58 protein-coding genes are annotated in these 51319 nt (G+C 51.7%); 27 read left to right on the top strand and 31 right to left on the bottom strand.

The features are described 5' to 3' along the window. The coding region (locus VGK23_09770; GenBank protein HEY3420829.1) for a replication factor C large subunit at positions 1 to 1411 on the top strand (1411 nt) is incomplete at its 5' end. 2 nt (positions 1412 to 1413) lie between these two features. Further along, positions 1414 to 2343: a 4-demethylwyosine synthase TYW1 gene (twy1, locus tag VGK23_09765; GenBank protein HEY3420828.1), complete on the top strand. Its 930-nt coding sequence runs from the start codon at positions 1414 to 1416 to the stop codon at positions 2341 to 2343. 140 nt (positions 2344 to 2483) lie between these two features. Here the strand turns inward: twy1 and VGK23_09760 are convergent, their stop codons facing one another. Continuing rightward, on the bottom strand, positions 2484 to 2906 hold the full coding sequence (locus VGK23_09760; protein ID HEY3420827.1) for a DUF3784 domain-containing protein: 423 nt from the start codon (positions 2904 to 2906) through the stop codon (positions 2484 to 2486). Positions 2907 to 3099: 193 nt separating this feature from the next. Here VGK23_09760 and VGK23_09755 point away from each other — a divergent pair, with 193 nt between their 5' ends. Next, on the top strand, positions 3100 to 3480 hold the full coding sequence (locus VGK23_09755; protein HEY3420826.1) for a hypothetical protein: 381 nt from the start codon (positions 3100 to 3102) through the stop codon (positions 3478 to 3480). 15 nt (positions 3481 to 3495) lie between these two features. Here VGK23_09755 and VGK23_09750 read toward each other — a convergent pair whose 3' ends face one another. The 3 genes from VGK23_09750 to VGK23_09740 all read right to left on the bottom strand — a co-directional run bounded on the left by VGK23_09750 (position 3496) and on the right by VGK23_09740 (position 6796). After that, positions 3496 to 5403, bottom strand: a complete 1908-nt coding sequence (locus VGK23_09750; GenBank protein ID HEY3420825.1) for a beta-CASP ribonuclease aCPSF1 — start codon at positions 5401 to 5403, stop codon at positions 3496 to 3498. Between the two features lie 49 nt (positions 5404 to 5452). Next, on the bottom strand, positions 5453 to 6106 hold the full coding sequence (psmB, locus tag VGK23_09745) for an archaeal proteasome endopeptidase complex subunit beta (protein ID HEY3420824.1): 654 nt from the start codon (positions 6104 to 6106) through the stop codon (positions 5453 to 5455). Positions 6107 to 6241: 135 nt separating this feature from the next. Next, entirely contained in the window at positions 6242 to 6796 is a 555-nt protein-coding gene (locus VGK23_09740; protein ID HEY3420823.1) for a DUF2085 domain-containing protein, read from the bottom strand. A 641-nt stretch (positions 6797 to 7437) separates the two neighbouring features. On the opposite strand from VGK23_09740, the gene VGK23_09735 reads away from it, so the two are divergent. The 3 genes from VGK23_09735 to VGK23_09725 all read left to right on the top strand — a co-directional run bounded on the left by VGK23_09735 (position 7438) and on the right by VGK23_09725 (position 8897). After that, positions 7438 to 7923, top strand: coding sequence for an Lrp/AsnC family transcriptional regulator (locus tag VGK23_09735; GenBank protein ID HEY3420822.1), 486 nt, complete (start codon positions 7438 to 7440; stop codon positions 7921 to 7923). After that, a complete protein-coding gene (locus VGK23_09730) occupies positions 7916 to 8392 on the top strand; it encodes an AsnC family transcriptional regulator (protein HEY3420821.1) in 477 nt (158 codons plus the stop codon). The genes VGK23_09735 and VGK23_09730 overlap by 8 nt, the downstream gene beginning before the upstream one ends. A 67-nt stretch (positions 8393 to 8459) precedes the next feature. After that, complete coding sequence (locus VGK23_09725) at positions 8460 to 8897, top strand: formylmethanofuran dehydrogenase subunit E family protein (GenBank protein HEY3420820.1); 438 nt, start codon at positions 8460 to 8462, stop codon at positions 8895 to 8897. Here the strand turns inward: VGK23_09725 and VGK23_09720 are convergent. The 3 genes from VGK23_09720 to VGK23_09710 are packed head-to-tail and all read right to left on the bottom strand — an operon-like array spanning position 8848 to position 12856. Next, the gene (locus VGK23_09720; GenBank protein ID HEY3420819.1) at positions 8848 to 10548 is read right to left on the bottom strand and encodes a hypothetical protein; all 1701 of its coding nucleotides are present in this window, start codon (positions 10546 to 10548) and stop codon (positions 8848 to 8850) included. The two genes, VGK23_09725 and VGK23_09720, sit on opposite strands and share 50 nt — an antisense overlap. A 53-nt stretch (positions 10549 to 10601) precedes the next feature. Then, the gene (locus VGK23_09715) at positions 10602 to 12323 is read right to left on the bottom strand and encodes a type II/IV secretion system ATPase subunit (GenBank protein ID HEY3420818.1); all 1722 of its coding nucleotides are present in this window, start codon (positions 12321 to 12323) and stop codon (positions 10602 to 10604) included. After that, on the bottom strand, positions 12320 to 12856 hold the full coding sequence (locus tag VGK23_09710) for a hypothetical protein (GenBank protein HEY3420817.1): 537 nt from the start codon (positions 12854 to 12856) through the stop codon (positions 12320 to 12322). The genes VGK23_09715 and VGK23_09710 overlap by 4 nt, the downstream gene beginning before the upstream one ends. Before the next feature lie 133 nt (positions 12857 to 12989). On the opposite strand from VGK23_09710, the gene VGK23_09705 reads away from it, so the two are divergent. The 3 genes from VGK23_09705 to VGK23_09695 all read left to right on the top strand — a co-directional run bounded on the left by VGK23_09705 (position 12990) and on the right by VGK23_09695 (position 15912). Then, positions 12990 to 14918: a U32 family peptidase gene (locus VGK23_09705; protein HEY3420816.1), complete on the top strand. Its 1929-nt coding sequence runs from the start codon at positions 12990 to 12992 to the stop codon at positions 14916 to 14918. 110 nt (positions 14919 to 15028) lie between these two features. Continuing rightward, entirely contained in the window at positions 15029 to 15445 is a 417-nt protein-coding gene (locus VGK23_09700; protein HEY3420815.1) for a hypothetical protein, read from the top strand. Then, positions 15436 to 15912 (top strand): hypothetical protein, encoded by a 477-nt coding sequence (locus VGK23_09695; protein ID HEY3420814.1) that lies wholly within the window; start codon positions 15436 to 15438, stop codon positions 15910 to 15912. Before VGK23_09700 ends, VGK23_09695 begins: the two co-directional genes overlap by 10 nt. Here VGK23_09695 and VGK23_09690 read toward each other — a convergent pair. Together VGK23_09690 and VGK23_09685 are read right to left on the bottom strand one after the other, a co-directional pair. Further along, positions 15909 to 16223: a hypothetical protein gene (locus VGK23_09690; GenBank protein HEY3420813.1), complete on the bottom strand. Its 315-nt coding sequence runs from the start codon at positions 16221 to 16223 to the stop codon at positions 15909 to 15911. The two genes, VGK23_09695 and VGK23_09690, sit on opposite strands and share 4 nt — an antisense overlap. Positions 16224 to 16266: 43 nt before the next feature. Beyond that, positions 16267 to 16653, bottom strand: coding sequence for a DUF6015 family protein (locus VGK23_09685; GenBank protein HEY3420812.1), 387 nt, complete (start codon positions 16651 to 16653; stop codon positions 16267 to 16269). A 199-nt stretch (positions 16654 to 16852) separates the two neighbouring features. Between VGK23_09685 and VGK23_09680 the strand changes: the two genes are divergently transcribed. Next, positions 16853 to 17455, top strand: a complete 603-nt coding sequence (locus VGK23_09680) for a DUF998 domain-containing protein (GenBank protein ID HEY3420811.1) — start codon at positions 16853 to 16855, stop codon at positions 17453 to 17455. A gap of 33 nt (positions 17456 to 17488) precedes the next feature. Here the strand turns inward: VGK23_09680 and VGK23_09675 are convergent, their stop codons facing one another. The 4 genes from VGK23_09675 to VGK23_09660 form a co-directional block, all read right to left on the bottom strand. Beyond that, entirely contained in the window at positions 17489 to 18202 is a 714-nt protein-coding gene (locus VGK23_09675) for a helix-turn-helix domain-containing protein (protein HEY3420810.1), read from the bottom strand. Positions 18203 to 18678: 476 nt separating this feature from the next. Further along, entirely contained in the window at positions 18679 to 19059 is a 381-nt protein-coding gene (locus VGK23_09670; protein HEY3420809.1) for a hypothetical protein, read from the bottom strand. Continuing rightward, positions 19031 to 19402, bottom strand: a complete 372-nt coding sequence (locus VGK23_09665; GenBank protein ID HEY3420808.1) for a hypothetical protein — start codon at positions 19400 to 19402, stop codon at positions 19031 to 19033. Before VGK23_09665 ends, VGK23_09670 begins: the two co-directional genes overlap by 29 nt. 149 nt (positions 19403 to 19551) lie before the next feature. Then, on the bottom strand, positions 19552 to 20529 hold the full coding sequence (locus VGK23_09660; GenBank protein ID HEY3420807.1) for a PQQ-binding-like beta-propeller repeat protein: 978 nt from the start codon (positions 20527 to 20529) through the stop codon (positions 19552 to 19554). Between the two features lie 591 nt (positions 20530 to 21120). On the opposite strand from VGK23_09660, the gene VGK23_09655 reads away from it, so the two are divergent. The 4 genes from VGK23_09655 to VGK23_09640 all read left to right on the top strand — a co-directional run bounded on the left by VGK23_09655 (position 21121) and on the right by VGK23_09640 (position 23369). Further along, positions 21121 to 22056, top strand: coding sequence for a winged helix-turn-helix transcriptional regulator (locus VGK23_09655; protein HEY3420806.1), 936 nt, complete (start codon positions 21121 to 21123; stop codon positions 22054 to 22056). A 185-nt stretch (positions 22057 to 22241) separates the two neighbouring features. Beyond that, a complete protein-coding gene (locus VGK23_09650) occupies positions 22242 to 22427 on the top strand; it encodes a hypothetical protein (GenBank protein HEY3420805.1) in 186 nt (61 codons plus the stop codon). Next, complete coding sequence (locus tag VGK23_09645; protein HEY3420804.1) at positions 22424 to 22696, top strand: 2TM domain-containing protein; 273 nt, start codon at positions 22424 to 22426, stop codon at positions 22694 to 22696. The genes VGK23_09650 and VGK23_09645 overlap by 4 nt, the downstream gene beginning before the upstream one ends. Before the next feature lie 229 nt (positions 22697 to 22925). Beyond that, positions 22926 to 23369 carry a tellurite resistance TerB family protein gene (locus VGK23_09640; protein ID HEY3420803.1) on the top strand — a complete coding sequence of 148 codons (444 nt, stop codon included), beginning with the start codon at positions 22926 to 22928 and terminating at the stop codon, positions 23367 to 23369. Positions 23370 to 23466: 97 nt separating this feature from the next. On the opposite strand, the gene VGK23_09635 is transcribed toward VGK23_09640, so the two are convergent. The 3 genes from VGK23_09635 to VGK23_09625 form a co-directional block, all read right to left on the bottom strand. Continuing rightward, positions 23467 to 23802: a nitrous oxide-stimulated promoter family protein gene (locus VGK23_09635; protein HEY3420802.1), complete on the bottom strand. Its 336-nt coding sequence runs from the start codon at positions 23800 to 23802 to the stop codon at positions 23467 to 23469. A 349-nt stretch (positions 23803 to 24151) separates the two neighbouring features. Then, on the bottom strand, positions 24152 to 25009 hold the full coding sequence (locus VGK23_09630) for an alpha/beta hydrolase (GenBank protein HEY3420801.1): 858 nt from the start codon (positions 25007 to 25009) through the stop codon (positions 24152 to 24154). Positions 25010 to 25139: 130 nt separating this feature from the next. Then, entirely contained in the window at positions 25140 to 25730 is a 591-nt protein-coding gene (locus tag VGK23_09625; GenBank protein HEY3420800.1) for a class I SAM-dependent methyltransferase, read from the bottom strand. Between the two features lie 434 nt (positions 25731 to 26164). On the opposite strand from VGK23_09625, the gene VGK23_09620 reads away from it, so the two are divergent. After that, positions 26165 to 26524, top strand: coding sequence for a circadian clock KaiB family protein (locus tag VGK23_09620; GenBank protein HEY3420799.1), 360 nt, complete (start codon positions 26165 to 26167; stop codon positions 26522 to 26524). 226 nt (positions 26525 to 26750) lie between these two features. Here VGK23_09620 and VGK23_09615 read toward each other — a convergent pair whose 3' ends face one another. Both VGK23_09615 and VGK23_09610 read right to left on the bottom strand, forming a co-directional pair. Beyond that, complete coding sequence (locus tag VGK23_09615) at positions 26751 to 27041, bottom strand: hypothetical protein (protein HEY3420798.1); 291 nt, start codon at positions 27039 to 27041, stop codon at positions 26751 to 26753. A 786-nt stretch (positions 27042 to 27827) separates the two neighbouring features. Next, positions 27828 to 28244: a group 1 truncated hemoglobin gene (locus tag VGK23_09610; GenBank protein HEY3420797.1), complete on the bottom strand. Its 417-nt coding sequence runs from the start codon at positions 28242 to 28244 to the stop codon at positions 27828 to 27830. A gap of 198 nt (positions 28245 to 28442) precedes the next feature. On the opposite strand from VGK23_09610, the gene VGK23_09605 reads away from it, so the two are divergent. Next, a complete protein-coding gene (locus tag VGK23_09605) occupies positions 28443 to 28919 on the top strand; it encodes a hypothetical protein (protein HEY3420796.1) in 477 nt (158 codons plus the stop codon). 132 nt (positions 28920 to 29051) lie between these two features. Here VGK23_09605 and VGK23_09600 read toward each other — a convergent pair whose 3' ends face one another. The 3 genes from VGK23_09600 to VGK23_09590 form a co-directional block, all read right to left on the bottom strand. After that, positions 29052 to 29546 (bottom strand): YkgJ family cysteine cluster protein, encoded by a 495-nt coding sequence (locus VGK23_09600; protein ID HEY3420795.1) that lies wholly within the window; start codon positions 29544 to 29546, stop codon positions 29052 to 29054. 101 nt (positions 29547 to 29647) lie between these two features. Further along, entirely contained in the window at positions 29648 to 30112 is a 465-nt protein-coding gene (locus VGK23_09595) for an Hsp20/alpha crystallin family protein (GenBank protein ID HEY3420794.1), read from the bottom strand. A gap of 202 nt (positions 30113 to 30314) precedes the next feature. Further along, complete coding sequence (locus tag VGK23_09590) at positions 30315 to 30974, bottom strand: HAD family phosphatase (protein ID HEY3420793.1); 660 nt, start codon at positions 30972 to 30974, stop codon at positions 30315 to 30317. A 412-nt stretch (positions 30975 to 31386) separates the two neighbouring features. Between VGK23_09590 and VGK23_09585 the strand changes: the two genes are divergently transcribed. Further along, complete coding sequence (locus tag VGK23_09585; GenBank protein ID HEY3420792.1) at positions 31387 to 31902, top strand: DUF302 domain-containing protein; 516 nt, start codon at positions 31387 to 31389, stop codon at positions 31900 to 31902. Positions 31903 to 32097: 195 nt separating this feature from the next. Here the strand turns inward: VGK23_09585 and VGK23_09580 are convergent, their stop codons facing one another. Continuing rightward, entirely contained in the window at positions 32098 to 32646 is a 549-nt protein-coding gene (locus VGK23_09580; GenBank protein ID HEY3420791.1) for a TATA-box-binding protein, read from the bottom strand. A 351-nt stretch (positions 32647 to 32997) separates the two neighbouring features. On the opposite strand from VGK23_09580, the gene VGK23_09575 reads away from it, so the two are divergent. Both VGK23_09575 and VGK23_09570 read left to right on the top strand, forming a co-directional pair. Further along, entirely contained in the window at positions 32998 to 33381 is a 384-nt protein-coding gene (locus VGK23_09575; protein ID HEY3420790.1) for a transcriptional regulator, read from the top strand. 298 nt (positions 33382 to 33679) lie between these two features. After that, entirely contained in the window at positions 33680 to 34162 is a 483-nt protein-coding gene (locus VGK23_09570; protein HEY3420789.1) for a pyridoxamine 5'-phosphate oxidase family protein, read from the top strand. A 57-nt stretch (positions 34163 to 34219) separates the two neighbouring features. Here the strand turns inward: VGK23_09570 and VGK23_09565 are convergent, their stop codons facing one another. From VGK23_09565 to VGK23_09550, 4 genes are all read right to left on the bottom strand, one after another. Continuing rightward, entirely contained in the window at positions 34220 to 34519 is a 300-nt protein-coding gene (locus tag VGK23_09565) for a hypothetical protein (protein ID HEY3420788.1), read from the bottom strand. Between the two features lie 303 nt (positions 34520 to 34822). Next, positions 34823 to 35485, bottom strand: a complete 663-nt coding sequence (locus tag VGK23_09560; protein ID HEY3420787.1) for a DUF1847 domain-containing protein — start codon at positions 35483 to 35485, stop codon at positions 34823 to 34825. A 194-nt stretch (positions 35486 to 35679) separates the two neighbouring features. Beyond that, complete coding sequence (locus tag VGK23_09555) at positions 35680 to 36312, bottom strand: PAS domain-containing protein (protein ID HEY3420786.1); 633 nt, start codon at positions 36310 to 36312, stop codon at positions 35680 to 35682. After that, the gene (locus tag VGK23_09550; GenBank protein ID HEY3420785.1) at positions 36309 to 38621 is read right to left on the bottom strand and encodes a CheR family methyltransferase; all 2313 of its coding nucleotides are present in this window, start codon (positions 38619 to 38621) and stop codon (positions 36309 to 36311) included. Before VGK23_09550 ends, VGK23_09555 begins: the two co-directional genes overlap by 4 nt. Before the next feature lie 312 nt (positions 38622 to 38933). Here VGK23_09550 and VGK23_09545 point away from each other — a divergent pair, with 312 nt between their 5' ends. After that, a complete protein-coding gene (locus VGK23_09545; protein ID HEY3420784.1) occupies positions 38934 to 40049 on the top strand; it encodes an ATP-binding protein in 1116 nt (371 codons plus the stop codon). 820 nt (positions 40050 to 40869) lie between these two features. Here VGK23_09545 and VGK23_09540 read toward each other — a convergent pair. Continuing rightward, the gene (locus VGK23_09540) at positions 40870 to 41205 is read right to left on the bottom strand and encodes a hypothetical protein (protein HEY3420783.1); all 336 of its coding nucleotides are present in this window, start codon (positions 41203 to 41205) and stop codon (positions 40870 to 40872) included. A gap of 240 nt (positions 41206 to 41445) precedes the next feature. Between VGK23_09540 and VGK23_09535 the strand changes: the two genes are divergently transcribed. Continuing rightward, complete coding sequence (locus tag VGK23_09535; protein ID HEY3420782.1) at positions 41446 to 42603, top strand: hypothetical protein; 1158 nt, start codon at positions 41446 to 41448, stop codon at positions 42601 to 42603. 80 nt (positions 42604 to 42683) lie between these two features. Then, the gene (locus tag VGK23_09530; GenBank protein HEY3420781.1) at positions 42684 to 43700 is read left to right on the top strand and encodes a uroporphyrinogen decarboxylase family protein; all 1017 of its coding nucleotides are present in this window, start codon (positions 42684 to 42686) and stop codon (positions 43698 to 43700) included. Positions 43701 to 44302: 602 nt separating this feature from the next. Here VGK23_09530 and VGK23_09525 read toward each other — a convergent pair. Beyond that, complete coding sequence (locus VGK23_09525; GenBank protein ID HEY3420780.1) at positions 44303 to 45436, bottom strand: citrate/2-methylcitrate synthase; 1134 nt, start codon at positions 45434 to 45436, stop codon at positions 44303 to 44305. A gap of 54 nt (positions 45437 to 45490) precedes the next feature. Next, entirely contained in the window at positions 45491 to 46261 is a 771-nt protein-coding gene (locus VGK23_09520) for a winged helix-turn-helix domain-containing protein (protein HEY3420779.1), read from the bottom strand. Positions 46262 to 46333: 72 nt separating this feature from the next. On the opposite strand from VGK23_09520, the gene VGK23_09515 reads away from it, so the two are divergent. Further along, a complete protein-coding gene (locus VGK23_09515) occupies positions 46334 to 46744 on the top strand; it encodes a hypothetical protein (GenBank protein ID HEY3420778.1) in 411 nt (136 codons plus the stop codon). Positions 46745 to 46987: 243 nt separating this feature from the next. Here the strand turns inward: VGK23_09515 and VGK23_09510 are convergent, their stop codons facing one another. Then, positions 46988 to 47242: a hypothetical protein gene (locus VGK23_09510; GenBank protein ID HEY3420777.1), complete on the bottom strand. Its 255-nt coding sequence runs from the start codon at positions 47240 to 47242 to the stop codon at positions 46988 to 46990. Positions 47243 to 47614: 372 nt separating this feature from the next. Here VGK23_09510 and VGK23_09505 point away from each other — a divergent pair, with 372 nt between their 5' ends. The 3 genes from VGK23_09505 (at position 47615) to VGK23_09495 (ending at position 49707) form a co-directional block, all read left to right on the top strand. Then, positions 47615 to 48037: an EVE domain-containing protein gene (locus VGK23_09505; GenBank protein ID HEY3420776.1), complete on the top strand. Its 423-nt coding sequence runs from the start codon at positions 47615 to 47617 to the stop codon at positions 48035 to 48037. A 163-nt stretch (positions 48038 to 48200) separates the two neighbouring features. Then, positions 48201 to 48761, top strand: a complete 561-nt coding sequence (locus VGK23_09500; protein ID HEY3420775.1) for an NAD(P)H-dependent oxidoreductase — start codon at positions 48201 to 48203, stop codon at positions 48759 to 48761. 514 nt (positions 48762 to 49275) lie between these two features. Then, a complete protein-coding gene (locus VGK23_09495; protein HEY3420774.1) occupies positions 49276 to 49707 on the top strand; it encodes a helix-hairpin-helix domain-containing protein in 432 nt (143 codons plus the stop codon). 159 nt (positions 49708 to 49866) lie between these two features. Here VGK23_09495 and VGK23_09490 read toward each other — a convergent pair whose 3' ends face one another. Next, positions 49867 to 50670, bottom strand: a complete 804-nt coding sequence (locus tag VGK23_09490; GenBank protein ID HEY3420773.1) for a hypothetical protein — start codon at positions 50668 to 50670, stop codon at positions 49867 to 49869. A 261-nt stretch (positions 50671 to 50931) separates the two neighbouring features. On the opposite strand from VGK23_09490, the gene VGK23_09485 reads away from it, so the two are divergent. Continuing rightward, complete coding sequence (locus VGK23_09485; GenBank protein HEY3420772.1) at positions 50932 to 51198, top strand: hypothetical protein; 267 nt, start codon at positions 50932 to 50934, stop codon at positions 51196 to 51198. Positions 51199 to 51319: the final 121 nt, after the last annotated feature.

The following is a 51319-nucleotide window of genomic DNA, read 5'->3' as shown; positions in this document are numbered from 1 at the left end:
GGGACCTCCAGGCATCGGCAAGACCAGTACGGCCCTGGCACTGGCAAGGGATATGGGCTGGGGCGTGGTGGAGATGAATGCTTCCGACCACCGCAATGCCGATTCCATCCACAGAATAGCGATCCGAGGCGCCGTGGGCGAGACCTTCAGCGATACTGGGGAGTTCCTATCGACCAAGGACGGAAGGCACAAGCTCATCATACTGGACGAGGCGGACAACGTGTTCGGCCGGGAGGACCATGGAGGCATACCGGCGATCGCAGAGCTCATCCAGACCACCAAACAACCGGTCATCCTGATCGTTAATGACCTGTACGCACTGAGCAGACGGAGCTCTGCGATAAAGTCAGCCAGAGCGATATCTTTCAATAAGATCAACTCGAACACCATGAAGGCTCTGCTCCGCCGCATCGCCGAAGATCAAGGCGTGGAGATATCGGAAAAGGCCCTGGAGCACATCGCCGAGAACGCGAACGGGGACATGCGGGCGGCGGTGCGGGACCTGCAGGCGGTCTCGCTTGGCGCGCTCAGTGTCGGTGATGACGACGCCAATGTCATGGATTCCAGGCTGTCCACCAAATCGATGTACGACCTGATGGGGGAGATCCTTCATGGGAGCAATGCACAGAAGGCAAAGCGCACAATGATGGACATCGGGGAAACCCCCGATTTTGTGCTGAAATGGCTGGATGAGAACGTGCCAATGGAGTACAAGGACCATGGCGACCTGGAAAGGGCCTTCGACCGCCTCTCCAGGGCTGACATCTTCCTCGGACGAGTGCAACGGCGCCAATACTATGGCTTCTGGTCATACGCCACGGACAACATGGCCTTAGGCGTGACCCTGGCCAAGAACAAGCTCTACCACGCTTGGGTGCAATACCGGTTCCCCTTCACGATCATGCGGATGGCATCCTCCAAGAACGCCCGGGGGGTGGAAGGGGACGTCATCCTTAAGATAGGAAGGGAATGCCATGCGTCAAAGGCCCAGACGCAGACGGACATCCTTCCCTATTTCCAGACCCTGTATCAGGCCAACAAGGAGTTCCGGTTGAGCATGACCTTGAAGCTGAACGTGCAGCAGGAGGAAGCGGCGTACCTATTGGACCAGAAGGTCGATTCTGCCGCCGTCAAGCACCTGATGCAGGAGATCGCCGTCCTCCAGGGAGCAGCGGCCGGCTCGATCAAAGGAGAGGATGAAAGCCGCCCGAAGTCCGTGGAAAAGAAGAAGAGGGGACGTAAGAAGTCCGAGCCGCTGCTGGAGGCGGCAGAGAAGGTCCCCGAGCCGAAGCCGGAACCGCCAAGGGTCGTTCCGAAGGAAGAGCCGAAGAAGGAACCTGAACCGGAGAGGACGGAACCGGCACCGGAAGAGAAGACCAGACAGAAGTCCCTGTTCGATTTTGAGGCATAGGCATGAAGGATGACCTCAGGTCCATACTCGACAAGCAGGGCTACCGTACCTATGGCGGGCATGCAGCGGTCAAGGTCTGCCACTGGATGAAGGAGAGCATGCTCCACGGTCGGCAGTGCTACAAGCAGGACTTCTATGGAATAAGATCGCACCGCTGCCTGCAGATGACCCCGGCCGTCAATGATTGCACCCACAATTGTCTTTTCTGCTGGAGGGTGCGCGGCTTCGAGTCCACAGTTCATGAATGGAAGGAACCGGAGGAGATGTTGGACGCGCTGATCGAACAGCAGCGCAAGCTGGTCTCGGGGTTCAAGGGTGACCCCCGTTGCACCAAGCAGATGTGGGATGAATGCCGGGAACCGAAGCAGGTGGCGATATCGCTGGCCGGCGAGCCCACCATGTACCCTTACCTGTCCGGCTTCATTGCGCTCTGCAAGCGCCGGGGAATGACCACCTTTTTGGTGACAAACGGAACGTTCCCGGAGGTGCTGGAGGGGATGGACTCATTGCCCACCCAGTTGTATGTGACGGTGGCGGCACCGAACGAGGAGCTTTACAAGAGGCTGTGCGTGCCCCGGATCGAGGACGGGTGGCAGAAGCTGATGCGGACGTTGGAGCTGTTCCCATCGCTGAACACCAGAACGGTGATCCGACACACGCTGGTCAAGGACTGGAATCTGGGCTGGGAGAAGGAGTATGCCAAGCTCGACGCCATCGCCGACCCTCTTTTCATTGAACCTAAAGGGTATGTCTTCGTCGGTGATTCCCGGCGCAGGATGAGCATGGACAACATGCCCTCCATCGGAGATGTGGTCCAGTTCGGGGAGAAGGTCGGTCAGGAACTGGGTATGGCGGTCGTTAGAAAGAAGGACGACAGCCGGGTGATCCTTTTGGGCGAGGAAGGTAAGGAAACCAAGATCCCGGGACTCTAAATACCATCAACGATCGAAACCTCCCCGATATTCTCAAGGCATGATGGTAGGAACAGCAGCATCTTCGATCATCTCATTTCTGGACCGAAGATCGTCATTTCTGACCCAAAAAGGCCGGGGCTCATCCTCAAATTCTTGATCTAGACGGAATAGATCTTTCCTTTCCTGCCCATTCTGACCGCTCCCACGAACAGCCCCACCAGGGATAGGATGACCAATATCCATCCGAGCCATGGCAGATCATTGGTGAAGCTCAGCATCGAGAAAACGATACCCACGGTGAATAGGATGATCATTATTCCAGCAGACCGGAGGATTAACTTCTCATCGTAATGGGTCCTCTCTTCCGGTGTCATCGTGTTCCATCCGGCCAACATGAAACCTCCCCGCCCTGAGATCATCGCCGCCCCGATCGAGAACAGGAAGATGAACAACACGCTGAGGAATGCCATTGGCACCCACGATCCAGCCGCTCCTTTGGTCAGCCCTATCGATATGATGAAACAGATCACATAGACGATAATGGAAAGGGCGGCAATCGCGGTCCTCGTACCATCTTTCATTCGTGGATTCGAGGTGTTGTTAGTATGAAAATCTAACCCTTGTGGTTCAATATCTTGAACGGTTCGATCCCATTATTTTGGAATGGATATGGGAGTGGACGTTCACCTGGTGCTTATCAATTCATGACGATGATTTCATTTCTTCTACCAGTTTGGCATGAGATTATGATCATGGTCCAACGTATCTGAGAGCATGGCGGGGGAGAGGAAGCGTTGCGAGAATTGCTGGGTATGGGTGGACATTGGCACGGTTACCTGCCCGAACTGCAGCCATCCATTTCCGCTGGGGGCGCCATCGGAAAACAAGGTTGTAGAAGACAGTAGTGCACCGCCGACCCAAAGGACCATCTCGGGGCTCGGCCGTCCTTTCAAGTTCATCCTGCTCTTCCTTCTGTCGTTCATTGCCGTCATAGCATTCCTTAGTGCAGAAGGCATGGTGTTGAAAGGCAGAACAGACCCCAACTACCTGCTTGGGGATCTGATCACGATATCGCTGTATGCTTTGGTCCCGTCCCTGGTCCTCTTGTTCATTGACTATATCGCAAGTTATGAAACGACCATTGGTAAGAAATGACGGGAAGCGTCCGGATCACTTCATCCGGATGGTCTCCAGGTTCATCGGTGCGCGCGTCTCGATGTTGAACTTCTTGTACAACGCCGACGCCAGGTCCAAGCATTTGTGCTCTTCCCCATGCCCGATGATTATCCTCTCCGGCTTCGGTTCCAGCGTGGCGATGTAATTGATCAGCTGGCGCCGGTCCGAGTGACCGGAGAAACCGTCGATCGTCTCCGAGTCCATCTTGAACTCGACGGTGATCGGCTTGCCCTTCTCCATCATGGACAGATCCTTGACCCCTTTCTGGATCTTCCGTCCGATGGTCCCTTCCGCCTGGTAACCGACGAACACGAGCGTCGAGTTCGGGTCGTCCGCCCAGTTCTTCACATACTCTAGGACCGGTCCGCCGTTCATCATACCACCGGTGGCAAGAACGATGCACGGGTCCGGATCATGCAATATCTTCTCCCTCATGTCCTGGGAGTCGACCCGCTTGAATATGTCCGATAGGAACGGGTTCTGGTTCATCTGGAAGATCTGGGTGCGCAGCTGCGAGTTGAGGAACTCAGGGTAGGCGGTGTGTATCGCGGTAGCCTCCCATATCATCCCATCCAGGTAGACCGGCAGCTTGTCGATCTTTCCGGTGCGGACCAGCTCCTCTATGACCAGCATCACTTCCTGGGAACGTCCGACGGCGAACACCGGCACGACGACCTTTCCCTTCCTTTCCAGCGTTCGGACGATGATGTCGCGGAGCTGGGTGGAAGCCTCCACCCGGCTTGGCTGGATGTCATGATATCCACCATATGTGGACTCGATGATCAGAGTCTCCAGACGGGGGAACTTGTTCACGGTGGCGTTGAACAGCCAGGTCCTCTCGAACTTCATGTCGCCGGTGAAGGCGATGTTGTACAGGCCGTCGCCAATATGGAAATGGCATACAGCGGAACCGAGGATGTGCCCGGCGTTCTGGAAGGTCAAACGGATGTCTGGAGCCACATCGGTGGTCTCTCCATACTTCAAGGGTATGCAATGCTTGACCACATCGCGGACCTGGGCCGACTCGTACGGGCTCTTCTTGCCTTCCGAATTGGCCACCTTGATATAGTCCAGCTGAAGCAGGGACATCAGATCCCTGGTCGGTGCGGTACAATAGACTGGCCCTTCATAGCCGTACTTGTATAATGCTGGAAGGAGGCCGCAGTGGTCCAGGTGGGCGTGGGTAATGACCACGCAGTCGATCTGATCCAGCGGCTGGATCTCCGGGGCGCTGAAGTATGGCGTAGCACCATCGGCGCCGACGTCCAGTCCGCAGTCGATCAGGATCTTGGAGTCCCGGGTCGACAGGAGCGATGCGGATCGTCCGACCTCGCGGAAGCCGCCCAGAGCGGTCAGGCGGATCCATGACTCCCCTTCGTACTTCTGCCGGGCCAGCTTCCTGCCGGTCTTCCGAAGGAAATCCTTGCGCTCGGTCTGGATATGCCTTAGGTAGGAACGTATCTCGGAGACTGTCTTTGACGGTATCGGCGGTGCGCGGACAACTTTGGGAGCCCAGCCGACCTCTTTCTTGATCTCGTTCAGGATAGCGCCCTGCTTTCCGATGACCAGCCCCGGTGCGATCGCCTCGATCGTCACCTCTCCGGTCTCCGGTTCGAAGAAGATGTCGGTGATCTGCGCTTCGTCCGGAATGATCTCCCGGATCCTTTTCTCCACCAGGTCCGGGTCGGCCAGCAATGAGGCGTCCGGTCGTATGGCGACGCGGCGCCGCAGACCTTGGGCCAGCTGACGAACTATATCATTGTTGGAGGCGAATGCATCCATGTCTTTGGTGTAGATGACCACTACCGGGCCCTCGAAGTCTATCGAGGTGATATTGATGTGCGACGGTACTATCTTGCGTACCTGTTCTCGGGCATCTTCCAGAATTCTCTCGGCGCTCATGAAATCAACTTTTGGTTATTAACAACAGGAAAATTTTTAAAAAAGGGGTTTAGTTCGGCTTGGGCACGTTGATGCCCATGCGCGAAGCACGCTTCGAGATCTCCTCGTCGGAGACCTCCACATAACCATCTTTGGTTATGGTGATGATGGCCATGCCATCGCCGCTGGCCGAGTCCCTCTTCATTGCGGCATTCAGCGCCCTGATGGCCAGGTCGATGCTGTCGCTGAGGGGCAGGTCCTTCTTGTAGTGGTCCTCAAGGACACCGTATGCGTAAGGTGAACCGGAACCGACGGAGATGTAGTTGTCCGGTATCGATCCGCCTGCAGCGTCCAGGGAGTATACGTGACCTCCCTCGCTGTCGTGGCCGCCGACGATCAGTCCGACATAGAAGAATCCCTGGGACCCCCCACCTCTCCTGAGGATGTTGGACATCAATGTGGCCGCAGCCTTGACTGACATGGGCGCCTGGCGCCTGAGCTTGTAAAGCTCGACCTCGGCTTTGACATAGCGGGCGAGCACTTGCGCGTCGCCGACCAATCCAGCCGTGGTAAGTCCAAGGTTATCGTCGATCTTGAAGACCTTCTGCGTTTCCTTATGGGCGATGAAGTTGCCCATTGTCGCGCGGTGCTCCGAAGCTAGCACTACTCCGTCACTGTTGACGATTCCTATGGTGGTCGTACCCGTCTTTGTAGCCTCTACCATACATCACACCTTCCAGAATTGGTAAAAGGATGAACAGACAAATTCTGTCACGACTCCAATTGGGACTACTCTATATATAGATTTTGTCAATTCGGCCCGTTCCTAGAACGCTGGAAAAGATTTAGCCCCTCTCTTTCAAACCTTGTCTGGCCCATCATTGTTATTGGACTTCCCGGGACCGACTTCCAGGTATCTCGCGGCAAACTCACACAGCAGTAATGCCACTGCCACTCCTGCCACGATCCCGGTCAGGATACGGAGGGTGTTGTTGGATTGGTAACTGGACACCGTTTGCAGCCCGCCGTCCAGGAGGATGGGCAGAATACCGACGGCGAGCAAGAAAGGGTTGATCCGCCTTACGTAAAGCAGACCCACCACCATGCCCGCCAGCAACCCGATCGATAGCCCCACATCCCTTGAACAGATAGGCAGTTCGTTGCCATTAAGATAGTATGAGCGCTCGGCGATCTGGTGGCACTCGATGTCGCCCATGGTGTACACGGCCTGCGCGAATAGGTTCATCCTCGCCTCTTGTCCCGGATTGTCCAGTCTTCCCACTGCTCCAGAGAGGTCTTTCACGCTCCCGGCCGGAAGGGAAAAAGGGGCCACCAGTATTATCGTCAGCCACGCTACGAATATCGCCAGCATGGTCAACTTCCACTTCTGGAACGGGGTCCTTCGGCCGCTCATTCGGTCCCAAGCAGTCCGCATCGGGTAGATAATCCCTCGCTTTCTTGGTATCGAAAGGCCGTCGAAAGAGGCGATTGCGACTAAGTGATCTAGTCGATACAAACGCGGTTACCATAATATGTAACTATTAGCATTTATTGGAATATTATCTAATAATAACAACTAATTAGAGTTCAATACATGTTTTTTAGAACAAAATCTCATCAATGAATAAATAGTAGGGACTGTCGTAGACACCTAAGGTCATGACCGGGAAATCCTTGCCAGAAAGGAGGTGCTTAGCCAACAGGAATATTGGTTCCAGGAAAATCGAGTAAGACATCCTTACGGGGTCTGGATCGAACAATTCGTCTCTCCGACAATCTGTCACCCAGGCCCCGGTCCATTAAAGATCGGGAACGTATATCCTTAGGACGTTCAGATTATCTCTGGCCGATATTCTGATTCGATCTCCTCAGTCACTCGCATCATAAGCGACGTTCGTTGTGTTTTTGGGCATATTACTTATTCTCATTAGAAAAACAAGAAATATCAGCAGATGAGTTGATTTTATTAGCCAATCAATCGATCGGCAATGTAGTTTCCGCGATCGTTCCTCTCGAAGATTCGAGGCCGGGGATTGAACGTTAACGAGGTATCAAATGAGCAACACCGAGCTCGATGAAACGGATGCAGCCATAATCAAGACGCTTCTCAGGGATGCCAGGACCAACCTCAAGGATATGGCAGAGGCGAACGGGGTATCGACCAATGCGGTCTTCAAACGCATCGAGAAGCTGAGGTCCAACGGGATCATAGTAGGCTCCGCGACGATCTTCAATCCGAAGGCCATCCATGAATTGATGGCGGCGACCGTGGAGATGACGGTCGACTTCACAGACATAGAGAACGTGGTTGAGTCCCTGAGGGGACACCCCAACGTACTGCTCTGCTTTGAGTGTATCGGGCGCTGCAACGTGTTCGCCCTGATAGGCGCCCGGTCGGTCAGTGATCTTGACGCGGTCAAGGAGGAGATAAGGCAGAAACGTGGGGTCAGGAAGATCGCAGTAGCGATGCGCGTGGATGAGCTGGAGTTCCTCTATGACAATCTTGACATCGGACCGATCGGGGGTGTGCAGGATGGATGAGCTCGATCGCAGGATCATGAAGGAGCTGATGCTCGATGCCCAGCTGCCCTACGTCAAGATCGCTGAGCGTATAGGCACATCGGCAGAGACGGTGCGGAAACGCTACGATCGCATGAAGGAGGGCGGGATGATACTGCAGAGCTCCATCTCGATGGACTTCCGGAAATTGGGGTTCGAGGGCCTGGCGGTCCTCATGATACTGAGCCGGGACGTCACCAAGACCCTTGACGGTCTGCGCGTCACCAGCAACGTCATTGCGGTCAATCGGACCATTGGGGAGCACGACATCATGGCCTTCGCCCTGACCAGGGACGTCGACGACCTCTTCGATATCGTCTCCCGGGTCCAGCGCATCGATCAGGTGGAGCACGTCGAGGTCATACTCTGCAGGCTGACAGGTCCCTCGTCAGGAGGAGGGATCTTTCACCGTATGGTCCCCCAGAACGGACCTGATGTGGTCAGGCGGTGAGGCGGACCTCATTGCCGTTCCGTTACTAACCCAACGTTCATCTATCCCGTGATGGGATTGCCCACCCATGAAAGAGCTGCCGGATGAACTGGTCTCCCTGAAGCGTTTCCATGGCCACCTCGGTCCTTATGTCGTTGTCGGTTACCGTATGGGCATGATCGCCCGACCCCGTTTCGGGCATAAGCTGCAGGCGGTGGTCTTCACCGGCAGGCACCCTCCTATGTCCTGCCTGATCGACGGCATACAGCTCAGCACCGGATGCACCATGGGAAAGAACAACATCGCGGTCCGGGATGGGCACCTGCCGGTGGTCCATTTCATGGATTCCACGAAGACTGTCGAGGTGCGCCTGGTGGACTCGGAGCGGGAGAGGATCGACCGGACCATGACCAAGGAGAACGAGGAGGAGCTGTCGGTCCAGGTGCTGAACGCCGACGAGAGGGGCATTTTCCAGGTCACAGAAGTTGCGTCAGGCCTCCCCGAGCGGCTAGTGAAACTGAAATGAACACGACCACCGCCACCGGCGCCTTGGTGAAGAACCGGTAGGCGACCTCGGTCCAGTTCTTGCCGCCGAGCAGGAACACGGTGAAGAAGGAAACGATGAAGGTCAGCTCGACCACGTAGATGCCGCCGATCAGGGTCATGTTCTGTACCGAACCCGACCCGGGGGAAACCGCCCCCACCAGGGAGAACAAACTGCCGGTGATCCCCAGGACGATCGGGGCGAAGATGGCGCTGGTCGAGGTCATCATGTCGACCACGCTCTGCAGCTTCTCTCTTATCTTGGCCTGGCAGGAGCGCAGGTCGGAGAGGTACTGGGCCAGGTTCAGCGCGACCTTGCCCGCGGCCTGCGGGTCAGAGGCGGCGCATTCGGCCACGGTGATGATCGCGTTCCTTATCAGCGGTGAAAGGCCCATCAGCTCCTTGTCATCGGCGATGATCGTCGGAAGGTCCTGCTTGGTGGTCAGGCACCTGTACCTGGTCCTCCGGACGAACTCTCCGAACGGGGATGACGACCGGGAACGGGCCACTTCCTCGAAGGCGACATCAAAGCTGATTCCGGTGGTCATCCGGTTCCCCATCTGGTACAACGCGTTGACGAATTCCTTCTCGATCCCTGGTATGCGGGTGGTGCGGGCGTGCTCTCCTCTGAAGCGGACGTAGAAATAGCCGGAAGGCAGGCACACGCCGATGATCAGGACGATCTCGGGGCGATCACCGACCAACGCGATGGAGAGAACGATCATCGATGCGATGTAAAGGACGATCCCCGCGACCGCTTTCGGGTCTAGGGACAGCGTCGGCCGCCCGACCGCCTGCAATGGATTTCGGGACAGTGTGGACCGGGAATATAGGAAGGAGGCGGCCGGGAACACCACCAGGAGGAGCAGTGCCAGTTCTGCGTCGGAGACGATCGGGGCCGCATTGGCCCCGGAGCCGATGGACGATACGCTGCCGAGGGTGAGCAATGGCACCAGCGAGAACATCATCACCGGCAGCAGGATCCCGAACGCGAAGAACACCATGGTGGGCAGGGCCAGCGAGGCCACGTAGCGCTCGACCCGGTCCTTCACCCCGTCGATGACCAGAGCGTTCGCCTTGTCCAGCAGGCGGTCCATTCCTTCACGTGTCGATTCGTGGGTGGCCGAGATGAAAAGGTGGATGGACTGGCGTAGACTTTCGTTCTCCTCGGTCAGGGTGGCGGCGAACTCCATCATGGAAGTGGGCAGGTCATAGCGTACTCGGGTGAGCACCTGCCATAGCAGGATCCTGAGACGTTGGTTCAACGATCCGTCCTCATATTGCGACGCAAAGGCCACCGCCCGATCGAGGGAGGGCTGGAGCTGCATGCTCATCGACATCGCCCCTATGACGTTCGGTGACTCACGAAGCATATCCAGCTCCTCCCGCTTTGTACCGTTGGAGGGAGAACCGATGATCAACGAAGGAATGATGACCATGGTCAGCAGGAAGGGGATCACGAGGTAGGAAAGGATGGTAGGCCCGAACATGATGCCCATCGAAGCGAGTAAGACCATGCCGACGGCCGCGACCGTGATGAAAGCGGTATATGCCCGGGTGCGCAGGGCTTCCTCGGTCACCCTATGCCTCCTCATCCAATCAAGCTGGGCATCGGTCCGCTTCGACTTGAACATCGAACAGAACCACGACGGCGTTCTCCGTTCCGTTCGGACCAGGGGAGACATCCTCACATTCCCCTTGAGATCAGCTGGGTGAAATCCCTGACCATGGCGTCGTAGTCCCTTTCCTTCGAGTCCACTCGGCTCCAGAAGAACTCGTTGCATTTGCAGGTCCATTCCGGTCCCAGGAAATCGGTCCGTCCCGCAAAGGCCGCGTCGACCAGGGCCTGCCTCATCCGTGCCCGGCTCTCGATGTTGAGCATCGCCTCCTCGTAACTGATGTTCCATGAGGAGGCTATCCGGGAAATGCACTCCGACGTGAACGAACGGTCGAACACCGGAGTTGCGGAGTTGTTGTCATAGACCACCAATCTGTTGAACTCCCCGACGCCGCGGCTCCTGGCGCATTCCGCCACTTCCACGACCTTGCGCTCCTGGCGCTGACCCCCGGCGATCCGGTTAAGACCAAGGGTGATCACCATGTCCGTGGCGCTGAACGCCTCACCGGAGATGCCCAGGTCGTGGACCACGCGCTCGAAGACCGATCGCGCGGAGTCGCCATGGATGGTTCCCAGCACTGACGAGCCGGCCTTGCCGGTCCGCATGCTCTCGTACAGGGTCATCGCCTCCTTGCCGCGAACCTCCCCGAGCACTATGGCCGATTCGCCCAATCGCAACGACACCCTCAAAGCCTCGTCCGTTCGGTCCGCCCGGTCTTGACCCATCCGGTTCTCCACCAGCATCGATTGCACCTTGAATCCCAGGCGTTGCATCTGGCGGCAGGGAAGTTCCATGGTATCCTCGATGGTCAGGATCCTCTGGCTGACAGGGAACTCGAACAGCGATGCGGAAAGCAGGGAGGACTTGCCTGAGCCTCGCGGACCGCAGAAAAGAATGGTGCTCCGGCCGTCGATGAGGAAGGAGATGAGACCGGCGGTCATGGCGTCGATCGTTCCGTTGTACATGAACCTGGGCAGGGTCCATACGCTGCGCGCATGTCTCCTCAGCGCCAGGGCCGTACCGTTGGGCGACAGGGGCTTGCCGATGAACGTGGCCCGGGCGTCGAACCCGACCGCGTCGGTCTCGAGGACCGGGAAGGCCTCGGAGAACGGCCTTCTGCTGTATTGCCGGAAACGCGAGACCAGTCCCTCGATCTCGTTGCCCGAGGCCACGATGTTCGTCTGGCAGCGGACCACCGTACCGCTGCCCTTAATCCCGCCCACCGTCACATGGATCGGGTTGTCCTGGCTCGGAGCGTCGACGTAGATGTCCTCGATCCGGTCATCGCCCAGAAGGACCTCGAACAGCCCCAGTCCGATGGTGTATCTGGCGGTGACGTTGGCCAGCTTATCGATGATCGAGGTCCTTTCCTTCTCATCAGAACCAAGATCGACACGATCCCTCTGGGCGATCCTGCTGATGGTACGGGTGGCGGTCTCGCGGACGTATCTGCGCAGCTCTTCATAGGAGCGTGAGATGTCGGCAGGGGGGCAGTTCGAAACCGCATCTATGGTCTCCTGCACCGCTAGCGACCATTCCTTGGGGATGTTGTACTCCCAGGGAGAGACATGGTAGAATGTCTGAGTGCCCTTCGTAAGTATCTGGACCTGCGAATCCGAGACGGCGTAGGCATCGATGGCCGTCAGACCATTGGCCTGCGAGGGAAGGGTCCAGCATTGGGAAAAGCGCGGGCGCTTCATCCGGTCACGGTTGAGCAACTGGCGTACTCCCCGCGGAACCTCGTTCGGCTGACGGACGGTGACCTGCTCGGCTATGATCCGGGGCATCATTCCGAGACCCCCACGATGCGGAAGGCCTCTTTTGCGACGATGCGGTCGATCCCTTTGGAGATGGCTTCCAGGCGGGTCATCAGAGAAGCGGCGGAAGCGGCACAGGCATAGCAGCCCGGACGGACGGCGGCCGACGAAGCCCGGCGGCGGAGGTCATCCCAGGGCAGCGGTGCCCGGTCGGCGATCGCGGCCACAAGCTTCCTCGGGTCGTTCGGGCAGGATTGGCATTGCTCACCGCCCTGGACCGCCAGGCTGCCGCAGCGGCAGGCCCGGACCAGTTCCGCATAGGCGTTCAGGACCCGGACGCAGCCCTCGCGGTAAAGCGATTCCCAATCGCCGGAAAGAACGACCTCGTTCACTTCAGTCTGATCGGCGAGGACAGAGATGACCCGTTTCAGGCAGACGACGTCGTTCAGGTCCTTTCCCTGGGGACAGCCACGGCAATCGAACAGAAGGCCGTCCTCTGACCGCGTAAAAACACATTCGGTCCTCTTCGGCTCCAACGTCTGGACGGCCGGCCTCTTTGCAACCAATACTCGCTTTGCCCTCATTCTATCTGATGCGGATGAGCAGCGTCCGGGGTAATCCCATTAACAATTAACTGTAAGCTACGCCTACGTTCGGATATTGCCGTGCATTTAAGCCAAGAAGTGCATAGCCGACAACGTGGAGCTGTTAGCGCCGGTAGGATACAAGGACGCCCTGAAGGCGGCCATCATCGGAGGAGCGGACGCGGTCTACCTGGGCGGGAAGGACTTCGGCGCCCGGCGTTTGGCCGAGAATTTTGATGATGGGGAGATGCGCTCTGCGATCAAGCTCGCCCATGACCATCACGTCAAGGTGTACGTCACCGTCAACACGTTGATCAAGGAGAGCGAGCTGGAAACGGCCGCCTCGTACGTGGACATGCTGCGTTCCATAAACGCGGACGCGGTCATCGTCCAGGACCGCGGTCTTCTCCGCCTCATCAAAGAGAGCATCAAGATGCCGGTGCACGCATCGACCCAGATGGGGATCGATTCTATCGAAGGGGCGCTATGGGCCCAGGAAGAGGGCATCGAGCGGGTCATCCTGGCCCGGGAACTGTCCCTGGCCCAGATCCGTAAGATCAAGGAGGGAAGCAAGGTCGGCCTCGAGGTTTTCGTCCACGGGGCGCTGTGTTACTGCGTCTCCGGACAATGCCTGTTCTCCAGCATGCTCGGGGGCAGGAGCGGTAACCGCGGGCTGTGCGCCCAGCCCTGCCGCAAGGAGTACGAGCTCGGGGATGAGCGCGGCTACCTCCTCAGCACTGCGGACACGTTCGGCATCGAGGCGATCCCAGAGCTGTTGCGCATCGGCGTGAAATCGATCAAGATCGAAGGCCGGATGCGCAATCCGCTGTACGTCTACGTGGCCACCAAGATATACAAGTCGGTCATCAAAAGGGCCCAGGCGGGCGACCGCGAGCTGATCACGCCGCGGGAACGCGAACTGCTGGAAACGGTGTTCAACCGGGGCTTCTCGCGCGGTTACCTGATGGACACGAATGTCATGGCCCGGGAGTACGCGGATTCACGCGGCCTTCCTCTGGGCAAGGCCGTCTCCGACGGAACAAGGCTGGCGCTGAAGACCGACAAGGTCCTTCCTGGCGACGGGATCACCATGTACCGGGGCAGCGAGAAGCTGGCCGGTTTCGAGGTCAAAGAGCAGAGCAGCACCAGGGATGGAACGGTGTACCTGCGCTCCCCGTTCAAGATGGAGGTGGGCGAGTTCACCGTATACAAGACGAAGGACCGGGAGTTCGACTCCATGCGAAAGATGATCGATACCATGCAGTTCCCCGAGCTCACCGCCACGAGACGTCCGGTCCAGCTCCGCCCGGCGAAGCACCGGCGCCAGCCGAGGCAGGCGGAGATGTCCGTGTACGCATCGAGCCTCAAGGTGCTGGAGAAGGTCCTGCCGTTCTCCGACCGCATCTATTTCGAGCGGAACAAACAGATCGACGAGGCCCGGGCCATGTGTACGGACGCCGGCCAGGAGTTCGTCCCGATCATGCCCCGGGTGTCGGTGGAGATGCCGTTGCTGGAGGACAGCTCCATAATGGTATGCAATGTAGGCCAGGCCCATCAATACGGAGACCGGCGTCTGTACGGCCACCACTCGATGAACTTCTTCAACTCGATGACGATCCCCAGGCTCTTCCAGCAGACTATGTCGGTGGAACTGTCGCATGATGACATCTGGGAGACGGTACAGCATTACGACGGCCGTTTGGAGGTGCTGGCTTTCGGCAGGGTGGAACTGATGATCACCAAGGACCCGTCTTTGAAAGAAGGTTTCCTGATGGACCATCTGGGCAAGCGTTTCCAGGTCTACCGTGACACGGACGGCTATGCCCACATAACGAACTCATCGGACCTGTTCCTCCTGGACTATCTGCAGGAGATGGAGGACATGGGCATCGATTCTTTCGCCCTGGACCTGCGCCGCAGGCATCCGGACCTGGCCGAGCTGGCCGCCAAAGTGTTCCAGGGGAGGGACCTGGACAGCAAGGCGGTCCTGAGGAAGAAGTGCGGACCGATAACCTCCGCCCACTATCAGAACGGCGTACCGTGAAAGGTAGGTTCATTGTAGTCGCTACAATCTAGAGGATCTCATCAGATCGCTCGTCCATGGTCAAGCGGACCGGAGGTCGGCGTCCCGGCCGGACCGGTATTGGAGGATTCATGGAGTCGGTCCTGGCGATGATGGTGGTCATCTGCGGAGTGATCCTGGTGACCACCTCGCTGGCATTCGTCGGGATCGACCTGAGGCGCGATTCAGGACAGAACTCCCTCCATGACGGTTGCAGGTCGCTTGCCGACCAGGTGTTCTCGCTCGGACCCCCTTTCTTCGAAGGGGATGTCCTTCAGAACTCATCCCTTGGATCGCTCAATCCATCGCTCTTGCATGCCGGTCCAAAGATCAACGGCTATTCCATCCTGCTTCAGGACATCACCATGGGCGCAGCTTCCAAGGTCCTGGTGCGAATGGGAGAGCTGAGCCCTGAGAACGAGACCTGCTCTATTTCGGTCCCGTTGACGCTTTCCATGACCGATCGGACGGTTCACGCCGCCAAGGCCACGGTGATGGTATGGCGATGAGACGACCGGGCAGGTCCGGCATGGCAGCGCTCTTCGACGCGCTCATGTTCCTGACGGTGATGTCGGTCGTGTCCGTGACCGTCCTGGTCGCCTTCACTCCTGTCCACGGCATCGATCAGGATGTGCAGGCGTATGTGGAGAAATGTCACGCCGTCCTGCTGAGCACGACCCTTCGCTCCTGGTCGGAATCATCGGAACGGTTCATGCCGGTCTCGGACGCCATCGGCACCCTGCTGTTCATCAAGAAACCGCTCCCCGATAGGATCCATTCCGAGATCGAATCGACGCTCCAGGGTCTGTTCCAACCCCAGTTCACGGCGGAGTGGAGGTGTTCGTCAGGGGAGTACCGTTATGTTTTCGGGAGCGGAAACCAGAGTGCGGTAGGTGACGACATCTTTGTCTCCAGCCTATCGGTCGCCTCTCCTTCGGGTCCATGCAGCTACGTGCTGACGGTCCGGTATGCTTAGACCTTCTTCTGGACCCGCTCATATGCCAGCCGAGTGCCCCGACCGATCTCGATGAACGAGCATGCGAACCCGGCGATGATGGCTGCAAAGATGAGTGGAACGGAAAGGTCAGACAGGGCCCACTTGGTGTCCAGCAGGAAGACTACGATGAGAACGACCGCCAGGGCGCTAAACACATACATCAGATAACCGGCCAGGGATGGGGGGATGATGATAACGGTACATGTCCCGTCGCACCTTTCGCACGAGCGCCCGCTATACCAGTTCTTGGGGTGCAGCTCCTTGCATTCTGGACAATAACAGAACTTCACGGTCCAATGATGCAGGACCCGGAATAAATTGGTTTTGAGACCTTCAGGTCTGGGCGGGAAAATGCTCTTTGTTCCATGCCGTTTCCGGAAGCGACATGTAGACGTCTGAGTCTTCCACCTTCTTGCTCAGCTTGATCTCGCATTCCCTGAGCCGTTCCAGGTTGAGCCCCCAATAGAATATGCGCCAGTTCCTTCCGCTGGCTAGCTGTGTCTCCTCCCAATGCGTCTGCAGCAGGTCTATGTCCTGGAGATAGTAGAACAGCTTTCGGTCCTCTTGGCTCAATGCATTGTCGATTATCTCATCATGATACCCGAAGTAGTTCAGGATCCTAAGGGATACCTCCTGTGCGGTCTCCTCATTGAACCCTGCTCTTGATTCCAGCGTCTTTTCCAGCAGCGTAAAGCGGCTTATGTTGTTGTTCTCGTTCATTTTTTGGTACTCGCAATAGAATTTGAACTGGTGGGATATTAAAGCTATCCCTTTGAAACACTGATTTGAAGAAGGACCTTCGACCTTGATACGATTCTAAGCCATGCCAGTAGAGGACTGAAGGGCAAAATATCTCCTAGGTAGGATCAGAAGTTCGCCCGTCAGTAGATTTAATAATTCATTTTTGAATTTAGCGGTCATGAACCTCAGCAACAAGAGCCTGGCCGGAATACTGTTCTTCGTTAGCGCGGCCTGGTTCATGACCATCCTGATGATCTGTGAGGCGATCGCCCCCGGGTATAGCATGAACGCCAACGCCATAAGCGATCTCGGAATCATCAGCCAGTCCAGTCTCTTGTTCAATGCGTCAATATTCGTTGTCGGCATCTTGAACATCGCCGGTGGATATCTCTATTACCAATCCCACCGGCGGCGCTATGTCCTGGCCATGTTCACCATCGCCGGAATCGGGGCCATGGGCGTCGGCATATTCACCCTGAACACCCCCGGTCTTCATGGCATATTCGCGTTGGTGGCGTTCCTGTTCTTCAACCTGCAGGCCATCGCCGTGGCGGGTATGCTCAGCTGGCCTCTGAAGCACCTTTCCATCATCTTAGGGTTGATCGGACTGGTCTATATCGCCGTCATGTTCGTGAGCGACTCGGGGATCATCGATCTTTTCGGCTCCATCGGTCACGGCGGAACAGAAAGGATGATCGTCTATCCATCCATCCTCTGGCTGATGGTCTTCGGCGGATATCTGATGGGAAAGGAAAGCAGGGACTGCCCATCGCCCGCCTAAGTTGGCCGTTCATTGATGTAGAGGTATTGACGATCACTTTCCATCGTCCGCTTCCATCCCACCCGGGTTGGCGTATGGGTGGGCGTAAAGCTTCAGCACCGGGTACGAGTTCTCCACCAGGGTCTGCACCGCCTTGCGCAGATGTTCCCCATAGGTCGACCTAGAGAGGCCCATCTTCTCTGCCACGTGGTCCATCTTATTCCGGGCAGGAACGCTCAGCAGGCCATGTTCATACGCCGATACTAGGACCTCGATCTGTTTTTCGGTCAATCCTCCAAAGAACGGTAGTGGGGCGATCCCCATGTCGATCAGGGCGCCTGATTCGCTGCGGACCTTCATGGAAGCGACCTCCACCTCGCCGTATAGCTTCAGCTGGGATATGCAGTCCCTAAGGGCGGATTTGTTCGGCGCGAACAGACGCAGCATCTCCCATCCTCCGGAATAGGTGGAAGGTCCGATGGAAAGGCAGCCTGCCTTTTCTGCTATTCCTGGAAGACTCACCCCGTCGCAGGCGCATGTCGTCACCATGGTCACAGCGGAGCCCTTCTCCTTCATCAATTCCTGGATGCAGGTTACCTTCTTCAAGGACTCCATGACCTCGTCCAGGGAGTCCTTTCCGGAGGAGAGCTGTAGGACGTCGCTTGAACCGTTGCACCACACCAACATTCGGGTGTCAGGATATTCGTTCGAGATCTTGCACATGGTGGAATCGTGCCTGATCCTGAGCTTTGCATCGATGATCTGCATGAGTGTCCATTTCGCGTGTGAGGATATACTTGTTACGCCGCCCGAGGGCGGTTCGTGCGGTCTCCAGCAGAACGCGGTTTCATTAACATCATGCATGGGATGTGCCGTCCTCGGGCGGCGCATAGCTCATCGTCTGCAAGTTGCTGCCAATGAATCATGATTCCAAATCCGCTGATCATGGAGCAGTCCAAATATAGCACCGCCAAAGACCACGAACTCAGTATCTATTTTCTTTCCGAATGGAATCGGGAAGGGGCTTCGTGGTTCTCAAGACTCGTTAACGGTCATGCACCTTGGCCTGCGCGAAGAAGGAGCCACCGTCATGTTGTATCCAACGGGGATGAAGGAAAGGCTCCCACATATTCCATGAATAACAGGATCAGGTGAGATGGGCGGTTCTTCAATGTTATCATGACAGAATGGCCGTGAAAGTCCCCGGACATGAGACCCATTCCCATCCATTCCTCTTATCACCATTATCTGGATTCTATGGTTTCCACATTCTTGGCCTTCGTAAGAACCTGAAACTTCGACAGGGATCTGTGCACCCGGATCAGTTCCACGTTGTTTATCTCCTTGACCTGTCTGTTGAAGGTTGGCCAGTCTACAGTGTCATCGAATTCTAGGACCTCGATGTTGCTTAGGATCACCGGCAGTTCTATGGATTCAAGGTCTCCCTTGGACACTGACAAATGTTCCATGTTGCCAATATGATAGACCGGCGCGGCGGAGGTGGCTATCATCGCCTTCATGGCGATCGTGGTATACTCCCCGATCGGTATGCCACGCTTCTTGGCCTCGGCCGCGAACTGAGAATACGTATCATCTTCAATTCCTCGTATGGTTACGTCGGTCACTGAAAGCCTCCGTTTTGATCCTTTTCCGGTCATGGATAATAGCTCTGAGAATTAAAACTCCTCCGGCTATCATGGTGGCCGCGGGGAACACAGAATACCATGGGATGTTGAAACCTAAGGCCGACAGGAGCCAAATGAGCCCTAGAGACTGCATGGCAACACCGATGGAACCTAGAGGAACGGACTTTTCTGCACTCTTCACCCTGCCCATTGCATCGCCATTGGCACCATAAACACATGAAGAGGTCCGCTTTCGTTCTGCGTTTTCATCCTCACGGTCCGCACCCACCGATGGATAGCCTTTTGCCTCTCCCTTCCTCAGCCAAACATATTCTGGGTCCACGCTTGCCGGTGTAATTATCACCTATATCACCATAATCACCATAAGGTTACATAGAGTATATGTAACTTGGTATTGGTGAAAAATAGACCTAAGATGGGTGAAAATGGGCAGAAAAAGGTCCTCGATCGTTCAGACCCGCCTTAAGGCGTTCACTCTTTTGGTGGATTCTTCTTACGACGGCGATAGACAACCCCAACATAGACGATCGCAAGCAACACGATCACTATGACAAGGTCCCATATCGGGTTCCTTACGATCCAGTCGATCCAGGTAACCTTCGGAATGCCATTGGAAACCGCTAGGGACGAGTAGGTCAGAATGAACAACCTTCCCTCTCCATCCAGGCCAGTGCTCCTAACATTTTCTCCCGCGTCATAGGACCAGAGCTTGGTTCCATTCCGGTCCACCGCATGAAGGATCCCGTTGACCCCGTAGATCACTGTTCCTGCCTTATCAACGATGATCGGGCTGGAGGAGTAAGAGCCGCTCTCCACCTTCCAAAGCCGGGTCCCATTGGCATCGAATGAATAGAGAGCTGCTGGCGATGCGAAATCGTTGGTGTTCACATAAACATACAACTCGCCCCGACCTCCTGTCCCTATGCCCTGACCGATACTGGCCACGAATGTTCGATTCCATGAAAGGCTGCCTTGGGGATCCACTGCCCAGACCGAATAATCCGAGGTCACATAGATAGCGTCATCAGGTGAAACGAATATCCCGTGGGTTGAGCCATATGAGAAACTCGAGGGGAAGGTCACGTTCCAAGACTCGATACCGTTCTTGTCCAAAGCGTATAGATGATCATTGTCGGCTAGCGCATATATCAGGTTCCCACTTATGTCGGCCGCAACGGTTTGGCTATATCCGCTCGGATCGATGGAATTGAATGTATGTTTCCATTTCACCTCGCCGTTTGACGAGATCGCACAAAGATAACTAGATACGTTAACGACTTGGGTTTGAGAATTATTTTGGTAATACGAACTTAAAGTATATTCTGATACTGCAATATAAGAGGTATTGCTGTTATCGATGACTGGATGGTCAGACAAGAAATAGTTGTGCTCAGGGCTGCCTTCGAACACATATTTCCATAGGAGAGTTCCGTTCCGATCTAGATCCATCAGGACGGCACTGGTGGTCAGGTTCGACGTTATTATGCGCACATTGCCATCCGGACCGATGACTGGACTGCCAGCCCTATAATCACCGATGTGGGTCGACCATTTCATCTTGCCATCCCAGGTCCTGGCCTCGAGATAGGGATCTGTAAAGTATCTATCCCTAAAGTTAGTCACATAATTGGTCCCGTCAGGTGCGATCGCCAAACCATATGGGCCTTCCAGATTGGTCCTCCAGATTATTCCAGATCCTGTAATGTTCATGGCGCTGGAGGATAGACTTCCTTCAGATCCGCTTAGTGATAGGGCATCCTCATTCGCTTGGGACGATAAGATATCCTCCAAGACGACATTTCCAACCGACGATATCGAGAGTAGACAGATCATCAAAATGATGATCAGTCCCACGGCTTTACCCCTCCATTTCCCCATTAATCAGATGTTACTTTGTTGCAGAATCATAAAGATTGCCATGTTTTATTCCATTGAATTCAGGATCTTATTTCTGATCGATGGGCGATTGAGGGAATTGAAGTCCCCCCGATCGATGAGAACACAACTATTTACTCACTAGACCTTCTTTATATTGAAGAGATGGACGATACCGACCTGCTAATCTGCAAGCAATTGTTCAACAACTCCAGGCTATCGCAGAGAGATCTCGCTGATGCCCTCGGCCTCACTGTCGCCGCGGTCCATCGGCGGGTCGAGTCCCTCATCGAAGAGGGTATCATCAAGGAATTCACCGCGAACATATCCAATGGATATCTCAAGGCCATGACCGCCCAGGTCGAAGGAATATGCGAATGCAGATCCGTTGATGCTGTGGCAGGAAAGCTGGAGAAGAGCGGATCCATCGTCAGCATCCTCGTTTCCTCCGCCAACCTGACCACAGCGTCCCTCCTTCTTCGTGAGATCTCCGACCTCGGTCCGACCGTCGAGCATATCAGGACCGCCCTCCAGATGCAGCAGCCTAAGGTGACCATATCTGCAAGGGTGTTCGTTGGGAACGAATTATTCGAAAAGGAGTATACCGGTAACCGGGAGCTATCTCGGATCGACTATCGGATCATCAACGCCCTTCACCACAACTCCCGCAAACTGGTGGTCGATATTGCAGAGGAGACGGGGATCACCCCGAAGACCATCAGGAATCACATCGAACAGATGGAGAAAGAAAGCGCGATAGAATACACGCTGGTCTGGAATCCGGCCTACTCAGGAGGGGCCGATTTCGTCCTAAGGATCGATCTGAAACCAGGCGTGGACAAGGCGCAGTATATTTCAACGCTCAACCAGAGATTCGGGTCACGGGTCATACTTACCTTGATCCACAGCAACATGCTTGACTATGTGTGCGGTTACTGTTGGGCACCGACCATCGCTAAGCAACAGGAATTCATCGAAGCGGTGAGAGGGGACCAGCGCGTCGTCGATGTCAGGACATCGATGGTGCATAAAGAATGGCAGTTCGAGACTTGGCGGGACAGGCTTCTTAAGGAGAGGGCGGCCCTAAAGAGGGAAGCCTAGCTGGACATCTAGATATCTGAAGGCGGTGTTCGGACTACCATTTCTAGCAGGGCATGATGGAGAAAACGGTCATTGTCGTTGTTCTTTTTCCACTTCCACAGCGGACCAGGTAAACATGACCTCAAATCTCCTGGTGCTGAATCCTTCCTCAGCGTGTTGAGCACGCCTTGGAAGGAGAGAGAAAAATGAAGACTGAGAACAGATTGGTACGAAGCGAAAAGGGAAAGGCGGTCCGCAAGAGCAGGTGGCGCAAGGATGCAGATGGAAGATTCCACTACTCAGGGGCGTGTCCATTCAACCATACTGTCTGCTGGTTGAGGAATCGTCATGCAGATAAGACCGCGGTCCGCAACGTGGAGGAGCCTCAATGACCCTGGACGAGGAGCTTGTGGTGCGGGCGAGGAAAAGGGTGGAAGCCAAGATCCGGTTCTACACGGACCTGGGCGCGTATGCGATCGTGAACACGATACTCTTCGGGATGTGGTATGCCGATGGCGGAGGATTTCCCTGGTTCCTGTTCGTGCTGTTGTTCTGGGGCCTGGGTGTAGCGGCGAACGGCCTCACCCTCTTCCGCCATTCCAACTATTTTGAAAGGATGGCCGAATCGGAATACCAGAAGATGCTGAACCGGAATTATTGAGTGGCCTTTGGCCATCCTTAACATCCGTCATGCCCATGAGTATGGTCGACGGCTTACCTGGCTCAGGTTAAAACACTTTCGCCATTATTTCAAAGATGCATTGTTGAATCGAAAACCTTATTCAAGGAATTGGGAATCTGGCCGAAGACTCGATTGGAACATCGATCGGAACTGGGTAGCTAGCTCCGGTCATGTTCGAGCCTCAACAAAGGAATTCAGAGGTATCAACATGGGACTGTTCGACAAAGTAATGGGACCGAAAGAGGACAAGGCAAAGCTGAGCAAGGAAGAGGCATTCGCCGCCGTAGGTTTTGCAGCAATCGCCGCTGACGGTGTCATCACCGAGGAGGAGGCACGCGGTTTCATCGTGGGATTGTCCAGGATGAAGATATTCGCCAACTTCAGCGACAAGGACATGAATGCGATGCTAAACAAGCTCGTGAACACCATCAAGAAGAACGGGCTGGATGGCTTGGTCAAGATGGCGAACGAGTCACTACCAGAGGACATGAAGCAGACCGCCTTCGCCGTCGCAACCGATCTGGCATTCGCTGACGGGGACGTTGACCAGACCGAGAGGGACATCCTGACCAAGGTCCAGCAGCTAATGGGTATCCCAGAGGCTCAGGCAATGAAGATCATCGAAGTCATCATGATCAAGAACAAGGGCTGAACACAGCTCACCTTTTTTCGCATAGGTCAGCCGCGGATCGGCTGACTTCACATTTTTTAACATGCACATATCTTGCGTGGTTCGCATTTTGGCAATTTCATCCTAGTTGGTTCTTTTTCGGACTCCTCCGGACCATCCTGCCGTCCACCATGTGCACGACCGCCATGATGGGATGGTATACGATCATCCTTGGGCCGGAATAGCGCATGACCTCCCTTACGCTTTCCCGCATGTCAGGACGGTAGCAATGGACCGTGCATCTTGAACAGGTCGGCTTATCTTCCTGGAACGGGCATTTGGACAAGCGGTTCGTGGCATAGTCGACGAGCTCACTACACTCCCTGCAGTGCCCTCCCTTCCCATGGTGTGCCCGGCAGTAGATCTTGACCATGACAGTAATGGTTTCCTTTTCCCGCTGAATCCTGGATGACATGAGATCCGTTTTCCCGTGAGATGTAAACGGAACGCTTCGTCCCGCAGATAAGGTTTCGCAGATGCCAGGTGCTGGGTTTGTGGCCTGCGAGATGGCAAGGATGCATACCAAGGCATTTGTAAGATGGTCCGTCCGACCATCATAGGCGGGTCTGGTAGGTCATCCATCCTTTCCCCTCATCAAAGTAAGGAAGGATATCGATCCGGGAAGAACGACTAACATCGATATGAGGGCCGCTCTGCCAGGAGACATGGTATCCCATCAAGGTGATAACGAGCAGATCCTGAGAGCGAGCTTCTTCCCATCGATGAACGCGCCTATCCCGTCCCTGTCATGTTTGAGCCCAACATCAATCGTTGTGCTCCGTGAGGAATTTCAAGATCAGCTTATTGCATTCCTCAGGGTTCTCGATGTGCGGCAGATGCCCGGCATCCTTGACCTTTATCATGAGATTGTTCGGCATCGAATCATGCAGTGCCTCCACTATCGCCTGCAAGGCCTTTATGGATCGTTCTCCTGTGAGCAATAGGGTTGGGTGGGTCACACGTATCGCATCTTCCTTGGTGAATTGGGCGTAGCCGGTCCTCAGCTCACCCACGGTCGTGACGTTAGCTCTCATCATCTCAATGTTCCCTGCCGAGTATTGCTTAATCATATCCGGCCGGTCCTGCAGGCCGTCGAGGAACATCTGCAGCACCCTGTCGTAGTTCTTCCGGTCGAGTTCCTTGAACATCGCCCGGTTGTTCTTGGTTGCTTTTCGCGCCGACAACGCCACCGAGGGCTTCCTCAATAACAATGAGAACCCTTGGATACTACTGTCCGGGTCCTTCAGGACCATGGTCGGCAGGTATGGTTCTATCAGCACCATGCTGCGGACCAGGGATGGATTTTTCAAGGCACAATATGCCGCTGCGGCTGCACCATAGGAATGGCCGATAAGATGTACTGGTCCCCCTCCAAGGCTGTCGATCAGTCCTTGCAGGTCCTTCGCGTTGTTCTCAACTGTGCTGTTCGCACAATCCTTGTTCCGGTTGGGGAAGGCGCACCGACGACTATAGGAGACGGTCCGGAATGACGGCGATAAGGCCTCGACCTGTTCTCCCCATACACGATAATCGGTCGGTATTCCATGGACCATGATAACAATGGGTCCATTCCCTTTCTCTTGGTAGTTCAATTTGATGCCATCCACATCAATTAGTAACATTTTCAGAGCCCTGGGATAACTTGGGTCGGTCATCATATGGTTCTTTCGGTAACCATCGGACGGTTCCGCGTTGCCCATTCTTAGCATTCTTGAATATTTATTAAGAGATGCTTCATTCCCTTTTTTCGTCTCAGGAAGAGCGATCGGTCAGGGCATAACGGGCTCTGAATTCTTTCCTCTTAAACTTTGAAAAGGTTTCCCTCATGCCTGCCTTTCTCATCAACGACCTGATCTCATCCACGGGCATCCCGTGATGCTTTCCGGTCGGTTCCCTGAGCTGAAGGAAGCCATCCGGCCTCATTTTCCTGACCAGGTTCGTGACGATTTCCGCTCTTTCTTCCTGCGGGATGTCGTGAAGCACATAACTTACCACGATTACATCGAACGAGCCGTCCTTCAAGGACGAGGTCCTTACGTCCGAAAGCATGAAATCGACGTTATGGAACATCCTTAGCCTGTTTTTAGCCACCTCTTGCCACTCCTCAGAGACGTCCATAGCGGTCACCCTTCCGCCAGTGTTCAGCTTTGGGGCGATATAGTATTCATTGTCCCCCCAACCTGACCCAAAATCCAAAACATTTTCTCCACCCTTCAGCCCCATCTCTTCCACGAAACGGGGATAGATGAACCTCCGGCCGATCCGGGAAAAGAACAGTATGATAGATATCTGGAACTTGGTTGGACTGGTGATGCTCATGAGATCGCGGACCTGACACTTCATCTCCTTGCAGATATATTATTTGGAGCCCTTCTTCCAGAATAGGGCTTCAATGCACCTCAATCGACAAAACTGCTCTCGTTCGCTGCGGAGATTCAATGGAGAACGATCCATGAGTAAAGGGCACGAAACATTGGGGGGAAGCCTTGGGAATGGATGACCTCACGGATGACAGCGAGTTCCTTATTCCGACGGCCAATCGATCAGGTCGGATCAAAGGATTCGATGGGGCGGCCAGAAGCATGCACAAAAAGTCAGATTCTCTGAACCGGCATAGAAGCGCTCCAATGGTTTTTCAACTTTTCCTTCTGCTTCCTCTTCCGATCGGGGAGACACTTTTATTTGTCAAGAGAATGAAGGAATTCGTCCATTAATTTGCCACTCGGTTATACCTCCAAAAAGTACAAGTAGTCTCGAGGGCAAAGCCGTTGATAGGGATGGGATCAGTGCTATCTATGAAGGAAATCGGCACGGAATACGTTTATGAAAACGGCCTGAAATACATACTGAGACTGTACGTCAACGGGATAACGTTGCGATCTCAGGATGCGATCAGGAAGGTGAAGGATATCTGCGAACAGGAGCTCCACGGTTTTTACGAGCTGGAGATTGTCTACGAGGGGTCGGACCTTGCCAAGGCAGAAAAGGCGGAAGTATCCACCTCGGTCAGAAAATTGCCTTCTCCACTCAAGAAGCTGATCAGCGAGCTCTCCAACAAAGAGCGGGTCGTTGTCGGAATGGAGATAATACCTAGAGAGTGGCCATCTACAAGGATGGCGGCCAACGTATCGGTGTAGGTAGCACCATCGTTGCTTTCGTTGCTGGGACCGTGAACCTAGGAGGATCCATCGGTTCAGTTGACACCATCATCGTCGTGGTATTCAAGCACAGTTAACCACAGCGCTCCAGCTCGTATCATCAGGCAGTATGAGCCCAATAGCTGATTTGAGTTGAGCATCTAGAGTGTGAAGAAGAGTATGTGAGCCATTCCATCTTGATCGATGAGAGAACGGCTATCCGTCACTATGCTCTGACTCCATTTCCATCATCGTTCTTCTTGTTCCCTTTGAGCCGGGAATGGTCGATGGACTTTTCCCAAAGGGTGAAGGTGGCATCACCGCGTTTGATCATGACGCCGGTGTTCCGGGCGAGCCCATAGCATCTCATGATCGAGCTGACCTCGGCATTAGTGGCGAGGGGTTTGCCGCTGCAACTCACAAGGGCGTTCGTAACGTCCAAAACGATGAACTGGTCCGTCGTCATTTCCGCGATCTGTTCGGCCACCCTGTCAACCAACTTCTTGCGGACAGCCATGATCAATCCCTACCCCATGGCCGTTATCAGGTCACCTTTCGGATAGGATCCCTTGTATGGCATCTTGTTTTTTCCAGAAATCGAATAGAGCAATTTGTGGACTTTGTGGTAGTCTTCACTCAAACTGTTCAGGTCGATGATCATGTTATTACGACCATCAAAATTAGTCGATTGATTTCTTAATGTTATGGTTATTATTATCAAAATTGAAAAAATGTATGGAGGCGCCTTACTTCAGAACAACTAATTCTATGAAATATTTACCGAATATTAAGTTTTAGTATATATTTATACACTAACACTAATCACCCGATTGCAGATTCGAAGCCCTTATTCATTTTGCCTATAAGAAGATCTTCTGTTCATCAAAATCAGTTCGATCGATTGGAGTGGAGAATTCCGGAAACGCGCGAATTCTTGTTTTCTAATGCTGCCCAATGACTTAGCCATTCGGACCCGAACCGGAATCAATAATGATAATGACAGGCTGAGGTTTATAATCCGCGGATGTAGATTCGTAATTAGAAAGGAAGTTCAATCAAAGGTCAAGGGGCATCTTGATCTATACCGACTCGTCGATTGAAACTCCCCTTCTCCCCCACACATAGTTCACACAGGCGAGTCGGCACAATCTTCTTCTATCTTCGTTGACTCAATATGTGGTCTGAAATCATGACCATCGGTTCTGAAACGGTCATCCGAGTTCCGTGGACTTAGGAAGCGCGTTAACACTATCGACACGATTCGATACCAGGACGCCCTGGGCGTCCTTCATGGAACACTGTCTTACGCTTTCATCACAATTCTTGATCCAGAAGTTACCTCATCCTTGTGCGCAATGAAGGCGGCCATCGCCTCTTCCTTTTCTCGTTCTGGCACATTGTAATATTCAAGAGCCCGCCTGAGCTCCGCGGCAACCTCGTCGAATTCATCCGGTTTTATGCGGAAATTTGCGTGCGCCTCATCCAGTTTTTTACCGGTGTATTCGAACGGACCGCCAGAGACATCTGCCACCCAAAGCGACCTCATGTACTTTAGGCCCGGTAATCTATCCAGCTTGTCGGTGGACCATTCGTTCAATGCCTGGTTCTGCGAGCCCTTGCCGACCTTCGGGTTCTCGACAACCATATCGCTGAAACGGTTTACGACCAAGGTGATCGCATATATCCCACCTAGTCGTTCGTAAAGAGTGGGTTCGGTCATGTTTAATGTTTATTTCTGCTCCCCATACTAATACTCGTCGTAAAGTATGGATTATTCGATCAATGTTTGTTAATCCCAGAATGCTAAGTTTGCGATTGTTCGCAGATCCAATTCGTTATCTCCTCATCAAAACGCGGCCTTAGATCGGTCAACGACACAACTTTCATAACGGTGATGGTCGACTCAAATATCAAGGGTATGGAATTGGATGTTCTTTTCATCGGGCTGGTAACGATTACGACCTCCATCACCGGCATTCTGGCCGGAGCGGGGATGGATCAGGTGATCAAGCAGCTCCCAGCTCGGAAACGAATCGGCGCGATGGCCTATTCGAATTATTTCAAGGCGGCTGATCTAGCTAATGGCAGGTATTGGTATGGTTCGATCGGGATCCTTTCATACCTGCTGGCGCTCATCGCAGCGATAGGAGGATACCTTCAAGCCGAAGGATCCTTCACAATGGCATTGTTGCTGCTCGCAGCAGGAGCCGCCATCGTGCATGCGTTCGGGACCAGTCGGGCTGCGCCCACAGCATTCAGGGTGCGCGAGGCCGAAATGGATGAAAGGACAATATCTGGATTATTGGACCGTTTCGCAAAATGGACTGCGGTGCGGGGAGCTGCGGGAATTGTGATGTTCGTTGCCTTGATATTGGCATTGGTCTCAGCATCATAGACTAGTCGACGTTCAGATCGTTAAGGGCGATCTTGGATTATACCCTGCGCCATCGTACGATTATGTTCTGCACACTTTTGAAATCCGAAAAAACGATCAGGAAAGCACATAAACGAAATAGATCCCAGATCCTCAATCCGTTCGGATGGATATCACACTAAAGATCTTTTCCGCCTGGCTAATAGCCGCTTTACATTTGCCGCAGAGCGATATCTCATTGTTCAGATGGAAGGCGTTCTCTACATTTTCCGGGGTCAAGAACGGAAAACCGCGGCACACTTGTGGTCTGGCATCATAGATGGTGCAATCACGATCATGATTGAATGGACAAATTTCCCCTGTTCCGGTGAACAATCTGTAATAAACCAGTTCTACCGAATGGTCCGCCAGAGTTAGCCCATATCTTTCTATGAACTCATGAGGGGAAATATTCTTCTTTTCGGATGCTCTCTGAACATCTCTTTCAGTGAAGGCTATGGACTCTTGCCTGCAGCATTCGCCGCAGCGTTCACACATAAATGTTTCCTGAAGTGATTTCAACAGCTCTATACGACATAGGATGTCATCATTTATCTCCAGTTCTCTGCTCATTTTTGTATGATTGTCCCCCCATGGATCATCGCTCATTCTCCCTCACACGGGTACATTATGAAAACAGGTCCGAATAAAACTTGCCGGTTTCAGGATCCAGCAGAAACCGTATAGAAAAAGAAGGAGGGGAGATCGAGCTACTGGATATCCAGCTTCTTCTTGCCGCCTTCCTTCTCGGCCTTCTTTGGTAAGGTCACGATCAACAGGCCATCCTCCAATTTGGCTCTGGCTTCGGAATTGTCAACATCCGCCGGCAGGGGTATCTGGCGGTAAAAGGAGATGTATCCCCTCTCTCTGCGCACATATCCCTTTCCCTGTTCCTGGACGTTTTTTTCCTTCTGCGCCTTGATGATCACGGCTTCTTCTCCTATCTCCACCGAAACCTCATCCTTCTTGATACCGGGGAGTTCCGCCTCCAAAACATACTGATCGTCCTCATCCCTAACGTCGATCGAAGGTAATCGGGCGCCTGATGACTTGATCGGCATATCTCCGAATCCAGTTCTGAAGTCATCTAACATTTTCTCCATTTCCTGCATCATGCCGCTCGGGCTCCAAAAGCCTACTGGAACCAATCTGTCCTCTCTCCTTGTTATTGCCATTATTGACCTCCTTTCAAATCTAGACAACCAAGGGTTTACAACCCATGAATGAAATTGTTAGTTCTTCTATAAAGAATTTACTTCTCTCTCAAATAATAATGACAGAAGGGCCTCGAAGAGCATGCGATCCAGAATAGGCAATTCACGGATCCAGTGTTAATTGCCAAAAGGGAAGGCCAAGATAATTTGGATGGGTGATGAACTAACAACCATTCACGATCTTCTGCCCGTTGTTCCCATAGATGATCGGCAGGATGTCGGATAGGTCATCGCTGTCGATGCTTTCCGTGGCTGCTGCTTTGGCCTCCTCGTCGCCATTGAAGGCTATGCTCAATCCTGCCTCGGCGAACATGGCACAGTCATTGCTGTAGTCACCGATCGCTACCGTTTCTTCCTTGGATACGCCCATGGAAGCCATCATCCTCCTTGCCACTTTCCCCTTGTCTTCATGGCCTACTTTGATCTCGCAGGTCGGGACGGGATCGTTCCCAACATAATGCAGCTCGTTACAAACGAACGAGGTCATAGGATATTGATCGGACAGCTCATGGGCGAACGCCCCGATACCGCCGGATATTATCATCACTACGCCCCCGTTGGCATGAATCGTTTTCAACACTTTCTCCACTCCTTTCGTCTGTGGCGCCTTCCTGGCAAGCTCCATCAATTTCTCCTCTGTAAGTCCATGTTTCGCCATTTTGCGCATCACCAGCTCGATGAGGTCCTTTCCGTCTCGAGCTTCCTGCCCGAACTCATCATAGAAGTGCCTGAGATCGCAACCTATGGCTTCCTGGCAATACCCCCATGATGACTTGTGCTGCAGCAGCACTCCGTCCATGTCGAACAGGAAAAGCTTGTACATGGTCGCCAAGTGAAACGTGTTCATCCCTTATTCAATCTGTTCTGATGTTCAGCGGATGTTTGCGGTTCTGTCTTCTGAACACCGTGGACGCGTCTCAATGCAGCCTCAACGGTTATTCCATTTCTCCAGGAACACGAAGGTAACCGACTCGCTCACTTTCTCGGTCAGGAACGGCAAATACTCGATGAAGCATTGGGATCTGTGGCAGGTCTTCCTCCGTAACCCGCTCGATCATGGTGATAAGTGAATGCGAGTTTCATTTTATCATTTTGTTCCTGGGCTGGAACAAGGTTCTTCTTCCGATTCTTGCGATCGATTGACCATGTTGAAAACGAATAGGGAAAGGAACATTCCTTTTCCATGGGTAGGGTCCTTACCATAGGCTTAAGCCAAGCCGGTATGAAATCCCATCATGCTCTCAGAAAGTAGCGGTTCAGCGTCAAAACATGATGTCGAAAGGCTCTCCTTCGAAATCGGCCATGACTATAATGAGTTCTGCCAGAGGTTCGAGAGGGCTGTGCCCATGTTCGATCCCAATAGATCGGGGAATCTTGTACGCCGACGAGCGACCTGGGAGGAGGTCGTTGCCGATGCCCAAGCCTCTGCCCCTCACGGATTTTTCATCTACTGGAAATTGGACACGTCTCCCATAATGGGTCTTGCAGGCCACTCGGATAAGTGCACCATTTACCTCATGGGCAACCACACGATAGCAGAACGCATGTTCCGTTTTGATCCATCCGTGATGCTTTATGTCCCTCTCCGCCTGGTAATCTGTTCTGACCATGGTCAGAAGAACCGTCTGGTAATGGATCGGCCGTCATCGGTACTGTCAAGCCTCGATAGACCTGAGATCACAAAAGTTGGCATTGAACTCGATGACAAGCTAATGAAATTACTAAGGCATCTGCAAGTCAATACGGATTGAGAGGTCACCCTTTCAGTACCCTTTATGATCCGGTCGGGCTTTCGCCGTCCATAAGCTCGTTCAGTCGAAGATACGTTCAACCGTTCGACTGCAGGATAGCGATTCGTCCCTGAGTTGTGGGATCAGCATCTCAAAGGCTATCTCACTTAAGGATCGAGGTCGTCACCCTTAGCTATCGGTAGGATGACGGCAGGCCTACGAAAGCAGCCCAGCAGCGGTTAGCTCCTTGGTGATCTTATCGACCGCTTTCTCAACATCCTGGGGTACCTTTGCACCGGTACACACGAGTTTTCCGGACCCGAACAGCAAAAGCACGACCTTCGGATCGTCCAGGCGATACACAAGACCGGGGAACTGCTCCGGCTCGTATTCGACCCGTTCCAGTCCCAGTGAGATGGCGATTATGTTCAAATTGATTTTCTGTCCAAGATCAGATGATGCCACGATATTCTGGACGGTGATCTGCGGTTCTTTGTCCAGTTTGATGCCGAGCTTGCTGAGCTGTCCGGTCAAATTACCTATTGCCTGCTTTACTTGGTCATAGCACTTCGCTCCGGTGCAGACAACCTTACCGCTATGGAACAACAGGGTCGCCGTTTTCGGCTCCTTCATTCGATAAATGAGGCCAGGGAACCGATCCGGTTCGTAATCTGCGCCGTCCAACGAAATTGCCAGTTCTTGAAGGTTCAATTCCGTTCCAAGAAATGCGGAAGCTACGACATTCTCGATTTTATACTTGGACATATAAACACCAGATCGAATCTAGTATCCCGCTGACCATATATCAACACTTATGTTGCTTTAATGCCATTCTTACTGCTGCTGAGGATACGGTTCTGCGGCATTTCTTATTGATCACGACATAAATCGCAATCCTTCTGGGTCTCCAATAATCCGAGGATTCCATTAATGACAAACGACATAATAATTCAAAATGAATGGATAAAACATGTATAACATTCTAATAGCTACTTGTCTATTGTTAAAACGGAATCATCATATATATTACATTTGATTATTATTAACTGCCTTACATCCGTGCAATGGAATTACCCCCGTTGCTTGTTTACATGCCCATGCAAGAGTTCGGTTACAATGAAAACACCATGTGAGCTCATCGTTTGGCATGTTCTGCCGATGATCAGGAGAGGTCTAGCAGACGAATTGATCGATCGCCATCACCTTAGACAGACCGAGGTCGCGAAACTTCTGGGGGTCACTGATTCGGTGATCAGCACTTACCGCTGCCGGAAACACAACCGCGAGGAGGGCATGGTGAAGGGAAAGGAGTATTTTGATCTGAGATATGAATTCGAAGGCGGGGCCATTAAGCTGCTCAATGGAATCAAAGTTCAAACGGTCATATGCCAGATCTGTGCCAACATCAGAGAGTCAGGGTTGTTGGACCTGATCCACGAGATCATCACCGGAACATCGAGCGATGGACGATATCGCGACCGATTCGTGGTGATAGGATAGTCAGGATGCTGCCTTACGCTTGGTGACTAGTTACCACAAAGAGATTATTGTTCAAGCACTGGAATCCTCATCGTATCATCGTCGTTTATTAACGCTACAAATACTTCTGTTGGAAAAATATGCATTGTACGAGATTCCTCCAATGAAGGCTCACTCGTAGCGTCTCTTCATCGTTGAACAGGTTTTCAAGCAATCATTATCAAGTATCGGAGCCATAGAAAAGAAAGATTCTGCCGGCATTCATTTAGAATCGGTATCTTTCCCATGTGCTTCTGTATCGGCGAAAACATTTCGGACAATGATATGTTCAATCGATCCTCTAGAACCAAGGGGTCCCACTTTCATTTTAAATATTCACCATATCCATCCGATCATTATGGTTGCACTGACGACTGAGATGATCGAGATTTTCAAAGCGACGAAGATTTTCCCACTGGCAACTTCTTCAAAAGATGGTGACCCGAACGTTGTACCAGTGGGCTCTGTGTTCCTTGTGGATGATGAAACAGTGTGGATCGGCAATCAATTCATGAAGCAGACCCTCAGCAATCTCCAGGAAAACCCAAAGGCGTGTCTCTATGCCTGGGGGCCAGAAACCAAAGGGTGCCTGAAGCTAAAGGGGAACGTAAAGGTCCATACTAGCGGTGCGGACTATGAGAAGATGAAGGACATGGTCAAGGCAAGAAGGGCTGATCTGGTATGCAAGGCCTTATTGGAGTTCAAGATCACAGAAGTCTATAATTGTAAGAGCGGACCAGGTGCCGGAAGTAAGCTGCTTTAGGATTCTATTCCGAAATAATCAGCAATAGTAGAGGATTGAAATACGCCAGGGCCAACTTCAAGCTCCTTTTTTTGGGGATGGCTCAGGTGTTTCTTCAGTAATCGCTTTCAATCTTTTCTTGAGGTCCCGCATATCGCTGGGATCGAGTTCCACTCCGAGTTTCTCCCAAGCAATGTTTGCAATCAGGTTTTCGAGGTCCTCGTCTCCCAGATGGTATCTTATCTCTTTCCTCCCCACGGTCAGGAATACTCGGTGAACAGGACCGATCAATCTTACAGTGACTCCCCTGCTCAATTGGACCCGAAGCCGATATTTATCCTTCAATATGTCCAATATGGCGGTTGTCTTATCGACCATGTATGAGCAACGAACTAGAGGGCACTAATAATTAGTGCTCATTCGATCTGGAAGATTCGATGATTATTCATTTCTGGATTACATTATTCTAAACATCTGTTCATGATGAACGCGGGGCATGTGTAGACGAGGTCTTTCGGTTGTTCTGTCGTTCTGCCCAATAAGAATAAGTATCCTGATGCCACCGATGCATATGGCCCGCGAGCCCTAGCATCGATTTAGTTGGTAGACTTCTGGCTGGAAGAATCACGCCTTTAGAGATATAATCAATCAAAAAGGGAAGTCCGGGGCTACGCCCCGAACCTAGTATTTCTTTAGGATCTCGGAAAAGAATCCTGAGTACAGAGGCGCGATGGCATTATTACCTGTCATGCGGTCCTTGACCGACAGGGTGGTCACATATGCCTTGGAGTTCTTGTTGAACAGCATATCATGACCGACGCACAGACCTAGGACAATGTTCAGCTCGGTCCCAGCTTGGTTGAGAAGCTCGGCTTGATAGACGGGGTTGCATACTGACTCATTCTCGCTCTTTATGCAGTCCTCCTTTGGAATATCGAACTCTCCCTTTTTCATTGAGAAGTTCCGGCAAATGACCGAGCATACCTCGAAACCCCTTGCCTCCAGTACCTTGGTTAGCTTGATGCCCTCGTCCCGGGCAGCCAGGCAGAATGCCACCCCGATCTTCTTCCACCCCATCTGGTCGGCGAATGCCATGATCTCTGAAATGCGAGGCCGGATGGGGGTCAGGACTCCGTTCACCGGTTGGAGGGTGCCCCGTTCCACCTTGGCAGCGGTCTGCATCAGGCTTTGGGTCTCCGGATCGTGGTAACGCTCGATGATCTCTTCCCGCGTGATCTCCGAAACATTGGTCGGGCAGCTCTTGAACTTGCCTGGTTCGCCGATCTTGCATCCGGCGTCACCGCATCTATCGCATCTGGGGAAATCCAAAACATCACCAGCCATTAATCTTAATGGAAGTTAATAAGGCCTGTTATAAAAATATGCGGCAAAACGATGAAAATTATCCGGGTTAAAATAATAATAAAACTTACACCAGGGAAGCAAAGGCCCTAGAGGAATCTGAACATCTGCTAAAGTCAATAGTAGAAAAGGCCTGGTGGGTCTCATGGGCAGGAGAAGGACCTCGCCACATGATTTCATTCGCCCATTTGAATGCTGAGGAGTATCAATGGCGATTTCCTCGACGGCATCCGCAGTTTCCGTGCGGTGATGTGCACCATCTTCTCTCCCGATTTGGGCATGACGATTTCCGTGCTCAGGTTCTCCAGCTCAGTTTCGTTTGAGCTCAGTTCCTTGAGCCTCCCGATCATCGAAGGAATGTTCCACATGCCTCCTAGAATTCTTTCTAGGGGGAGGCCTTGGATTTCGCTCGGCGAAGTGTCAAATGTGGTATAAAAAGTGGTGTTAGAGGAACGGATCACAAGGTCCGGTTCAAGTATCAATAGCGGTTCCCTTATGGTGTTCACGATACTCTCCGCATACTCCTGAGAACCCTGGGCTTCCGATGACAGCTCCCTCAACCTCGCTTGGGCCCGTTTCTGCTCATCGATGTCACTAAATGTCATCACGATTCCATCGATGACGTTTTCGACAGTTCGATAAGGAAGGATCTTCAATCGATACCATCGGCCATCCTTCGTCTGGACTTCCTTTTTCACTGTGTTGAGAGTGTCGAGCACTTCTTTGTTGTCGGCGAGCAGGTCCTCGTATTGCAGCTTCATGGCGATGTCCTGGATCGGGCGGCCTACGTCCCCCGGGAGAAGGTTCATGATCGTTTCCGTCTGGGGTGTGAACCTCCTAATTCTTCAAGGAAGATTATCGCCTCATCGACGCTGTAAAGGAGGTTCCTGGTGTCGCTGTTGATCGTTGAAAGTTCCTGGTTCTTCCTTTCCAGTTCGACATTGACGGTTAGAAGTTCTTCGTTCAACGAGTTAAGCTCTTCCTTTCCGGTCTCCGATTCTTCCACCACGCTTTGCAGCTCCTCGTTGTTCGATTGAAGCTCTTCATTGGTGGATGTCAGCTCTTCGTTGGAGGTCTCCAGCTCTTCGATGGTGTTCCTCAGGTTCTCTTTAGTGAACCCGAGCTCTCTTTCCAGTTCATCGATCCTGGTCTCCCGATTGGGCGATATGGTAAGTTCCTGTTTCTCTTTCAGGATCCGGCCTGGTATGATCTTCTCATCGAATATGACCATGACCTCGGAAACGGGCATGTTGTTGTCTATTGGCCTGACGACGATATTGAGGACGGATGAATCACCATTTGTATGTATCTGGATCGCTTCCTTCTTGACTATCCTGCCACTGTTCCTTGATTCATTCAGAGTCAGTATCACCTCCGATCTGATGTCGTCTCGCAACAGATCCTGAATGGTCAAGCTGGCTTTCCCGGGGGAGTGTTCCAGATATTTGCTGGTGCGGCCATGAAAATATGTGATCTCGTTTTTATCGTTCACGATCAGGCAGGGCGGCGTATGCTCCGAGAGCAATATTTTTTCGGCCATTTCGTTGCTGACATGCCCGGTCGCCGGTCCGATCTTCTTCTGAGCTATTTCCTTCATGTGTCTTGGTTGAAGACTCATTCCCAAAGCCGCCGGAGATGGGGTGTATGGCTTCCTCTTGTAGATCTTCTGCTTTGAATCGACGGCAGTGAAATTGTCTTCGAAACCAGTGATGGTTTCCGATTCTCCAAGGAAGAGGATGCCACCGGGGTTAAGGGCCAAGCTGAATGTTTCCAGTACTTTCCTTTGCAGCACTGGCTCAAAATAGATAAGAAGGTTTCTGCAGGATATGATGTCGAGATGAATAAACGGGGGGTCGCGGATCAAGTCATGTGGAGCGAAAACGATCATTTCCCTGACTTCTTTTTTCACTTTGTAACCGTTTTCTTGCTTGAAAAAGAACCGACCTAGACGGTTCGAGGAAATGTCTTCCACTATGGCCAACGGATATTCCCCGCTTCGGGCGATGTTGATGGCCTTTTCGTTGATGTCCGACCCGAAGATTTGGATCTGGGGGCTGCTTCCTGATTCTTCCATCAGCTCTCTCAGGATGATGCCGAGGGAGTAGACCTCCTCGCCGGTGGAGCAGCCTGTGACCCAGACCCGCAGCTCGTCCTTTTTCGAATGAGGAGCGAAGATGGTCTTCCTAAGGGTTCCCTTTAACGTTTCGAACGCCTCAGGGTTTCTAAAGAAATTCGTAACCTCGATAAGCATATCTTCGAACAACTGATATATCTCTTGAGGGTTGGCCAGTAGGTAGGTCGCATACTGTTCTTTGCTCTTAAGCTGATGCAGAGTCATGCGTCGCTCGATCCGGCGGTTTATGGTGCTCGTTTTGTATTGAGAGAAATCGTGGCCGGTTCCGCTCTTGACTATGGACAATATCTTATGCACGGCATCAACTGCGCCCACCGGTTCTGCCTTGGGCGGAATCCCGCTTGTCCCGAGGGCCTTGATGTATTTCAGGATCATTCCGGGCATTTCAATAGGAGGAAGGACATAGTCTACCTGTCCAGTCTCGATCGCGTTCCGAGGCATGCTGTCGTACTTTGCTGTTTCCGGACTTTGCACCATGACCATGCCCAGATTGGAGTGAATCGCCCTAACTCCGAAAGAACCGTCTGATCCATTACCTGAGAGGATGACAGCGATCGCGTTCTCTTTTCGATCTTCGGCCAATGAACGCAAGAAGTAATCGATGGGCATGAACGGTTCGCTCTCACCGCTGCGGTCGAAAAGACGCAATTTCCCGTCGACGATTATCATGTTCTTTCCGGGGGGGATCACGTAGACCTTGTTCTTTCGCACGAGGATATCGTTCACTGCCTGGAGCGCTTCCATTGTCGTCGACTTTGAGATTATTTCCGCCAGCATGCTTGGATGGTGAGGTTCAAGATGCGTTACAACTATGTATGCCAGGTCTGAATCTGGGGGAACGGTCTTGAAAAAAGCCTCTATGCCCTCCAGGCCCCCAGCCGAGGAGCCTAGAGCTACGATCGGGAATGCAAGATCCGATGGGCTATCCTCTTTCTGAGGATCTGCCCTTCCCATTTCGCTCTTTTTCTTACCACTCTTTGCCATCTTGCCCCTCCAATTATCTTTTGCACGGCCCTGGCAGCAACCATATGATTCTGGCCTTACTTACAGACTTTGTCATCCTCCACCTATGGCCCTCGAACATGTCGAATCTCGAGCATACACTATGGGATAGGATTCCGTATGAATCGAGGACAATGGATTCGTAAATATATTTATTAATGAAGTGGGGACACCTATAGGCCGTCTGAAATGGGAAAAGAACTCGGTAGGCCGGGCTTGAGAGAGCTCGCCGTGAAGCGACTCGAAGGAATGGGTTTGGGCGATCAATGCACAACAGAAAATATTCAAGAATTGGTGCAAGAGCTCACGATTCATGAAGAAGAGCTGAAAATTCAGAACGAGGAGCTGCTGAGGGTCCAGATCGAACTGGAAGCATCAAGGGCCAGATACTTTGAGCTGTACGATCTCGCGCCCGTGGGATATGTCATGCTAACTCCAGAACTGGTTATAAAGGAAGCCAATTTGGCGGCCTCAAAGATTCTGGGAACAGAAAGAAGGAATCTCATCAACAAGGGGCTGTCATCCTTTGTCGCTCCGAACTCACAGGAATCGTTATATCTCCACTATAGGCAGCTTGAGCAGGGATGTGCGAAGCGATCTCACACATTCCGGGTCCGAAGAAAGGACGGAGAAGAGCTTCAGGTCAGATTCGAAAGCAATCGATTCGAAGAAGGATCGAAGAAAGGATTCCGGTCGGTCCTGACAGACGTCACCGAGCTAAAGAAGGTCGAGGATGCCAACGCCGAACTGCAGCAGTTCGCCTACGTAGCCAGTCATGACCTGCAGGAGCCGCTGCGCATGGTGGTCAGTTACCTGTCATTGTTAGAGAAGAGATACCGGGATAAGATGGACAAAGAAGGGTTGGATTATATCCGATATGCTGTGGACGGCGGAACCAGAATGCGCCTGCTAATCGACGATCTGCTCGAGTATTCCAGGCTGGATTCGAAACACAGCTCATTTCCAGTAGACATGAATGATGTGTTGGCCAAGACGACCTCAATTCTAAAGGTGCAGATCGAAGAGAACCAGGCGAAAATCGTAGCCGGCAGTCTCCCGACTGTTTCGGCCGATGAGCAGCAGATGATACAACTGATGCAGAATCTGATCAGCAATGCCATAAAGTTCCATGGGGTTGATCCTCCAGATGTTCGGATATGCGCAGAAAAAGGAGAACAATATTGGACCTTCGTCGTTGAGGACAACGGGATCGGCCTTAGCATGGAGTATTCAGAAAAGATCTTCCAGATGTTCCAGCGGTTGAGCGGAGGGGACAGATATCCGGGAACGGGGGTAGGTCTGGCAATAGCCAAGAAGATCGTCGAACGTCATGGCGGTCGCATATGGGTCAAATCCACAGAAGGAAAAGGGGCTACTTTCTTCTTCACCATCCCCAATACTGAAGTCTGAGTCTAAGATCCGAGACAAACAAATCCTATTTCATATTAGGGGAGGGTCAGCTAATGTGGTTTATTTTATCTGGCTCTTCTTCTGATCTTATATGACAATGACTTTGTGACCAATGCTAACGATCGTCGGTTCAGTATCGCGACATCTTTGACCCGATCCTCATCGATCCGGATCGACGTGGGGCGTACCTGGTTTGAAAGCTCGAGGATCTTGGCTCTAAGCATCCCGAGAGGGGTCAGAGAATAGGCCATGCATGGGCCGCGGCGTGTTTCCACATACCGTTTTTCCCCGGATACAAATCCATCGCATTCGAGGTTACGCACTACGGTTGAGACTTGAACCGCGGAAAGGCCTATCATCGCCCTTATACCTTGACGGCACACTGCAAAAGGTAAGCGGCGGTCCTCCAAATGTGAGCGGTTCCTATAAATGAGAAGAACGATGACATCCTCGCTGGTCATGTTGCAGTTATCCATTTTAGCTCTTTCGAAGATATACAATTGATGATTCGTCCCAGGGTTGCCGTCCTGTTCTGTGGGTATAAAGGTTAAGTTTCAAAGGAAATAGTTCCAGGCGAAATCTCAATGTGCTGATCGTTGTTAGCTGAAAGGACCGGTCTATTGTTGCTTCATTCCTAGCTCGGCTTGGCTATAAGTATTCTTGCTCGGTCTCAAACCGCTATGTTTTGGGGAATGTCAAATTGGACTTCGGGGAAGGAATTCCGTTCTAAAGATATCGATATCTATGGGGAAGCACGGTCGACGAAGCGATCCGAGCATCAATGGGATGAATCATTGTACGCATTTATATACACTGTACGTTATGATATTCTCTGCAGATATCCTTTTAATTTTATTATTTCATTTCTAAGAGCATCAGTTTCATTATCCAAACCCTTCTTCATATCCAAAGTCGGGGTGTGGTCGTGCAAAATTTCCTCGAGGTTCTTCAAATCGTCAAAGAGCTCCTTTTTCGCCCCTTGGCTCAGTGAACTTGAGTCCAGCTGGCTAATCTCTGATTCGATTTTCTCGATGATTATTCTGATGTCCTTTAAAATGGACTCGTTAACGCTCCGATTCTTTTTCACTTCGCTTAAATCATCTAGATTTCCTTCCAATTCATGAATCAATTCGATGATTTTGTCCTTAATGGCCACATGAAGTTGATTCTGTTCCCAATTGAAATAGTATTTCTTCTCCCACTCTAAGAATCGGATCTGGGCCAAGATATGGGGCATTGGGAGGATAGTCGGCCTTCAAATACAGGGGGCATTACCCACATCCTTTTGATTTCATGAAAAGCGGATTTCCTTTTAATAATGAACGCTCCAATGGACAATAGGTCAGCATAAGAATGCTACAAGCTCCGATCTTGAAAAATCGTGGGATCAATCATCATGGGTTCACAAGACAAACCAGCGTATCTTGGGAAAGACCTTATTTCATTCAAGAAAGAGGTCTCAGGGGAGATAGAGAGCGAGAAGAGGATGCTCCATAGGCTCAAGACGCCGGTTCCGGGCGACAAGTATGGCCATCTGATCTCGATCGGCCTCGTGATATTGATGGCCGCCATCATCTTCCAGCAGACATCGGTGTTCATACTATGGCTGATCATCGCAATATTGCTCTATTCTTACAATTACCTCATCTTCTTCATTCCTACGACGATGGAGAGCATTCGCCCGGATGAGAAGGACGTTGCCCCTGCTCTGATCAAAGAGAGAAGATGGTTCGCGCTGCGCCTGTTGCTGAAGAAGAGAAAACTGGCCATCGAGATCGGACTCACTTTGCTGCTCGGGGGGGCGGTCCCTCTTTCTCTGAGCTTTTCCATCATCTTCGGCCTGGCCTTTCTCTTCTCCGTCTACTTCGGGTTCTTTACCCACATCTTCGCTCAAAATACCATTTACCTGATCATGATCCAGATCACGCTGATCATACTGTTCTATGTAATGATGCTGATCATCAAACCTCAGGCTCAGGGCATAACCAAGATCGGAAGATCATTCAGGCTGAAGTTAACTATGGCCCGATCCAAAGGAAAGGCAGCCTATATAGTAGTCATTTTGACCCTTGTTGGAATGATATCCATAGCAGGTGTTCTGGTCTTTGGGGCGATGGTGCTTCCGGGTTTCCTTCTACCGTTCCTTTACGATGATCTGAGATTGTTCCCCAACATCACCCTGCCAATCGTCATCCTGGTCTTCGTTATCCAGCTGGTCATAATGAGGCACTTCCAAGGGATCATCAGCCGAAGAATGGCCGTGAAACGCCTGGAGAATCGGATCTTGGAGCTCGACAGAGAGGTGCTGAGTAAACCGAATGAAATGGCATCGGAAGGGGAAGGGGCAATTGAGGATGCAATGTTGGATGAACTGAAAAGCAAGTATTACTCGATCGCAATTTATGACCTGATAGAGCAGGATATCTTCGGCTATTCAAAGATCTATCTGTTCGGGCTTCGACTACGGTATATGCTGGACGAGGATGTCATCGCCCACATCAACGTGACACCGGAAAAGAAAGGAAGCTCACCATATGAGAAAAGCGATGAATGATGACCAACAATCTCGAAAGCGGATTTTCTCGATCGATCCTAATGTAGGTTTAATACCATGGCCGATCCAATGGTCCTGTCATGACTCCCAAAGAAAGATTCCTCTCGGCCCTTCGCCTTGATATGCCAGATAGGATCCCGACCATGCATATCCAACTGGGCGGAGGGGACCGTATCCAGGAGGTCACCGGACTGACCATCAAGGAGGCGTATTCTGACCCAGATAAGTTCGCCCGGATGTGTCTCGCTACCCAGGAGTTCGGTTTCGATAACATCATGGTGGGTTGGGGCGACCTGCTCAATGAAGCACAGGCCTTCGGGGTCAAACTCTCATTCCCTAAAGATGACGATTACCCCAGGGGCGCCCCGATCTCACCAGAGGACGTGGACAAACTCGAATACATCGATCCGATCAAAGACCAGGTATGGTCGACCTCCTTGGAAGCCGCAAAGATCATCAACGGGAAGGTGGGAAAGGAGGTCGCGGTCATCGGTCAGGTGAGCGACCCGTTCACTTTGGCCGCTTCGGTCCGTGGTTTCGACGGCCTGCTCATGGATGAGATAATGGAGCCGGACCGAACACATCATCTCCTAAAAGTGCTCACCGATTCGCTGATCGAATACGGACGGCTGCTCAAGGACCATTCCGGGGTGGAGATCATTTTCATCGAAGATGGGAGTGCAGACTCGGAGCAGAACGCGTTCCAGCTTGCAAAGGCCTTCGACATCGACTATGCCCAGACCATGGCGGAGAAATTTCATCAGGAGGGTTTGATGACGATTTTGAGCAATTGTGCCAAGGGGGCCTATCTCGAGGCTCAATTCGATGCGGTAAAACCCACCGCGATCCACACCTCCTTCGATTGGGACGGTTATCCGGGTGCCGTGAGCATGCTGAAGGGCAGGGCTTGCCTTGTCGCCGGCATACTGCCCCATTTCATTGCCCGATCAAGGCCGGAAGAGATAAAGGAAAAGATATCAGAGCTGATCAGTACCTCGGGCGATGGAAGCGGCCTTATCGTTACCTCTGCCGGGGAGATACCGTTCGATGCGCCGATCGAGAACATCAAGGCCTTAGCCCGCTCCACGATAACTTGAGAGCAGACCAGCGGGCAAACCGAGGCAAGATATTCCAATATTAAGTGCCTGTAGAATCCAACATCCGACGATCTGCGGTTCTTCCAATATTCCGGTTTTCTGGAAATTCAACCACCTGCCAGCCTCTGGCTAGGCGATTCGAGCACACATCATTCACCCCCTCTTCAATATACCCCGGGTATTGTCTGGTATGATCAATTGACCAATCGGTCTATTGTAATAATGGCCTTCCCACCGATCGATCGGTTGGGGAAACCTGGATACTATTATGAAGGGGGCGCTCACAGACCATAGGTGGTGAATTCAAACGGCAATAACAATGAATTGGGGGGCGCTCGGACTTGGATCGGTCATTGCATTTATCATAGGCTGGTTTCTATTCGGGCTTTTGGGTGCGGTGATATTGGCGATCATAATTCTGGTCTTGATGGGAATATTGAGATTTAGATAACAGCCGCGGGAGAATGCATAACCGGTGCTTTCTTTTCCAATTGAGCTCTCTAAATGGGCTGTCATAGTGCTTGCGTACTGACAGTCGTCCTGAGGCCGATCAGGGCCGAAAGCACATATCCGCGAGGATTCCCGAAATGGCCTGGCCCAGTTCATCGTTGTTCGATGGGGACGAAGGCCTTTCCGTACTCGCCAACATATTCCGATGATGGACGAAGGAGGACCGCATCCTCATACTGTTCGATCACATGAGCCACCCAGCCAGATATTCTGCTGGAAGAGAAGAATGGTGTGAAGAATTCCTTCGGGATCTCCAACGCGTCCATGGCCACCGCCGCATAGAAGTCCAAGTTTGGATATATCTTCTTCTTTTCATGAACGATCGCCTCGATCTTCATGCACCTGTTGTACAGGCTCATCGTCCTTTCGCGATGACAGAGGTTCTCAACAATGCCACGGAGATGTTTCGTCCTCGGATCCTCGACCTTATAGACACGATGGCCAAAACCCATGACCTTCCTATCGTTCTCCAAAAGCCCTTGAATATAATCTTCCACATGCTCCTCGAGACCTATGTCATCAAGCATTTCCATTACCTTTTCGCTTGCTCCCCCATGAAGCGGGCCTCTGAGAGTCCCGATCGCGGATGTCACGGCTGAGTACATGTCCGAATTGGTGCTCGCCGTCACCCGGGCAGCGAATGTGGAAGCGTTGAACCCATGGTCTGCATGAAGTACCATGAGGCGATGGAGGACGTCCGTCTCGTCGTCCCCTGGCGGGGTTCCTCTGAACATGTAGAGGAAGTTCTTAGTGAAGCTGAAGTCCATCCTCGGGGCGAGAACTGGCTGGTCATTACGGGTTCTATGGAGGGCGGCCACGATGGTGGGCACTTGGGCCATCAGCTTAGTAGCTCTCTTTAAGGTCGGTTTCTCAGAGAGGTTCTGGGCGTCAAGATCATATTCTCCCAGGTGGGAGACCTCAGTTCGCAATATGTCCATTGGATGACAGCGTCTGGGAGCGCATCTTATGCTTTCGACGATTGCATCAGGTAGTTTCATTTCAGAAATGAGGGCGGTGCTGAACGCATCTCTCTCCCGCTGGTTGGGTAGCCTTTTGTAAACCAGAAGATAGGCTATCTCTTCATAGGTGACCCGCCCCACCAGATCGTCGATGTTATATCCCAAGTAATAAAGTGAGCCCATCGGGTTGACGAAACTGAGCCTGGTCTCTGCCGCGGCAACGTCCTTAAGTCCGCGTACTACTATCTTTTCGGTTTTCTCACTCATCTTTCATCACAATCCTATGGTTTACTAATTTAGAGCATGAACCTGATTAGTCATTTACACTATGCGGTCATCTGAACTAGGCATACCCAGTTTTGATACCATTTCTACCGTACATCTCAGGGCCACCGCCCCTCTTTCTGTCAGTGAGTAGCGATGCCTCCGTCGGTCCAGCTCTACGAACCCAGCTTCCGCCAGCGCCCGCAAGTGGAACTGTAGGTGCCCGGTCTTCAACTCCAATGCCCGACCCAGCTCTGTCAGGCTTCGGTCGCCAAGCTTCAATGTGGTAAGAACCCTGATGCGCCAGGCATTAGCCAAGGGATTCAGGACCGATTGCATATCATCGGCAGTGTATCGATAGATATCCTGGCCCTCTCCATTCTTCAGCTCGACTTCGGGACCGATCCTACTGGCCAGGTCCTCATATATCTGCAGAAGGACCTGTAGGCGGCGCAATATCTCCTCCGCCGTTCTGGAACATCCCTTGTCCTGACAAGAAGAGAAGTCGCCCTTGATGAGGGCCTCTGCCCTGGCCAATATGTCCCTTGCACCGGCCAGATCATCCTTCATGAACGATCTGGTGGCATTGTCCACGGTCTCTTCCAGCTTTTGAAGGCATTCCCCCTTGAGACCGCATTCTGAGCTGCTGCTCAGGATGTTCGCATCGTTCAGGAACGAACGCTTTCCCTCGGTCCCCATCGCCATCCTCATTTGTTCGAGGAAAACGGACTTGAGGTCCACATATCGCAGGTGGATCATCTGGTCGCTGAAAAGGTTCAGGTCGCTCTTTAGCGCCCTGATTTCTGATAGAACGTCTTGATCGGTCATGGTGGACGAATAGAAAAATATTCATCACGAATATTTATATATTCTTATGATCTATTATTTGGTGGTGGAAACATGGCAAAACTACCAGACGCAGTATTTAATCTGTTGAACGAACGCTCAGCGAGCAAGATACTAGGAACCAAGAGTGCCAAGGGCGATGTCCATCTGATCAATGTCGGTGGTGCGGGTGCCCTGGACCCAGAAACCATCTTCGTTGGCCAGATATTCATGAAAGCAACCAGCGAAAACCTCGAACATTCAAAGAAGGACGGCTCCCACGCCTCGATGCTTGTCAGCAAGGGCCCGGAGTCCTATGAGGTCCGGTGCAGCGTCAAGGAACATGTGACCGCTGGCCCCATGTTCGACAAGATGAAAGAGACCTTCAAGGCGATGAAGTTCGACCTGAAAGGATTGTGGCTTTTGAAGGTTGAAGAGGTATACAACGAGAGCCCGGCCTGGGATTCCGGAAGAAAGATGGTCTGAGGCCCTCCGGGCCTATTATTTTTCTTCATCCTCCATTTCAATGGCACCATCATTTTGTGGCGCCTATATCTCAGGCGATCTTTGATCATTTTATCGAGTCAATTTCCCGATAAAAAAAGAATCACAAATTATGGCCCATAGTCCTCGCATTCTTCATCAAGGCATCATCATTTTTCGCCATATCATGGTCGAGGAACGTACAGCACACGATCCTTCCGACAGGCTCAAAGAAAAAGTGCTGCTCTAGGTCATTTCAAGTCTCTTTGGGACATTCTCGGCCATGTCCTTGTCCAAGTCACAGGTCACAATGATCACCAGTTTCTTGCCTTTGGGGATCGTAGTTGAGAAGTTCATGTCCATGAAACTGAAGAACCGGTTCTGGAATATCCTGTAAATTCCGTTCTCTATATTGAAACTGATCGGCGTCGATTGGATCAGTCCCTCACAGTTGCGTATCTCACCCATTATCTCCGTTATGGGATCGTTGAGCCGGCACATACCTGTCTGTCGGCAAGAGCCGCAATTCTGACATTCCATTAACGGGCCGAGCTCGTTCAGATTGTATATCTTGACCTCTTACCCGCTCTCCCTTGCACCTTTGGCCACTGCATTCACTATGGCCTCGCCAGACCCGTTCTTGTGCGTGGAAGCATTTACGGCGACTATCATTTTCCCAATGATCTAAGGTTTAGTGCTCACATAATTCTGCTGGACCTGAACGGTTGATTGCCGATCGATATCACCAACTTTATTCTGCTCCAGTGCGAATTATGACGGACCTTCTGCCAATCGGCCAGTTGGCCGATGCGTTTCTCCAAATGGTTTCGATAGGATAGGACTAAATATCGAAGGATAGGGAAAATTCTGCCTATGGTAAAATACTGGATTGCGGTTGCATCGAAGGATCATGTGATGATGGGCGTTTCCAAAGGTTTTGCCCAATCTGGCCATGGTAAACGAACCGGTATCGCACGAATGAATGCTGGTGACGTGGTCATATATTACTCTCCCAAGATGGAATATGAAGGAAATGAACCACTCCATGCGATTACCGCAATTGGGGAGATCGCCGACGATGAGATTTTTCAGGCCGATGAAGGTCCCGATTGGAAACCTTTCAGAAGAAGAGTCCGATATATTTGGACCGGGGAATTGCCATTAGGACCTCTTATCTGTAAGTTGAGCTTCATAAAGAACAAGGTAAATTGGGGATCGGTCTTTCGGTTCGGTCTAGTTGAAATCCCTCAGGAGGATTTTGAGAGAATTAAGAATAATACAGGCAGAATAAAATAATCATTGTCTGGCCAATACAATTGACTATTGTTAATGGGGCAATGATTGTATGCTTTGAATGTGAGAGTTGGACGAGTCTTATCCCAAGAATATTAGCACTCAGGATGTTTCTAACAAGTTACTTATTCGTTCTTCATGTTCTCTTGAGAATCGGGATGCAGTTATGAAATCAGTTAAGATACTTGGAATTGCAGGAAGTCTCAGAAAAGCATCTTACAACAAATCGCTTCTTCGAGAAGCTTTTGTGCTTCTTCCCGAAAATGTCGAATCGGAGATATTCGATATTGAAGGAATTCCCTCGTTCAATCAGGATCTTGTTAACAGTCCACCAGACCGTATCAAGGAGCTAAAAGAAAAGGTAAGATCTGCAGATGCGATACTATTTGCCACACCAGAGTACAATTTTTCAATCCCGGGAGTTATGAAGAACGTGATAGATTGGGTGTCCAGGGCGGAGGGAGAAAACTCATGGCAAGGAAAACCTGTGGCGATCATGAGCGCTTCGACTGGCCTGATCGGCGGAGAAAGGGCCCAACTCCATTTGAGGCAGTGCTTCGTCTATCTCGACATGCATGCGGTCAATCGGCCAGAAGTGATAGTCACGCTAGCAGCTCAGAAGATCGATGATAAAGGAAACCTGACCGATGAACACACTAAAGAGAAGATAAAGGAACTCCTGGTGGCACTTGTTGAGCTGACCAAGAAGTTTTCATCCCCCTTCTAGAGAGTCAATAATTGAAATTCTTAAATTCTCCAGAATTTACTAGCTATCCTAAGAATGGCAATTCATGATATGCCCAACCATCCGCCGCTATCATGGATGAAGGCAAAGAATGTTGCGACTAGTGACGGTTTCGTGGCCACAGGAACGAACCAAATCGTCCTTGAGGTCAGTGCCCTAATGGTTCCGATCATCCTCATTTGCACATTGGTGCTTTAGCGGTCAAGGAAGGAAAACAGGCCCTTATGAGAAATGGGCAGAGACAGATAGTGCAGGGGAAGGAAATTTGGATCCCTTGGGCGAGTCTTGTCCCATGATGGTAGTGAAATTTGGCAGAATTCTGGGAATCAATGGTTCTTTATCCCATCTGAAATAATGAACAGTGCTGAGGTATCTTCCCTGGCCGAAAATTCTTGATCGACAATCAAATCTGGAGGACTTCGGGAAGATGTTTTTGAAACGCACGCGTCAACGGAGTTGATTATTAATAAACGGCGCTCGCAAAGCATTTGATGATATGACAACTGCCAAGCAATTTACCTGCCCAACTTGTGGCTGGAGTATCACAGACCCGTCGGGAACGGAAGAACTGATGAAATTCGTCCAGATGCATAAGGATATGAAACATCCGGATATGAAGGCCACCAAAGATCAGATCATGGCCATGGTAAAGGATGTTGAGATCGGGCTGCCTGGACATCCACCGATGGATAAGGATAGCATCTTAAGCGACCTCAAGAAGATTCCCGGCATGAATGAGCTCACAGCTCAGGCACTGTACATCTATGGGATACATTCGGTCGACGAGCTTATCGGAAAGAACGCAGACGAAGTATATCTGGAGATGTCGAAGAGGCACGACGTCCCGGCCGATACGTGCTTCCTGCTTTTAAACGGCCTTCGGACGGCTGTGACATATGCAAACACAATGGTGACAAAAAAACGCTAGATACTTTGGAACGGGAGTCATGAGAATACCTTAATTTGGGACGTCTGTTCAACAAGAAAAGGGACAAAAGTAAGATCTAGAGTATAAACGTATTTTTGAGTAATACCAATTCTATTTTTGGTTGGTCTTGATGATATTGAGTGAAGTGCGGATATCAAGTCAGACGGAACCGATAAGAGCTTTCATTTTCTCAAAGACGTCCTTGGCATAAACCATACTTCCGCAATATTGGCATTTCATGTCGCTGCCATTTGAAGGTAATGTAATATTGGCATGGCAAGATGGGCATTTTATGGTCTGAATAACCAGTCCACCCTTCTCCATTTCAGCTTTAAGAAACGAGAAATCCAGAACATATTGAATCTTTTCTTTCCTCTTTTCATCTTCAATCTCTTGAAGTCTCTTTTGGGCGGTCTGATTTAACAACTGCTGAATGCCTTGAAGTGATGGAGAACCTTTTCGATTCAGTGTTAATGGATCCGCTTCTGTAAGTTCCATAAACTTTAGGGACATGGAATCTCCTCCCAGTTGGCTATTAATGAGAATAAATTTCTCAAAAAAGGCTTCTTTAAATGAGACTCCACCCATGTTCTCGTATGCTACCATATCAGAGACGGTATATACTTTATTAAACAATCCGCTGGATTTAATAAAATAAACCTTATGGTTTGATGCCAGTAGATATCCAGGGACTCCTTCGTGTGAGTTTGAAGTGTTTAGTTTTGAACATTGCCATATTCGAATCATGGTTTCCCTAGGCCTAAAAATAATTACCCCTTGGAGGCAAATAGGCAAACCTGTCGGTTGCTTGGGCGATTGATATTGATTCTCTCGAGGAGTTCTATTCTGAATCGAAGTTGATCTACCACACCATTGGCAGGTTGTCGATTCTTCTGAAATATGGGCACCACAACCTCCGCAAATTATTGTTCCCTTTGTTTGGTAAGAATTGGAAACAACCATTGAATTGCCTCACTTTAACCTTGGAGTAATATGAAGAATATAAACAACAGTGTCCAAATATTATTAGCATCCTTTTTCTTAATTTGATAATTGTCACGACTCTCTATTCGATTTTTATTATTCTAAACTGGAAACTGATTCAAATGGGATTCTTCGAACAGAAAGAGGCTTACTCCAAATATCTGGTATAGAATGAAAGGGCTATTCCTTATATTCTCCAAATTACTAGCAATTCCAGGGATGGTGCGTATGGCGAAACCCTTGGAAAGAGTCAAGGTCGGAGACCTGCTAAAAGCAGAGAAGATGAACGAGATTATCGAGAGGATCAACAATCTGGAAAAAAGGCTCGACCAAATGGAGGTCAAGAGACCCGTGAGTAAAACCACCAAGGTCCAGCCCAAAAGGAAGACCCCCCTCAAGAAAACTCAAAAAGTAAAGATGCCCAAAGCGAAGATTCCAAGAAAGAAGGCTAAGCCAAAGAAATCGCTGAAGACGGGGCTCATGTCCATTCTTGACTCTGTCAAATAAAGAGGTCATTCGTATGTCCAAGAGATGGACGAGTATGGAGAATCTTGTCTCGAGTCCATTTCTTGAAAAGACAACAGTTTAGGATAGATGAGGATTTGATTGGACAACATAGAAATCATCG

It is taken from the genome of Methanomassiliicoccales archaeon, assembly GCA_036504055.1.
GTDB lineage: Archaea > Thermoplasmatota > Thermoplasmata > Methanomassiliicoccales > UBA472 > DASXVU01.
The sequence above is the reverse complement of the archived record's forward strand: the minus strand, read 5'-3'. Positions and strand labels throughout refer to the sequence as shown.

What these genes read in the sequence shown, in the direction of transcription:
- twy1 (HEY3420828.1), top strand. Translation starts at nt 1,414, where the DNA reads ATGAAGGATGACCTCAGGTCCATACTCGACAAGCAGGGCTACCGTACC.
- VGK23_09760 (HEY3420827.1), bottom strand. Translation starts at nt 2,906, where the DNA reads ATGAAAGATGGTACGAGGACCGCGATTGCCGCCCTTTCCATTATCGTC.
- VGK23_09755 (HEY3420826.1), top strand. Translation starts at nt 3,100, where the DNA reads ATGGCGGGGGAGAGGAAGCGTTGCGAGAATTGCTGGGTATGGGTGGAC.
- VGK23_09750 (HEY3420825.1), bottom strand. Translation starts at nt 5,403, where the DNA reads ATGAGCGCCGAGAGAATTCTGGAAGATGCCCGAGAACAGGTACGCAAG.
- psmB (HEY3420824.1), bottom strand. Translation starts at nt 6,106, where the DNA reads ATGGTAGAGGCTACAAAGACGGGTACGACCACCATAGGAATCGTCAAC.
- VGK23_09740 (HEY3420823.1), bottom strand. Translation starts at nt 6,796, where the DNA reads ATGAGCGGCCGAAGGACCCCGTTCCAGAAGTGGAAGTTGACCATGCTG.
- VGK23_09735 (HEY3420822.1), top strand. Translation starts at nt 7,438, where the DNA reads ATGAGCAACACCGAGCTCGATGAAACGGATGCAGCCATAATCAAGACG.
- VGK23_09730 (HEY3420821.1), top strand. Translation starts at nt 7,916, where the DNA reads ATGGATGAGCTCGATCGCAGGATCATGAAGGAGCTGATGCTCGATGCC.
- VGK23_09725 (HEY3420820.1), top strand. Translation starts at nt 8,460, where the DNA reads ATGAAAGAGCTGCCGGATGAACTGGTCTCCCTGAAGCGTTTCCATGGC.
- VGK23_09720 (HEY3420819.1), bottom strand. Translation starts at nt 10,548, where the DNA reads ATGTTCAAGTCGAAGCGGACCGATGCCCAGCTTGATTGGATGAGGAGG.
- VGK23_09715 (HEY3420818.1), bottom strand. Translation starts at nt 12,323, where the DNA reads ATGATGCCCCGGATCATAGCCGAGCAGGTCACCGTCCGTCAGCCGAAC.
- VGK23_09700 (HEY3420815.1), top strand. Translation starts at nt 15,029, where the DNA reads ATGGAGTCGGTCCTGGCGATGATGGTGGTCATCTGCGGAGTGATCCTG.
- VGK23_09695 (HEY3420814.1), top strand. Translation starts at nt 15,436, where the DNA reads ATGGCGATGAGACGACCGGGCAGGTCCGGCATGGCAGCGCTCTTCGAC.
- VGK23_09685 (HEY3420812.1), bottom strand. Translation starts at nt 16,653, where the DNA reads ATGAACGAGAACAACAACATAAGCCGCTTTACGCTGCTGGAAAAGACG.
- VGK23_09680 (HEY3420811.1), top strand. Translation starts at nt 16,853, where the DNA reads ATGAACCTCAGCAACAAGAGCCTGGCCGGAATACTGTTCTTCGTTAGC.
- VGK23_09675 (HEY3420810.1), bottom strand. Translation starts at nt 18,202, where the DNA reads ATGCAGATCATCGATGCAAAGCTCAGGATCAGGCACGATTCCACCATG.
- VGK23_09660 (HEY3420807.1), bottom strand. Translation starts at nt 20,529, where the DNA reads ATGGATCTAGATCGGAACGGAACTCTCCTATGGAAATATGTGTTCGAA.
- VGK23_09655 (HEY3420806.1), top strand. Translation starts at nt 21,121, where the DNA reads ATGGACGATACCGACCTGCTAATCTGCAAGCAATTGTTCAACAACTCC.
- VGK23_09650 (HEY3420805.1), top strand. Translation starts at nt 22,242, where the DNA reads ATGAAGACTGAGAACAGATTGGTACGAAGCGAAAAGGGAAAGGCGGTC.
- VGK23_09645 (HEY3420804.1), top strand. Translation starts at nt 22,424, where the DNA reads ATGACCCTGGACGAGGAGCTTGTGGTGCGGGCGAGGAAAAGGGTGGAA.
- VGK23_09640 (HEY3420803.1), top strand. Translation starts at nt 22,926, where the DNA reads ATGGGACTGTTCGACAAAGTAATGGGACCGAAAGAGGACAAGGCAAAG.
- VGK23_09635 (HEY3420802.1), bottom strand. Translation starts at nt 23,802, where the DNA reads ATGTCATCCAGGATTCAGCGGGAAAAGGAAACCATTACTGTCATGGTC.
- VGK23_09630 (HEY3420801.1), bottom strand. Translation starts at nt 25,009, where the DNA reads ATGTTACTAATTGATGTGGATGGCATCAAATTGAACTACCAAGAGAAA.
- VGK23_09625 (HEY3420800.1), bottom strand. Translation starts at nt 25,730, where the DNA reads ATGAAGTGTCAGGTCCGCGATCTCATGAGCATCACCAGTCCAACCAAG.
- VGK23_09620 (HEY3420799.1), top strand. Translation starts at nt 26,165, where the DNA reads ATGGGATCAGTGCTATCTATGAAGGAAATCGGCACGGAATACGTTTAT.
- VGK23_09615 (HEY3420798.1), bottom strand. Translation starts at nt 27,041, where the DNA reads ATGGCTGTCCGCAAGAAGTTGGTTGACAGGGTGGCCGAACAGATCGCG.
- VGK23_09610 (HEY3420797.1), bottom strand. Translation starts at nt 28,244, where the DNA reads ATGACCGAACCCACTCTTTACGAACGACTAGGTGGGATATATGCGATC.
- VGK23_09605 (HEY3420796.1), top strand. Translation starts at nt 28,443, where the DNA reads ATGGAATTGGATGTTCTTTTCATCGGGCTGGTAACGATTACGACCTCC.
- VGK23_09600 (HEY3420795.1), bottom strand. Translation starts at nt 29,546, where the DNA reads ATGAGCGATGATCCATGGGGGGACAATCATACAAAAATGAGCAGAGAA.
- VGK23_09595 (HEY3420794.1), bottom strand. Translation starts at nt 30,112, where the DNA reads ATGGCAATAACAAGGAGAGAGGACAGATTGGTTCCAGTAGGCTTTTGG.
- VGK23_09590 (HEY3420793.1), bottom strand. Translation starts at nt 30,974, where the DNA reads ATGTACAAGCTTTTCCTGTTCGACATGGACGGAGTGCTGCTGCAGCAC.
- VGK23_09585 (HEY3420792.1), top strand. Translation starts at nt 31,387, where the DNA reads ATGCTCTCAGAAAGTAGCGGTTCAGCGTCAAAACATGATGTCGAAAGG.
- VGK23_09580 (HEY3420791.1), bottom strand. Translation starts at nt 32,646, where the DNA reads ATGTCCAAGTATAAAATCGAGAATGTCGTAGCTTCCGCATTTCTTGGA.
- VGK23_09575 (HEY3420790.1), top strand. Translation starts at nt 32,998, where the DNA reads ATGAAAACACCATGTGAGCTCATCGTTTGGCATGTTCTGCCGATGATC.
- VGK23_09570 (HEY3420789.1), top strand. Translation starts at nt 33,680, where the DNA reads ATGATATGTTCAATCGATCCTCTAGAACCAAGGGGTCCCACTTTCATT.
- VGK23_09565 (HEY3420788.1), bottom strand. Translation starts at nt 34,519, where the DNA reads ATGGTCGATAAGACAACCGCCATATTGGACATATTGAAGGATAAATAT.
- VGK23_09560 (HEY3420787.1), bottom strand. Translation starts at nt 35,485, where the DNA reads ATGGCTGGTGATGTTTTGGATTTCCCCAGATGCGATAGATGCGGTGAC.
- VGK23_09555 (HEY3420786.1), bottom strand. Translation starts at nt 36,312, where the DNA reads ATGAACCTTCTCCCGGGGGACGTAGGCCGCCCGATCCAGGACATCGCC.
- VGK23_09550 (HEY3420785.1), bottom strand. Translation starts at nt 38,621, where the DNA reads ATGGCAAAGAGTGGTAAGAAAAAGAGCGAAATGGGAAGGGCAGATCCT.
- VGK23_09535 (HEY3420782.1), top strand. Translation starts at nt 41,446, where the DNA reads ATGGGTTCACAAGACAAACCAGCGTATCTTGGGAAAGACCTTATTTCA.
- VGK23_09530 (HEY3420781.1), top strand. Translation starts at nt 42,684, where the DNA reads ATGACTCCCAAAGAAAGATTCCTCTCGGCCCTTCGCCTTGATATGCCA.
- VGK23_09525 (HEY3420780.1), bottom strand. Translation starts at nt 45,436, where the DNA reads ATGAGTGAGAAAACCGAAAAGATAGTAGTACGCGGACTTAAGGACGTT.
- VGK23_09520 (HEY3420779.1), bottom strand. Translation starts at nt 46,261, where the DNA reads ATGACCGATCAAGACGTTCTATCAGAAATCAGGGCGCTAAAGAGCGAC.
- VGK23_09515 (HEY3420778.1), top strand. Translation starts at nt 46,334, where the DNA reads ATGGCAAAACTACCAGACGCAGTATTTAATCTGTTGAACGAACGCTCA.
- VGK23_09510 (HEY3420777.1), bottom strand. Translation starts at nt 47,242, where the DNA reads ATGTGCCGGCTCAACGATCCCATAACGGAGATAATGGGTGAGATACGC.
- VGK23_09505 (HEY3420776.1), top strand. Translation starts at nt 47,615, where the DNA reads ATGGTAAAATACTGGATTGCGGTTGCATCGAAGGATCATGTGATGATG.
- VGK23_09500 (HEY3420775.1), top strand. Translation starts at nt 48,201, where the DNA reads ATGAAATCAGTTAAGATACTTGGAATTGCAGGAAGTCTCAGAAAAGCA.
- VGK23_09495 (HEY3420774.1), top strand. Translation starts at nt 49,276, where the DNA reads ATGACAACTGCCAAGCAATTTACCTGCCCAACTTGTGGCTGGAGTATC.
- VGK23_09490 (HEY3420773.1), bottom strand. Translation starts at nt 50,670, where the DNA reads ATGGTTGTTTCCAATTCTTACCAAACAAAGGGAACAATAATTTGCGGA.